This is a genomic window from Nostoc sp. FACHB-110 (genome assembly GCF_014697425.1).
Lineage (GTDB): Bacteria > Cyanobacteriota > Cyanobacteriia > Cyanobacteriales > Nostocaceae > Nostoc_B.
In genome coordinates, this window is record NZ_JACJRU010000027.1 from 1 (window position 1) to 57,671 (window position 57,671).

Below are 57,671 nucleotides of genomic sequence, written 5' to 3' on the forward strand. Positions count from 1 at the left end.
GAGATTTTACCGCAGACCCATGAAACATTTGTGCAAGTTGCAATGATTCGGTTAATGCTGAGAAGACTGGCTTAATTGATTCGTTTAATACTTTCCAAACATCCTCTCAGGGTTATGGCTTTATAGTCGGTTGGGTCAATGGTTGTATCTTCATCGACTGTAGCACCATTGCGATCGCCATATACAGAATAACTACCTGTATAAATAATTTGTTTAAGATTAGTTAAGGACGGTAAAATTGATACTAAAGTCTTAGCTGTTTCTAGATAAGTTTCTTCATATAAATCTGCGCCTTTTGCACCCACACTCAACAGCACAATATCTTGATGTTGTAAAACTGATTTGAGTGTTGCTGCATCATTACCTTGAACAACTACAACTTTTTGCGCTACAGCTTGCAGTGTCGGGATGCGTTCTGGTGTGGTGGTAGTAGCAGTGACAACAAAAGTCATTTTTTGCTGCCAATACTGAGCAGCAGCATAACCAACATAACCACAACCAATGATGGCAATATTCATCGAGATTTTAAAGTCAGAAGTCCAAAGTTAATATAACAGGGAATGGGAAGTGAGTGAGTTAGGACTTACGCACAAAGATTATCTGTGGAGATTGGGTGTAAGGATTTTGAATCAGTACACCCCTATACTCCTGAACCCCTACACCCACCCGACACCCCAGCCCCCTTGCACCCCTGCGGCCTTCATGATAAGTCTTTAACCGGAAACGATATAAATCTTAATTAACCATGAGTATGGCCATCTGGCATAATTGCGCCAGTTAAGTTAGCACCGATTAATTTTACTAGCAAGCGATCGCCAGAACGCATTCTTGCCCCTGTTAAGTCCGCGCCTCGTAAGTCAGCACCGCTAAAATCTGCGCCAATTAAGTTAGCATTGCGTAGATTTGCTTCTCTGAGGTCTGCTAAAAGTAAGTTAGCCCTAAATAAATTTGCCTCAGATAAATTCGCGCCTCGGAGAATAACTTTGTGCATAAAAGTATCACTGAGGTCAGCACCAGTTAAATTGGCATAACTTAAGTTGCGTCCGGATAAATCTTTATTGCTCAAATTTGCTCGGCTAAAATCTTTACCGCTTAAATCTGAATTTGCCTTTGGTGGCGGCGAAGTGGGCTGCGGTGGAGATGGTTTTTTTGGTTGAGGTGGCTGGTAAAAGTGCGAGTCAGGGTGAGGGTGTGAATGGCTATGAGAGTGTGAATGGCTATGAGAATGTGAGTGGCCATTGTGCTTACCATTTAACGAACGCAACTTTTCTCGCGCTTCGTTAATTGCTTTGAGCTTTTCTTGAGCTTTTTGTTGTAAGCGGATATTATCTTTGGGAAGGCGATCGGGATGCCACACAAAGACCAAATCTTTGTAAGCTTGGTTCACTTCTTCCAGTGTTGCACCAGGCTCTAATTCCAAAATTCGATAATACCGCTCTATTTCATTCATAGAAGGTTTGCAAAAGTTAAAATTCAACAAAAAAATAAGGAGTAGGGATTAGGGAGTAAACAATAGGAAAATCCTCAAAAATCATTATTAAATTGAGGATAGTTGAAGCGTTGCCCCTTGTCTTCTGATTTTAGGCTGTAAGAGGATAGGGCTGTAAGGTGTAGGTAATCATCCAATTTTTCTGGATTCTAAAGGTTGTAATCACTCTTGAGTGAGAAATTTAATCTTTACCTTGGCTTTCTCCTCTTAACTATCTTCCCACTTCTCCATTTCGCCATCTATTTAATGCTCTAAGATAAGCTGCAACAGGAATTTGATAAACCTCAACAATAATCCACAAAATAATAGATAAATGTGACAAAAAAGTTAGTATCGTCCAAATGTATGGTATCCAGGTGAGGGGAGAATGAAGGGTTGGCGGAAAATAAAAAGCAACAATACCAATTAAAGTAGTAGGAAAAAGGATAAAAGCGATCGCTGCAACTCCATAACCCCAGCCTAATTCCACACCTTCTAATTGGGCTTCTGTCCAACTAAAGCCATTCCAACGCCAAACTAGAGGCGGTTGACGCGAGGGCATTTTAATCTGCTGTTGTTCGATGTTAACTGTAAAAATCTCTTGGCAAAAATCACAAGCCATCGTTTCCATCAATGGCATATGATAAATCTTACCTACTCGACAGACTGGGCAAGGGTAAACTCCGTGATAGTCAAAAGGCTTGTTGAAGATTTTAGAACTGGGCATAATAAAACTGAATTTTGAGCAAAAGTGTATCTTGTTTGTGCAGAATTGGTTAACCAAGCTTGTAAAGGTATGAAGGGAACTACTGCACCTCTTAACGCCCTTACGCCCATTTTTCAGTAACCAACAGCAACAAATCTCCATTCCCAGAGTTGTAATGAGTCTATCGCTTTTTTGAGTCTTGTGGTGTATGAAGGACTTGACGCTAGCTATTGCTTTTGTTATGTTGTGCTTAACAAAGGCATACATTAGTTTTTTATCTTAACGAAGCATAAATGTTCAGCAGCAATTACTACTTTTATTTTTGGCGTAAGGCGGTTCACCGGGAGTGAGTCAAGTTTCCTAATGGAGACCGCCCAGTGAACCGCAGAAGCCCACTCTGCGGTTTTTGTTTTTTAGGAGTATTGAGCATGATTACTTATTTACAAAACTGGTTTTACGGCTTTTACTTTTGGCCCAGATCAAATTCCGGGTAAATAGCGTCATGCCAATTAGTCAGAACGCGCCCGGAACTTAAAGTTTCCGGGCTTTTTTTTCAAACTTCCAACTTCATACTTTCGGAGAATCAAACCATGATTAACGCTAAACTTGCCGCCCAATCTCATCCTGACCACCAAACAATTGTTAAACTTTCGGAAACAGTCGCCTTCGGTGGCGAAGAATTAGTGATTATTGGCGGCCCTTGTACAGTAGAAAGCTTAGAACAAATGGAAACAGTTGCTCAAAAATTAGCAGCTGCACCTGTAAAAGCCTTACGCGGTGGCGTTTATAAACCCCGCACCTCACCTTACGCTTTCCAGGGAATGGCCGAAGCCGGATTAGAAGTTTTAGCTAGAGTGCGATCGCTCTACAATATTCCTGTAGTCACTGAAGTCATGTCCATCTCTCAAATTGAAACTGTTGCCGCCCATGCGGATATGCTGCAAGTTGGTAGCCGCAATATGCAAAACTTCGACTTGCTCAAAGCTTTAGGACAAGCTAATAAACCAATCTTGCTCAAACGTGGTTTAGCTGCCACCATTGAAGAATTCGTCATGGCTGCTGAATACATTCTTAGTCACGGTAATCCTAACGTAGTGCTGTGCGAAAGAGGTATCCGCAGCTTTGATAATTACACCCGCAACGTCTTAGACTTAGGCGCAGTTGCAGCCCTCAAGCAAATCACGCATTTACCTGTGCTTGTAGATCCTTCTCATGCCGTCGGTAAACGCGAACTAGTAGCACCTGTCGCCAAAGCGGCTGTCGCTTGTGGTGCAGATGGCTTAATTATTGAGTGTCACCCAGAACCCGAAAAATCCGTTTCTGATGCCCGTCAAGCATTATCTTTAGAAGATATGGTGAACTTAGTAGAAACTTTAAAGCCTGTAGCCGCAGCAGTAGGACGAAAAATATCAGATACAACAGGGGTGGGTGTAGAACCTGCCCCTATTTGTTACGCAGCTTAAATTTAAACGCACCACAGAAAACGCAGAGAACACGGAGAAATTATTCTCTTTGCGCCTCTGCGTGAAACAAAACTCATCTTGAAATCAATGCTAAATTAAGGCTGGACTGAGAGAAAATCCGTTTTACGAAGAAGTCCCAATGGTACAGACTCCATCTAAACCCATAACTTTAGAAGAATTCCTCAAACTACCAGAAACTAAACCAAGCTTAGAATACATTGATGGTCAAATTATCCAAAAACCTATGCCACAGGGTAAACATAGTGCAATTCAAGGAGAATTTGTCCCTGTTATCAATGCTATAGTCAAGCCGAAACGCATCGCTCGCGCTTTTCCTGAGTTACGGTGTACATTTGGTGGTCGTTCAACTGTACCAGACATTGCAGTTTTTACTTGGGAGCGAATTCCCCGTGATGAGAATGGGGAAGTAGCTAATACTTTTCATCTTGCGCCAGACTGGACAATTGAAATTTTGTCACCTGATCAAAATCAAACAAAAGTTACAAAAAATATTCTTCATTGCTTAAAGCATGGTACTCAAATGGGTTGGTTAATTGACCCTGATGAGCAAACAGTGTTTGTTTATCAACCCAAGCAAGAAACCACAGTATTTGATGAGCCAGACGCACTTATACCTACACCATCTTTTGTCAGTGAACTTCAGCTGAGTGTAAGAGATTTGTTTGCTTGGTTATTAGAGTAACAGTGTTAGGGCTTACGCAATAAAATTTTTCAGTTTTCATGCCTCAAAATATTCTGTCGTCAGGACAAAAACTTGTGTCGTTAGGACACAAACTTCTGTCGTTAGCACACAAACTTTTGTTGTAAGAACACAAACTTCTGTCGTTAGGACAAAAACTTCTGTCGTTACGAATGAATATAAAACAATACAGTTCAGGCAACAACTTAGACTGGTGTAGGTTGGGTGGAGGAACGGAACCCAACATTTTCATAGCTTTGTTGGGTTACGCTATCGCTACACCCAACCTACTATTCTCTTAACTTCTGTCGTTACGAATGAATCAGGACTTACGCACAAGCTACGGAAAATCGAACCACAGAGGCGCAGAGTTCACGGAGAAATGAGAGTTTGAGAGATATTTTGCGTAAGTCCTATGAATATAAAACAATACAGTTCAGTTCAGGCAACAACTTAGACTGGTGTAGGTTGGGTGGAGGAACGGAACCCAACATTTTCATAGCTTTGTTGGGTTACGCTATCGCTACACCCAACCTACTATTCTCTTAACTTCTGTCGTTACGAATGAATATAAAATACTGTCTTTATTGATCAGTGCGATCGCCTAACAGCAAATTTTTCCAGTAAACTTCAAAATACAACGCCGCGATAAATTTCCGCCATTGGTAAATCAACCCCGATTGACTGTAAAGAAATAGAACCCTCTAAACCTTTAAAATCACTCAGCAACCACCCTTGAGTTTGCTTAGTATAGCGTTCAACAAAAGGTTCATCTTGTTCTACTAGTAAATATTCGCTAAAACTGGGAATAGAACGATACATGCGAAATTTATGTTGTCGGTCATAATCTTCGGTGGTAGGCGATAAGACTTCAACAATTACTGTAGGATTTAATACCTCGTCTAACCGTTCTGCATTTAATTGTGGTTCGCCGTCAAAAACCATTACATCTGGATACACACCCCGCCGATATTCAGGAATCCACAGACGCAAATCGCTGTTAATTGGCTCAAATTGAGTATCGCGCAGCAAAAACTTGAAAAAGGCAAAAATATTGCCACTTATACGGCTGTGTTTGAGCGTTCCTCCGGGCATTGGCACAATTTCTCCATCTCGGTATTCGCTGCGTCCTTCCGCTTTTTCTTCAATGGCGCGATATTCATCTAAAGTGTAGCGGTGCTTAATTGTCGATACCATAGTTTGTTAGCGATCGCCTTGGCTCTAGAATCCCAAAACTATTTTGTCATAGAAAATTTCACTCTGGACATCTCTAAATATTTGTCCAAATTTATCAATTTAATCACCACTTTTATATTGATGATTAATATTGGGAATCAAAACTCCATGTTTAGGACTAAAGAGTAAAGCCAAAATAAATAATGCAGAAACTACCAAAACAATTGCCGGGCCAGAAGGCAAATTATAAAAGTAGCTCAGATACATTCCGCTAATACTGGAAAATACGCCAATAACTGCACCTACAATCATGACTTCGTGTAAGCGTTTTACTAATAAATAAGCTGTCGCACCTGGTGTAATTAATAGTGATAATACTAAAATCACACCGACGGCTTTCATACTAGCGACAATTGTTAAAGCAATTAGTAGCATTAATCCAAAGTTAAGGCGATTGACTGGTAAACCCGCAGCTTGCGCGCCTAAAGGGTCGAATGTATAAAATAAAAGTTCTTTGTAAATTAAAATCACAACTACTAAAACAATTGCGGCAATGATGGCTGTATCTCGCACTTCTTCAACAGTTACACCAAGAATATTGCCGAACAAAAAATGATTTAAGTCGATTTTGTTATCTTTTTGAACAACTGTAATTAAGGTGATACCTAAAGCGAAAAATGCAGAAAAAACTATGCCCATTGCGGCATCTTCTTTAATCGGCGATCGCGTCCTAATCCAAGCGATCGCCATTGTACTCACAACCCCGGCGATAAATGCACCAACAAATATATTTGCGCCGATCATAAAAGCGATGGCGAGTCCTGGTAAAACAGAATGACTAATAGCATCACCAAGCAGTGCTAGCCGTTGCACCATTAAGTAGCTGCCTACAACGGCACACAACAAACCAACTAAAATTGCAATCACAAGCGATCGCTGCATAAAGCCATATTGTAATGGCTCGATTAGTGCTTCTAGCATAGATTATTTAACGAACCACAGAGAACACAGAGAGTTTTAAGCAGCATCGGAGAAGTATATAACTTTACCCCCGTAAGCCAGATGTAAGTTTTGTTCGGTGAGGACTTGTTGTCGGGAACCTGTGGCGACTAATTCGCGGTTGAGTAAAATCAAGTCATCAAAATGGGTGATGGATTCGCCTAAGTCATGGTTAACGACTAGGACGATTTTGTTTTCGGCGGCGAGTTCGTGAAAGACTTCAAAAATTACTGATTGGGTTTTTTGATCGATACCTACCAAGGGTTCATCAAAACAAAAGATATCTGCTTGCTGCGTCAATGCACGGGCTAAAAAGACTCGTTGTTGCTGTCCTCCTGATAATTGTCCTATGGGGCGATCGCAAAATTCACTCATCCCGACTCTTTTGAGTGCGCTGTTGGCGATTTGGCGACTCACACCAGAAAAGCTACGCAACCAGCCTGTTTTCTTGACTCGTCCCATCATGACTACATCCCAAACTGTAGCGGGATAAGTCCAATCTATTTGGCTACGTTGTGGTACATAAGCAACTTTTGACCGTTGCTGCATCAATGTTTGGTTTTGGTACATTACCACACCACTACTAATAGGAACCAAACCCAACATTGCTTTCATCAATGTACTTTTGCCAGCACCATTCGGGCCAAAAATCCCCGTTAATCTTCCTGGTTTAATTACACAGTTAATATCCCGCAATGCTTCTTGGGTTCGGTAATGCACGCCTAAATGGGCAATCGAAATGGCAGCAACAGATTCCATATCAGTAGCTTTGATCAAGGGAGTAGTAAGTTCTTTAGCTTTTTTCGGTGATTGGTTCAATTTGGAGTAAAAAGAAGCATTTTCCATAACAGTGTTTTCATATTTATTACTTGAGCTTACTATAAAAATGAGAAAAATATGAAAAAATCTATAATAAGCAGTAATACAACAGATAAATGAATCTAATACTTGAGAAAGAGAAGGCTGGCTTCTGTGACAAACTAACAATCCGAAGACAGAACAAATTGAGTTTTCGCTCAGTTACTCAGCTTTGTTTGGCAATGCTTTTGCCATTGGCATTATTTAGTTGTACGCCAAATAATGCCAACTCTAAAACTACCCAAGGAAATGAAAAGCCTTTGGTAGTTGCTACGAGTACAGTCATTGCTGACTTAGCCCAAGAAGTAGGCGGCGACGAAATTCAACTCCAAGGAATTCTTCAACCTGGTGCTGATCCCCATGTTTATGAACCAGTCCCAGCCGATAGCAGATTTTTAGAAAAAGCAGACTTAATTTTGTATAACGGTTACAACTTAGAACCAGGATTAATTAAACTCATGAATGCTGCTGGGAATGGGCGTAAATTAGCTGTTGGCGAAGTGGTTAAACCGTTGCAATTAGACAAAGGTAAAGGTGAAATTGTCCCAGATCCTCATATTTGGGGTAGTGCGGAAAATGCTGCTGCAATGGTAAATGCCATTCGGGATGGGTTAACAGAATTATCCCCAGAAGATAAGGAAAAATTTGCTCAAAATGCAGCCCAACTAACAAGCGAGTTAAAACAGCTACATACTTGGATTAATCAACAAATTCAAACTATTCCGCCCGATAAACGGCAATTAGTAACAACCCATGATGCTTTTCAATATTATGGGCGTGCTTATCAAATAGCGATCGCAGGTACTTTAATCGGCATTAGCACCGAAGAACAACCAAGCGCGCAAACTGTCCAAAAACTAGTAGAATCGGTGAAAAAAACTGGTGTTCCGGCAATTTTTGCTGAAACTACAATTAATCCCACATTAATTAAAACTGTTGCCCAAGAAGCAGGCGTACAATTAGCACCGCGTCAACTCTATTCTGATTCAATCGGGGCTAAAGGTAGCGATGGTGAATCATATATCAAAATGATGGAAGCTAATACTCGCACGATTGTAGAAGCTCTGGGTGGTAAATATACGCCATTTAAACCAGGTCATAAGTAACTTGGCGATCGCTAAACATTGAACATTATTGTTTCAGCAAAACCAGATTGATTATTTCTCAAGCATGAGGTGATTGATAAACTTAATAGCTAATATATAACTTCGGGTATGTAACCTGTACTTAGATAAGAAACTCTCTCTAGAGAAAGAACTTTTCATGGCTTGAATTTTATAAATTAAGTTAGTCAATACATAAACTTAATTTTTGCAATAGCCATGACTAAAGAACAAGAAAATCAAAATAATCAAATCGAAAATAATCAAACAGAAATTGAACAGCCTGTAAGCAAGGATTGGCATTCACGCGAAGAACCAACCGCTAAAGAAAGAAACTTGACAGCAAACCCAGGCGATAGAATTTCTGATCAACCTGAATCTGTAGAAGAAAAAGCTAAACAAGTTGCTGTCGATTCTCCAGATATCACAGGCGATCATATTAAAGTTCCAACTTACTTTGTTGTAGATGAACCTAATGGTGAGAAAAAAGCATTACACCATGTAAAAGATGCAGAAGAAATTTCTGATGTCATCCGTCAAGCTAGAGTTGACGAGAATGGTAATCGGATTTGGTGGTAGTATTTCAGGCTGTTTCATCAATAGAGACGTGAGCGATCGCGTCTCTATATTTTTAATTTCCTTTGATAAAATAAGAAATTGTCGATAAATTTTGGATGCGTAGATTGAGTATTCTTCAATCAGTCGCAGGTCTTTATCCTCAAATAATTGATTCTGAATTCTTCTTGATACAATAGCACTGCATATCAATTGAAGTAAAAATGCAACAATGATGCCCTCAATTCAAAAACAAGTTTTTAGTAATCACAGCTATAACTATTTATTATTCTTGCCCAATAACGATGTAGTCACCGAGCAGATTCTACCAACAATCATATTTTTACATGGTTCTGGTGAACGAGGTTCAAACTTAGAGGATGTCAAAAGACACGGCATTGCTAAAGTTGTGGAAGAACAGCCAGACTTTCCCTTTATAGCTATTTCACCCCAATGTCCAACAGGTAAATTCTGGTTAGTCAATAAGTTGAGTGTGTTATTAGATGAAGCTTTGGCCAATTATCCCATTGATAGCGATCGCATTTACCTCACAGGTTTAAGCATGGGTGGTTATGGAGCATGGCATTGGGGCGCAACTGAATCACACAGATTTGCAGCGATCGCACCTATTTGTGGTGGTGGTGAACCAGAAGAAGCCCGTAGCTTAAAAAATATTCCCGTTTGGGCATTTCATGGTGCAAAAGATAAAATCGTCCCCTTAAATGAGTCAGAAGATATGGTTGCTGCACTCAAAGCTTGTGGCGGAAACGTCAAGTTTACAGTCTATCCCGAAGCTGAACACGATTCATGGACGCAGACATATCACAATCCAGAATTATATGAATGGTTTTTACAGCATCAGCGACGAGTTATCCGTTAGCAATTATTTATAAAGTAAAAATAAAATTCTTTTAGAGTGTGTTAAGCACATATTTTTGAAATTATTTGTCATAAAAAACTATCAAATTTAATGCACCATATAAAACAATACAGTTCAGTTAAGGCAACAACTTAGACTGGTGTAGGTTGGGTGGAGGAACGGAACCCAACATTCACGCATACTTTGTTGGGTTCCGCTATCGCTACACCAAACCTACTATTCTCTTAACTGAAACGTATTGCCATATAAAAAATTAGTAGTGCGTGATAGCAAGCTACAACATACTTTAATTAAGATTTACTGCCGCTCTTGCTTGCTCAAGAGATTGATTATTTTGTTATTTGTAAGTTTCTTATACACACATATCTTGCACGAGGGCGACTGAAGTCGCGGCTACACAGACAAAACCCGCACTTCGACAAGCTCAGTGACCGCCTGCGCGGGTTCCAAACCCGTGATATTGCGTTAGTCCGCGTGGTGCGCCAAGCGCAGCGCAAGCGCGATAGGCGGACTTCGTTTGTATAGCCGCGAATTCCATTCGCTGGGGCTAGGTGCAAGATGTGAATACACTTGTAATACGCATTTTTATGTGAACTAGAAAATTTCTTTATGTCATTGTGCCACTAAAATTTAGCTGCCTAAATAACATCAATTATTTAGCTAATATTGTTGATACTCGAAAAAATACGGAGATGATAATACTTGATAAGCTGATATTTTCTCTAGAATTTCATAGGATATTTTTCCAACATTAATTAAATAAAAACTAGATTAGTAAGACAGTTATCTTGTCCCGCTAAATCTATGCCAAAAAAATATAAAACAGCATTTGTACTAATGCCGTTATCTCTAGCAACAGTTGTTATAGGTAGTTTAATAGAACCTGCTATGGCTGTTAACTTGGGAGTAGCACAAGATTATAATGTCTTTGTGTTTGGAGACATGAATCAAAGTTCAGACTCCGAAGGTCGTGTAGCTGTTGGTGGTAATGCCACATTTACTAATTTTGGCATTGCTGATCGTCTAAGTAATTCTAATGGTACAGATACTAGACTGGTAGTAGGTGGCGACTTAACTTACAACGGTGGTCAAATTTTTGGAGGTAATGCTGTTGTAGGTGGTACAGTCAAAACTTCTGTTAATTTTAACTGTTCTCCTAACTGTGGTGTGAATTCAGGCAAGCCCATTAATTTTGATGCAGCAAAGCAAGAATTGACTTATCTTTCTGAGTCTTTAGCTGGATTAAGTTCTACAGGCACTACAGAATATAAATGGAATGGAATTTATCTGCAAGGCAATAATAGTGACTTGAATATATTCACTATTGACGGTTCACAATTTTCTAAAAGTAGTTATCTTAACCTTTCTGATGTCGGCACTAATTCCACAATAGTTTTTAATATTTTAGGCAACAGTGTAGATATCAGTAACTTTGGCTTGAACCTAAATAACGTTAACAAATCAAATATATTGTTTAACTTTGTTGATGCAACTCAAGTCAAAACTACTGGTTTTTCTTTTTTAGGAAGTGTATTGGCGACTAAAGCTAACGTCCAATTTAATAACGGTAATGTAGAAGGAACTCTAGTTGCTGCTTCTTTGTCTGGCAGTGGAGAGTTTCACAATAAGTCATTTACTGGTAACTTGCCTAGCATACCTAAGCCACAACCTCAACCAACTAATCAACCTTCACCAAACCCACAACCGCCAACTAATACAACTCCAGTTCCCCCATCCTCACCAAATCCACAACCACCAACACCATCGCAACCTACTCCCCAAGTGCCTGTGTCAACTACAGTTCCAGAACCAAGTACCGTGATGGGTTTATTGTTTTTGGTTGGTTTATTTGGTGTTTATCGCAGTAAAAAATTATTGCCTCAATCAGCTATTGCTAATGAAAAAATTTAGTACTAGTTAGCTAAATTTACTGGCTTTTCCAACAATCATTAATAATCAAAACCCGCCGCAGAGTGTCAGGCGGGTTTTTGATAGGATATGAATATTAATATTTTATAGTTTGCCATGAATATATATCAAACAAATTGGTCACAAGAAAGCTATATCAAAGCTTATAAATTTGCGGCGAGTGCCCATCAAGACCAAAAAATTCCTGGTTCAGAAATACCATACATTATGCATTTAAGTTTTGTCAGTATGGAGGTAATTGCCGCCTTAAATTTAGAACCAACAGCTGACGGTGACTTAGCAGTTCAGTGTGCAGTTTTACATGACACTATAGAAGATACTCAGACAACTTTTGAGCAAATCAAGGCTGAGTTTAGTGCAGATGTAGCTAAAGGTGTACTTGCATTAACTAAAGACAATAATCTGCCTAAAAATCTCCAAATGAGCGATAGTTTAAGCCGGATAAAACAACAGCCGCGAGAAATTTGGATGGTTAAATTAGCAGATAGAATCAGTAATTTACAAACACCGCCTCATTACTGGCAACAAGAAAAAATTACCCAATATCGAGAAGAAGCAATCCAGATTTATGAAACATTGAAAGATGCTAGCCCATTTCTTGCGGCTAGATTAGTTAGTAAAATCGAAGATTATCATAGGTTTTTAGTTTAACTTAAATATATTATTTTAAATATTAAAATTCTCAGTTTTATAGACTTAATCAAATAATTTATCCACCTTTTCATACAGCTTATTTGGCTGTATGAAATACTATTTGGCTACTTAATTACTATCTGTTGTCTATGTTCACAGGTGGCTATCAGACTCTAACTAGTACAGCAACACAAAGCGCAAAATATAGCATAAACACCTTCTTCCCTCTTTTGGGTTGCCCTAAGTCTGCTTGCTTGAGAGTTTGACAAAAAATAAGGGAACACTATTTTTATCTGGATGTCAATAAAACCTAAGGGGGATATTTTCATGTTGTATTAATTTTCCTGGGACTAATGACTATTAAATATTTTTTCGTGTAAATATCTAGGAAATAACCCTATCATGACGCAAACATCTACGCTCGATAATCAGATTCAATCCTTAGAATTACCAATAGAACGCGATCAATTTCTACGTACTATTATTCGAGAATTGGCGGGAACTCTACAAGATGTTGTCGGGATTGAAGAAGCAGCAGGATTCTTAAATGTAGTTGGTTATCGAACAGGACAGCAAGTAAATCAGATATATCATCATGGTTTGCAACTATCTAATCTTTCGCGTGAGCAGGTAACTGCTGTCTTGGTAGATTGGAAACGCCGGATTCAAGGTGACTTTTATGTTATTGAAGAAAGTGATGAGAAGATAGTTTTAGGCAATCGCAAATGTCCCTTTGCCGAACAGGTGGAAGGGCGCGAAGCAATGTGTGTCATGACATCTAATATTTTTGGTGCGATCGCCGCCGATAATCTTGGCTATGCTAGAGTCGAGTTACAAGACACAATCGCTAGAGGTGCAAAAGAATGCACAGTGATCATTCATCTCAAACCTAGCGAATCGTTAGATGTGTTTGCAGGACAAGAATACTTCAAAGCATACTAGCAGAAACAAGCCGGACAACAGCAGACTATAAGCTTGTGCTGATTATTTGTCCCATTTGAAGCTAAATTCCCAAAGCATGGCTGAGTCTTTTTAAAATTAAACCTTTAGTTCGTGCAAAATCCAAGATTCTGCTTTGATATCTCCTGCTCATGACACCCGATCAATTTTTAACCTTTGCTCAGGTTTTACCAGAACCCATGCTGCTTGTAACTAGCGCAGGCGAAATTTTGTCAGTCAATCAAGCCGCTACTAAATTGTTTAGTAAAACCAGTAAAGCTCTGATTGGTCAGCATTTCAGTGAGTTTGTCACTGAATCCTCAGAAAAAGTCATTGAGTATCTGCGAGTTTGCGCCCAAAGTCGTCAAATGATTTTGGGTGCTTTCACCATTAGCCAAGCACCAGGAAAGGAAATTGCTTGTCGCAGTCAAGGAGCAGTCATTCAACCACGAACTCACGAACACCCAGCCATCAATTTATTACGCTTAGAAAAGCGAACCAGTAATGAATTTGTGATTCTTAACCAAAAAATTCATGCACTTAGCCAGGAAATTCAACAGCGTCAGCGCATTCAACTAGAATTATCCCAATCAAATGAAATCTTAAAACAGACTCAAATTAAACTACAAAATGCCCTTGAATCTGTCCAAAAAGAAAAGATGTCTGGGTTAGGACAGTTAGTTGCTGGAATTGCCCATGAAATTAATAATCCTATTAGCTTTATTCATGGAAATTTAACCCATGCTAGTCAATACTACAAAGATTTACTGCATCTAATTCAGCTTTATCAGCAAGAATATCCACATCCGAGTGTTGTGATTCAAGAAACAATCAAAGCCTTAGAAATTGACTTTCTCAAAGAAGATATCAACAAATTACTATCTTCTATGAATATGGGTTCCCAGAGAATTGCTGAGATTGTGACATCTTTGCGAAATTTTTCTCGATTAGACGAAGCAACATTTAAAATAGTTAACCTTCATGAAGGTCTAGAAGCGACATTGATGATTTTACAAAGTCGTCTTAAATCCAGCACTAAATATTCTGGTATTGAAGTCATTAAAGAATATGGTGATTTACCTTTGGTTTATTGTTCTCCTGGGCAAATTAATCAAGTATTGATGAATATGTTAAATAATGCTATTGATGCCTTAGAAGAAGCTGAACCAAGACTAAATCATCCCCGTCAGATTTGGATTATTACAGAGAAACTCTCCAATTGTTACGTTGCAATTCACATTCGAGATAACGGGAACGGCATCCCCACAGAAATTCATCATCAAATATTTAATCCTTTCTTTACTACTAAGCCCGTTGGTAAAGGAACAGGATTAGGATTATCAATTAGTTATCAAATCGTTGAAAGCCACCGTGGCCGAATTCAGATGAAGTCTGACCCAGCTTGGGGAACTGAGTTCATCATTGAATTGCCAATCGTGCAAGGATAATTACTAAAACTATTCACTAATTCAGACAGACAAGCGAGAAATTAAAGCAGAATAGAGGTATGGCTATAGTCATCTAGATTAAGATGAGTTAACACTTATAACTTTCAACTCAGCACTTTGCTAGATAGCCTGTTGTTGATCCTACTTAAAATCAAGCTAACTCTGTGCGAAATCTGGAAGAAACACATTTAAACCGCGCCCGTGCTAGTCTCCGACAAGCGTTATCTTGGTATGGACATCTCCGCAAGTCAGGAAAGTTATCATCCAACCCAGAATTAGCAGGATTAGTCAAGCCAGAATTAGAGACTTTAAACGCCACACTTAGTAAGCTGGACTCTAATTTAATTAAAATTGCTGCTTTTGGTTTAGTGAGTCGCGGTAAATCAGCAGTATTGAATGCTTTGCTGGGAGAGAATATTTTACAAACCGGGCCTTTAAATGGTGTGACTCAGTGGCCTCGTTCTGTGAGATGGCAACCACCAGGCGGCAAGATAGTAGTAGAGTTAATTGATACTCCCGGATTAGATGAAATTGCGGGGGAATCACGGGCGCAAATGGCAAAAGAAGTGGCGCGTCAGGCAGATTTAATTTTATTTGTGGTGTCTGGTGATATCACTCGCACTGAATATCAAGCATTGCTAGATTTACGCCAAGCACAAAAACCCCTAATTTTAGTATTTAACAAAATTGACCTTTACCCAGATACAGACCGCGCCGCAATTTATCAAAATTTACAACAACTTGGTGCAGGACATCCCCAAGCCAAGCCTTTGTTACCTGATGAAATTGTCATGGTGGCGGCGGAACCTGCACCTCTGGAAGTGCGGATAGAGTGGCCTGATGGGCGTGAGAGTTATGAATGGGAAACGCCACCACCGCAAATTGAAGAACTTCAGCAGACATTACTGACTATTCTTAATCGTGAAGGCCGATCGCTGTTGGCTTTAAATGCACTGTTACAAGCAAGAGAAGCGGAAGCCGCCATCGCTCAAAAAACTATCGATTTACGCGAACAAGAAGCCCAAGAAATTATTTGGGAATTTACTAAATATAAAGCTTTAGCAGTAGCCCTAAATCCTATTGCTGTTTTAGATATTCTCGGCGGAACTTTTGCCGATTTAGCTTTAATTCGTTCTCTAGCCCGGCTATATGGTTTACCCATGACTAGCTACGAAGCCGGGAAAATTTTAAAGACGATTTTGATGAGTTCTGGTGGCTTATTATTAGGAGAATTAGGCAGTAGTTTTCTATTAGGTTTAGGTAAAAGTACTGCCGCGATCGCCAGTGGTGATAACCCAGTCAATTTTACTAGTTTTGCTGGTAGTGCGATCGCTCAAGCTGGTATTGCTGGTTATGGTGCTTATTCTGTTGGCAAAGCCGCCCAAGTTTATCTCGAACAAGGCTGTACTTGGGGGCAATTAGGAGCTAGCACTGTCATTCAAGAAATTCTCGCTGAAGTCGATCAAAATACAATTCTGTATCGTTTGCAACAAGAATTAGGTCTAAAATATTGAGAATTTCTAAGAATTATTTCCCTAATTATTGCGGTTCATCAGTCTTCGTCAACTTGTATCAAATTCCGCTGATAATTGTGCTGAACTGCCAATTTACAATGCACTATAAAAGTATGAAGTCTGAAGTGTGAAGTCGGAAATGGAAAATTGATAGTGAAATGCAAAGGAATAGCCTACTCTGTTAAGGGTGCGCGTAGCCTAGATGGTGTAACGAAAGTGTTGTATTTTTCCAACTTCAGATTTCAGACTTCATACTTCAGACTTCACACTTCTTACCTTTTTGCATCAAAAATGACAAGAGGGAAAACCCAATCAAATTAGTTTATTAAGAGAGGGTGTTCACCACCGCCATCTTTTTGAAGCTTATCTAAACTGGAAGTATTAGCTCCTGCATTTATCAGCAGCACACATCCAACTTTCTATCTCAGTAAACAAAGGTAGACTTATCATGACAGCAACCTACGAAAGATTCGACACTGCAAATCAATCTGAACAAAATGGCAACACAAGCATCGAGCAAGCAATTTTAGAAGCAATAGCAGAAGCGCGGCAAACTTGTGAATTAAACGGCGATGGTTCTCCTAACTGTGCTGTAGCTTGGGATATCGTCGAAGAATTACAAGCTGAAAAATCTCATCAACATCAAGCAAAACACCACAAAACCTCTTTAGAATCCTTCTGCGATTTGCATCCAGAGGCTTTAGAGTGTCTAATCTACGATGTTTAACAGTGAACAGTCATCAGTGAAAAACTGATAACTGATAACTGATAACTGATTTAGTGATCACGTAAATCAGCCATTGCTGATTTCGTCAATTGCTTAATTAAATCTAAATTTGGCGGTGGTGTTTCACTTTCCATCCCTAACCACAATAGATATTCGACATTCCCAGCCGGGCCTGTTATTGGCGACCAAGTTAAGCCTTTGTATTTCCAGCCTAATTCACCAGCCGCTTGCAACACCTGAAAAATCGCATCAGCTTGGTCGTCAGAATCACGCACTACACCTTTTTTACCAACGCGGGATTTTCCCACCTCAAACTGTGGTTTTACCAGCAACACCGCCTCACGGGGGGCTTGAGTTAATTGCCACAATGCAGGTAGAACTTTGGTTAAGGAAATAAACGATACATCCACCACCGCCAAATCCGGGATGCGATCGCCTTCACTATACAATTGTTCGGGTTGTAGTTGCCGTAAATTAGTCCGTTCTCGCAAAATTACGCGCGGATCGTTTCGTAAACGCCAATCAACTTGCCCATAACCGACATCAATACCATAAACTAAGCTGGCTCCAGTTTGTAGCAGACAGTCTGTAAAGCCACCTGTAGAAATTCCCCCATCTAAACAAACCCGTTCTGCAACGGGAATGAAAAATACTTCTAGTGCTTTAGCGAGTTTATCACCGCCACGGGAAACAAAGCGCGATCGCTCCTTAACTTTGATTTGCGCCGCAACATCCACCTCAGTCCCTGGCTTATCAACTACCTGTTGATTAACAGTTACCTCCCCCGCTTGAATTAGCCTTTGTGCCAAAGCGCGAGAAGCACATAAATTTAACTCTACCAATAATGTATCGAGTCTTTGTTTAACCAATTAGTTTGATTCTCCAGGTGATATTAAATCTAAAGCATAATTAATAATTTCGTCGCAGTTAACTAACTTTTCTAATTCTTGGGCTTCATAACGACCTTCTTCTACCTCTAAAGAAGCTTGATCAATAGCATTTAAATAAGCTTCTGCTAAAGTTTCCTGTAGTTCTTCTCGTGTAAGGTAATAACCTCCGGCTTTACGTCGCTTATTTTCTCTTTGAATTTCCCGAACTGAATTCCGCATAGACACATCCCAAGAACGAGTTGTACGATTTTCTGCTTGTTGTTTAATTAAATGCAAAAGCAGAATCACGGCATAACTCCGAATCGTTTTGATGATATCATTTCGGCTCATTTCTTCTAATTCTTCAACTATAATTAATGCGCCTTTTATATCTCCTTGAAGGAGCAAGTCTTTTAAGGTGAATAATTCTTCCATAAGTAGCGCATAAAATAGGGTAATCAAGATATAGCAAAATCTGTGTATTGGCGCAGTTCCTCTGGATGGAAACCTAAAACAATATCTTCGCGTGGGATACCAGCTTCTAATAATGCTGTTGCAACTGGCTCAGAAGTCCCATCATATTGAATCCACACTTTATTATTAATAATATCTATATGCACTACTGAACCGTGTACGCGGCGCACTCCATCCCAACCAACGTGTACAACTTCGTAATGGTCGCGTTCTGAATCAATAACTGCTTCTGTATCTATTTGACCATTAGCAGGTTTGTGACCAGCATATTCAAATATTAATTGACGAATAATTTCCCGATAGCGAGTTAGTTTATCCATTTGATAATCCTCTGTGTTTGCTCGTCAAAGACAATTAAATTTATTTTGATATTATTGATAACTAGCTGACCAAAGCGTTCAGAAAATATACCTTCGTAAGCTCGTTTAGGAACTGCTAAATATAGTTTGCGTGTTGGTTCTAATTCTTGCAACACAGTGCGGTAAACCTCATATTGTCCCACAGCTTCTTGCAAGTCACTCACAGGAGAAAGACTGAGAAAACTTTTGATTTCAACAGCTATTTTTTCATTATCTCTCTCAGCAGCAATAGTAACTTTTTCTGCGCCAATATCTATATATAGCTCTCTACCACCATAAGCAAGGTAAAGAGGATCGTTGGTTATTATCCAGCCATCTGCTGTAAGTGCTTTAATGACTGCGGTATGATATATATCTCTGGCAGGCATTGGTGAAAGATAACTCCTTACGGATAATAACTGTAAAAAAACGATCGCCCCTTCTCCAAAACAAGATGCGATCGCTTTACAAAAATTTAGATAAAAGACAGATACAGCAGCAGAAAAAATTTCAAAAACTAGTCCCTAGACCTTCAGCTTTTAAACATCCTGCTCGCTTAACTCGCGGGTGATATGGTCAAAAGGTTCATCAACAAAAGCCGCATTCCCTACACCTGCTGCTGCTACTTGTTCTTTGACTAAATCTTTCATGAGTTGGACACCACGCACTGTTGGCCCAATGGGTACACCAAGAGAATTGTAAGTTTCTCTTAACCCTTGGAGTACACGCTCATCCAACACATTTGTATTACCTGCAACTAGCGCATAAGTAGCATAGCGGAGATAATAGTCCATATCCCGCAAACAAGCCGCATAACGACGAGTTGTATAGGCATTTCCACCGGGACGAATCAATTCTGGTAGTTCTTCAAATAATTTAGAACCAGCTTGCTTGACAATTGCAGCCGCATTTGAATTGATAGCAGCAGCAGCTTGCACCCGTGCTGTACCGCTTTCAAAATATGATTTGAGACTGTCGATCGCATTCCGGTCAAAATAACGCCCAGCTACGTCATAATTCTTAATTAAACTTGTAACTGCATCGCGCATTCCTTTTCTCCCAATCGTTACTATCTATGGTTTGATATTTATTTGGCTGCACTTACGCACCAGTAAATTTTTGTGCTATTTAAAATAAGTTCTGCACAAAAACAATCTATCCGCTACTTAAGGATTCTATGCCAAAGTTGCCCCCGATGAAATGAACTTTCTTGTTTTTACAGATGACTGCGAAAGGTTAATATAACCTGTAATCCAGGGAATCTGTAACAAAGACTACATAATTATGTAATCGCAAATCTTTACGATAAACCAGGTGTGTCACAACTTGGTTCGGATCAGTAGGGTTAAAATGCTTTGGCAGATTCTGGTTTTACAATAGGAAATTGGCAGAGAAGGAGTAACAATGACAACCCCACAAGAAGTCTTGAAATTGATCCAAGACCAAAACATTCAGATGATTGATCTGAAATTCATCGATACACCAGGAACATGGCAACACTTAACCGTGTACCATAACCAAATCGATGAAAGTTCATTCACTGATGGCGTGCCTTTCGACGGTTCCAGTATTCGGGGTTGGAAAGGTATCGAAGAATCAGACATGACAATGGTGTTAGATCCCAACACAGCTTGGATTGACCCATTCATGAAAGAGCCAACCTTAAGCATAATTTGTAGCATTAAGGAACCCCGTACAGGCGAATGGTACAGCCGTTGCCCACGGGTTATTGCCCAAAAAGCTGTTGATTATCTAGTTTCTACTGGTATTGGTGATACTACTTTCTTTGGCCCTGAAGCTGAATTCTTTATTTTTGATGATGTTCGCTTTGACCAAACTGCCAATTCCGGCTACTACTATGTAGACTCTGTAGAAGGTCGTTGGAACTCTGGTAGAGAAGAAGGCCCCAACTTGGGTTACAAACCACGCTTCAAAGAAGGTTACTTCCCAGTTTCACCTACTGACAGTTTCCAAGACATTCGGACAGAAATGTTGCTGACAATGGCACAGTGCGGTGTCCCCATTGAAAAGCAACACCATGAAGTAGCAACTGGTGGTCAGTGCGAACTCGGCTTCCGCTTTGGTAAGTTAATTGAAGCTGCTGACTGGTTGATGACTTACAAATATGTCATCAAAAACGTCGCTAAGAAATATGGCAAAACCGTTACCTTTATGCCAAAACCAATTTTTGGCGATAACGGTTCCGGTATGCACTGTCACCAGTCCATTTGGAAAGATGGCAAGCCTTTATTCGCAGGCGATAAGTATGCTGGTTTGAGTGAAATGGCACTACATTACATTGGTGGTATTCTCAAACACGCACCAGCACTATTGGGTATCACCAACCCCACCACAAACTCCTACAAACGTCTAGTACCCGGTTATGAAGCACCTGTTAACTTGGCTTACTCCCAAGGAAACCGTTCTGCTTCTGTGCGTATTCCTCTCTCTGGCACTAACCCCAAAGCAAAACGCTTAGAGTTCCGTTGTCCAGACGCTACTTCTAACCCTTACTTGGCATTTGCAGCTATGCTTTGTGCTGGCTTGGATGGTATCAAAAACAAAATTGACCCAGGCGAGCCTCTAGATAAAAATATCTATGAACTGTCTCCAGAAGAGTTGGCGAAGGTTCCTTCTACTCCAGGTTCTCTAGATAAAGCATTAGCAGCCCTAGAGAATGACCACGCTTTCTTAACCGAAACAGGCGTGTTTACAGAAGACTTCATCCAAAACTGGATTGACTACAAACTGGCTAATGAAGTTGAACAGTTGCAGTTACGTCCTCATCCTTATGAGTTTTATCTCTATTACGACTGCTAATTGCAACAACTAGTGATTTTTAAGCCACCCTTTGAGGGTGGCTTTTTTTATGAGGTAACACTATTTGACAACTCTTTTAACCTAGCTCATAGCAGCATGGCTGCTTCCATATATGGTGCGTGTAGTTTGATCGATCTTGCCTTGAATAGGATTCCAATAATGAGACACTTCTTCAGGAAGACCAAGTTCTTGTGCAGAACGCATCAGCATTGATTGTTGACGGTTTTTTACTTGCTGATATTGACGCGCCATCAATGCACGAGATTTTTCTTGAATAGACATACTTCAGTCCCCCTTAAGGTTTTAGTTATATTTTTTAGACATTTATCCTTACGCTTATTAATATAGCAAAAATTCTGTAGCTTAAGTTACAGTTTTGATTTTTTTGCCCAAATTGAAATAAATCTTAAGATTTTATCGCTTGAAATGAGTATTATTACGTGAGCTAAAATCCTAAAAGTCACGAAATGCTGATATTTTTATGGGCTTCAGATTGCGAAAAAACAATCATGCCAATTTCCGTCAAGTAGCGAAAAATTACGTTAGCATCAAAAATGGCACTTAACAAAACTTTATACTATGGCTGTTATTTACCCACGGAAATTTCAAAATAGTCTAGGGGCGAGAGATATTTTAAAACGAGTGGTTAGCGATCGCGAAATCCATCTCATTACTCTTAACCGCTACCGTTACAACGAACAGCGCAGTTGCAAAGACCTAACTGAACTAATTGAAAAACTAAACGGACAGCCACGAGAATTAGTCCAAGATTTATCGCATCACATTTCTGACGAAGCTCGTCACGCTGTGTGGCTCACTGACCTATTGGTAGAACTAGGAGCCGATATCAGTACGCCTCCTGGAATTTCTTATATTGATGAATTTGAAAGACTTATAGACCAATCTTCTTATGGTGAAGTCGGGACGTTAGAAGATGGTATTATTGCCCCTTTAGCAGCAATTAACGTCACCGAAAAACGTGGTTGTGAGTATTTCTCTGCCCACATTTACGCCCTCAAGCAAGCACCGCAAACTGAAGAAAACATCAAAATTCGTGAAACTATAGAAAAAATTCTCCCCGAAGAAGCCGGACACGTCCGTTGGGGTAATCGTTGGCTAGGGCAAATCGCTAATCAAAGTCCAGAACATCGGCAAAAAGTCGAGCAAGCCAAGCGAAAATATGCAGCTATTGAACAGGCTGCATTTGAATCAGGAATGGACATTACTCTAGGTGCTGAACTGCGCCGAGTTACACGGCTAGTGGATGTTGCTAATACGATGCCTGTGTGGGAACGTCCCCAATATCTGATGGAACGCCTACCACAAGCTTTGCTAGCACCTCAGTTGCAATTTACGAGATTTCAAGCTGCACAAAAGGCTTGGGAACGTAACCCGCAAGAGTTTATGGAGAAGTTTGTACCGATGTTCATCAACGGTATTAATAAGAAGGAGATGAACAAAGAGAAAACGAACGTTTAAACAAGAAGGAAAAAGAGTTGTCGCCCTTGTTGCTATTCCAAGGGTGGCAAATTATTTGGGTCAATACCTTGAGAGGCTAAATAGGCCATCAATCTTTCTTTTTGCTGGCGTTCTTGTTCAGCGCGTTGGCGTTCTTGTTCGGCGCGTTGGCGTTCTTGTTCAATTTTTTCGACAGCCCAGGGTAACAAATTACCTTCTCTATCCCACCAGCGCAACCAATACCCTGTTCTAGCTTCTTTCGTCCCTTGCCAAGTTCCTAAAAATAAACCCATTGATTCTACGAAATGACGACCATTTTCGTCAGGTAGCTGTAACTCATAGCGTTTATTTTCCAGTTGGTAAAATTCCAATAAACCACCATCTGGTTCAAAAATAATATAAATGGGAACCTGTAAAATCTGCTCGTAGAAAAACCATCTTCCTGGGGGATAGGTGCGCTTGACAGAATATTCCCCGCCTTCGGTATCAGATAAAAACTCCATAACAACCGCCGGCACATCTCCTTCTAGATTAGGAGTATAACTTTTGCGATCGCTCAAAATTTGATTTACAGCTGGAACATAAACCCAATCAGGTGCTTTGAGAATCAATTGTCCATTGACAGTCGCACAAAGCCCAAAATTTGAGGCTATCAACATCTGGGGTTGGATAAAACCACTAATTTCTAGACTTTCACGCAAAGCACCAGCCAAAATTGGCTGATTGGTATTCTCCACAGGTTCATCCTCTAACTGATAATCATCGGGTAATGCTTCCCAAGAGATTACCATTTTAGTTAGCGATTTAGCTTCATCCAGTTGAGTTGCCATAAACACAGCATGAATATGAGTTTCTTTTCATGTTATCGCTCTCTGAATAGGGCAGGTAAGTAAGTCTGATTTTGCACCCCTTTTCTGATTAAGGGCTGGGTGTGGGGTGCAGGGACTTATTTAACCTCAGTTAGGTTTAAGAAGATTTTGCGGCTTTAGTTAAGCATTAGTTCTCAAAAATCGTAGACACGCTTTCCTCAGTTTCACGCAAGATGCTGATAAGTGTACGTATTTTTTCACAATCAAAATTGACTTCTATTATACATACCAGAATCCCCAACTTCTCTAGAAAGTTGGGGTTCTCACTCTCTCATTTTTTAGCAAATTTATTTAATTTACTAAAAATGAGGTTAGGTCATTAAATATGTAAAAAAGTTTTGAAAAAGATGCCCTTGATTTTAAAGTGTTTAATTTTAGCAAGATGTTGAAAACAGAAGAGATTATTTAATGGGAGGAATAGGTTACGCTATGGGCTACATAAAATTTGCTTGGTGTTACCAACGCAAAAATCTAAGCAGAATCTAGAAAAAGAGCTTCTGAATGTAAAACTGAGCAATTGTTAAATGTTGGGATGGTAGTGAAATCTTGCTGTCAATGTTATGCACTCAATGTTTGAAAGGTTGATGATCCTCAACAAGACTATGTAGCAGGAAAAGCATTACCGAGAGATTCAATTAAATCTCTGCGTCCGCTACCACGATGAGGCGTAGGATTTTCCGGTTCGTTAGGTTTAGGTTTAGGCTTTGCCGAAAATAACATTTTTGTTTCTGTAGTAGAACTTAGCGTATGTGAATGATTGAACTTTTCTTGGCAGTTCAACGCTAAAGAACCGAACACCAAACTAGAAACTAAGAGGGAAAATGTAACACGCATAGCAGATATTTATGTTGAAACTCTGATATCTACTGCTACTTAGTTTCTGTATGTGTATCCGGAAAATTTGAAAAATAGTATTCAGTTTTACAGAAAGAAATCTACTTTGAAGTTATGTCGATTTTGTCAACTAATAACCAATTACCAGATTGATTTAGCCGACCCCAGACACTTACTAATTGTTTATCTATAACTAATTGTAACTGATAATCTACTGGCGATCGCAAAGTTACTAATTGCCATATTTGGCCTTGATAAGCAGTAGGGGCAGTGATTTTGAGTCTGTATTCTTGCTGATCTAATCGCTGAAAAATACCTGTAAAGCATTCACATTGCAGTATTAATACTTGTTTCGATTCTAAGTGATTATACTTTAGTGATAACTTCGGACAATCGCCACTGCTTGGATAATCTTGAAGGCTATTTAAATAATTCTGTTGCATATACAACCATTCAGGACAATTTGGCTGAAAATTTAGATTAAATAAAGGAATGATGGCCGCAGGTGCTTGTGCATCTTGTAACAATGCTGCTTGTAAGGCCCTCACAGGTAATTCTCTTGGCTGTACACCCAACTCAACGCACATCGCAGCTGCCATACCTGCGGCTTGACCGATACCCATCACCACAGGTTGCAATCTAGTTGCACCATTAGCTATGTGCGAGACAGAAATATTTTTTTCACAGGCTAATAAACCATCTGTAGTTGCTGGGACTAAAGCACGGTAAGGAATAGTAAATGGTGTTCCTGTCCAGCGTCCGCCCCAGCGAATTGATTTGGGTTGTAGTGGTAAATCAAAGCCAGGATAATGATGATCGTTGGCATAATTACCAATAGCCACAGCATCGGGAAATAGAGATGCAACTCTACCGCCGGCGACTGGTAAGATATCTTGTTCTCGAATTGTCGTCAGTCCCACCAAGCGGCGACTTTCTCGATAATAAGGATGTAATGCAAAAGCAGTCTCATCCCAGGGAAAAACTACTTCTGCCAAACCATAGCGGCGGCCTAGCTGACTTTGGATAAAATGAGCAAAGTTTTGACTATGCCAACGGCACTCTTGCAGAAACTCGGCTTTAGCTATTTCTGACTCTACTAACCGCCCGACACCTTCACCATAGTCATTACCCTTGATTGGCCAGTTAATCATAAAGCGATCGCCTGGCAAGCGTCCATAATTCAAAAATTTCTCTGGGCCGTATTTCTCCCACGCACCAGCAAATAGAGAAGGATTATAGTTAGGTGCAGCTGGAATTTCTGGTGCAACAGCATCACCAAAATCTTGCATGATGACCACCCAAGTTGGTGACTGCACCGGATATTGTTCTGTAACTATATTATGGGTAGTTGGTGCACTGGGTTCTTGCCACTGCGATCGCAATTCCCAACCCCAACGGTAAGGAATATCTGCCAACGCTAATAAATCCCCTAATTCTGTACCGTCCAGAATCACTTTGGCTTGCACAGTGAAATCAGCAAACCGCACGCCAGTAATACAATCTCCCTGGCGTAAAACCTCTAAAGGTACTTGCCCAGAAATCCAATGCAGATTTGATAATTCTTGCACCCAATCTGCAAAAATCTCTGCCCCAACACGGGGGTCATAACTAAAAAAACTCACCCAACTATTATCTAATCCTCCTGGTTGTCGCTGGCGCAATTGTTGTAAAAACGCACCCCACAACCCAGTTTGAAACGCAATTAATTCATTACCATCCGGTGCAGAAACTCCTGCTGATGTCAGCATTCCTCCCAACCAAGCAAACTCACTTACTAAAATAGTTTTGGCTCCCCGTCGTGCTGCTTGAATTGCCGCAGCCGTACCACCAGTTCCGCCACCAACAACTAATACATCAGCTGTGTAGTGTTTCACCTGCTGATGTACAAATCTATTTACGTCCATCTACATTCATCCTCTTCCGTCGGTGGTTAATCTTGTTTTTGTGTTCTCACCAATGTGGGAATCGTTAATATCCGTCTGATTAACCATTAATATTTTTTGTATTTTTCAATAGTAAAACTAGTACGGCTCCTGATAAGATACCGCCAAACCAACCAAACAAAGTATTAACAATGATCCACCAGCCAGCCTGCTCAACAAAGCGTCGCAGAATTAACCATTGAATAATTCCAACTATGGGGCCACTCCAAAAGAACGAATATTCAGGTTTTGTCCCAGATAAAAGAACAGAAAGACAAACACTGAATGTGGTTCCCAATAGCCATCCCTTTTCGGAGACAGGAATTTGCCGCTTTAGCACTAATAACTGCATAAAGCCAATTGTTAAACCTATAGTTGCAGCTACAACTTGGCTACTAATAATTATGCCGAGAGACTCAACCATTCCGTAGGCGATCGCACCAAGAATTCCTCCACCAAATAAGCCGACAATATTAACTAACACCCATTGCAAATAAAAACCGAATCCTACTTTTGAGCGTTGCTTGACTATTGCAGGGTTAGCTGATGGTAAGGTTGGCGGAATTTGGGGCGTTTCCTGGCGATACTGAGGGGGAACGGTCGGTGGTGGGGAATATAATGGCGGTTCAGGAGATATTTGTTGTGCTGCATAGGTGTTACCTAACTGTTGCACCGCAGCTAAAGCTTCTATTGCTGAGTGATAACGTTGACGGAAGTCATAGCGAATCATCATATCTAAGACATCTGCCAAACCTGGACTGACTGACACCAAATTACGCCAAACAATTTCTGCGGTTTGTACATCTTCGTCCAATTGATAAGGCATTAACCCAGTTAAAGCTTGAATACCAATTATCCCTACAGCATAAATATCACTGCTTAATCTAGGGCTACCTCGACTTTGTTCGCTTGGCATATAGCCAGCTGTACCAATACCAACGGTCATTTTGGTTAAGCCTTCACCACTGACCACCTGGGTGCTAATTTGTTTCACCGCGCCAAAGTCAATCAGGACAACTTTACCATCACTATTGCGGCGAATTAAATTAGGTGGTTTGATATCTCGGTGAATGACATTATTTTGATGGACAAAAGCTAATGGTTGCAAAATATTAGCCAGCAGCGAAATTGTATAACTTTCACTTAATCGCTTGCCTGGTGTAAGTTCATCGCTGAGAGGATGACCGTCAATAAATTGTTGAACTAAAAAGAATTCTTTATTTTCTTCAAAGTGTGCCAGCAGTTGGGGAATTTGGTCGTGCGTTCCTAGTTTATGTAGTAGTTGGGCTTCAGATTCAAACAAGCGTCTGGCAACTTGCAAAGTCATAGTATCAGTTGCCCGTGGTTTAAGTTGTTTGACTACGCACAGACTGTTGTAAAGTTTTGTGTCTTCTGCGATGTATGTTTGTCCGAAACCACCAGCACCCAAGACTCGAATAATTTTATAACGTCCGTCTAGTAAATGACCCAACATAAACGCGATCGCTGACTCTGAAGAATTTCTGTATTTTAACTTCACTCTCACAGATGCCAATATACTTCGATACATTACGTAGATATGCTGGGAACAGCATGGATTTTTCCGCAAAACCCATGCCTAATTAACCTAGCGAGCAGCTACAGGTATTTTGGCGTGTTTATTGACGTAGTTCACAAATAATTGCTTCAGTCTGGGACTGACGCTAAAGCCATTAAAATCTTCTAAAAATCCAAAACCCAAACTTTTAGCTCTTGCTAAAGTTTGCTCTGCTGTCAATCCTTCTTTAATGGCTATACTCAACATAGCAATTCCTGTAGAACGCATTCCCGCAGCACAGTGAATCAGAACTGGCTTTGGTAGTTGTTCCAGCGTTTTGAGGGTTTTGGTAATTAACTCTTCATTCAGTGCTTCTAGCTTCACGGGTACGTTGATGTAATACAACCCTAATCTTTCAGCCAGTTTTTGCTCATCCTGAAAAAATCCTAGTTCATCAGGCGATCGCAGATTTAATACTGATTTATAACCTTCTTGGATAGCCTGCTCAAGCTGTTTTAATGAGATTTGTCCGGTTGTTGTTAAAGTTTCATTGATTAATATGGCGTTATTCACATTCACTCCTTCTGACTTTCCTGGTAAATGCAAGCTGTGAGCAGCTATGAAAAAATTTGCAGCATGATTTGACAAAATTAGCTGTTAATTGGCTAATTAACGCTGAAATTTGCCTGTTTAAGTTGATTTAATTTATGACTTTATTCATAATATACGGTTTATCGATAGACTTACCGCTATTAAAAATAAATAATGCCTATTCCCGATAGGTTTAGTGGTTTTTATCGATCAAGCAGATTGTGGCAAAGTCGATCGCCCTTTGTTTCGGATATTGCGTTTATGAAATACAATGTTTTAATATTACACTTGCATAGATAAAACATTCGCTATGAATTCCATCATCGCTGGTCAAAACAAGCCATTAGAGCCAGTCATAACTCCAGAAGAAATTCAAGCTATCAAGCAACTAGAAAGTACACTTAAACTTGCCGACTCTCAACTACATTTAGTCGCCGCCAACGATGAAAAAATTCCCATTCCTGAATCAGTAGATAAAGTGTTGCGTCAAGTGGTTCAGGCAATGGCAGCGAATCAATTAGTATCCGTAGTAATTCAGGATCAAGAATTCAGCACACAACAAGCAGCAGACTTTCTTAACGTATCACGTCCCTATCTCATTAAATTATTGGAGCAAGGTGAAATCCCTTACATTATGGTAGGCACACATCGACGTGTTCGTTTTGAAGATTTGCAGCAGTATAAACAACAGCGAGATAGCAAGCGGAGAAAACTGTTGCAAGAGCTAATAGAGATAACTGAAGAAGCTGGTTTATACGAAGATGATGAGTAACTGCTGGGGAAAATAACTATGCTCAAAGTTGTCTTAGATGCTTGTGTTCTATTTCCAATGTACTTACGAGACACCTTGCTATCAACTGCTGAGGCTGGACTGTATGTACCTTATTGGTCAGCAAGTGTTGACGAATGATCCCAAAGACCGTCATGTGCTTGCTGCTGCGGTCATAGTGAAGGCTGACATTATTGTTACTAACAATCTGAATGATTTTAATAGCCAAGCTTTAACGCCTTGGCATATTCAAGCTCAGTCACCCGATAATTTTCTTAGTGACCTGTTCGACAAATACCCAGTAGAAATAATTCAAGTAATCCAGGATCAGTCCCAAAATTATAAAAGAAGTCCTAAAACTTTGGTTCAACTACTTGAACTGCTGAGTAAACAGTTACCAAGATTCACGAAAAAAATTTTATCTCATGAATCTACCCAAAATTAGTGCAAACACAAAATCCTGAAAGTTTATAGCTCAACGTTAACCGCTAATGTTACATCTAAGATCGTTGAGCGGTGAAAAAATCAACGTGAAAGCACAGGTATTTAGAGGCGTAAATCAACTGTCGTTTGAAGAGATTCCAGTACCACAGGTAGAAACTGATGAAGTGCTGGTGCAAGTGCAAGTTGTCGGGCTGTGTCAGTCAGATATTAAAAAAATTCGTTATCCTCTGTATGAACCACCGCGCATATTTGGACATGAAACAGCAGGTATAATCGCCGCAGTAGGTTCGGAAGTGAGAGGTTGGCAAGTAGGACAACGAGTAGCTGTGATGCATCACATTCCTTGTATGCGTTGCGCCTACTGTTTAAATGAAAATTTCTCGATGTGCGATGTTTATAAAAATATCTCTACCACAGCCGGGTTTAATGCTAGTGGTGGCGGTTTTGCCGAGTATGTGAAAGTCCCAGGACATATTGTGCAGAATGGCGGGTTAATTGCGATCCCCGATGAGATTTCTTTTGAAGAAGCGAGTTTTGTTGAACCGACTAATTGCTGTCTCAAGGCGGTAAAAAAAGCCCAAATTGCCCCCGGACAAACTGTATTGATTACTGGAGCCGGGCCGATTGGGTTAATGTTTGTCATGTTGGTGAAGTATTTTGGGGCAAAAGCGATCGCCACTGATTTACTGCCCTCTAGAATAGAAAAAGCCTTGAATGTTGGCGCAGAAGCAGCTTTTGATGCGCGTGATCCCGATTTAGCCGCCAAAATTCATGCCATTACAGATGGACTAGGCGTAGATGTCACATTACTGGCTGTACCTAGTGATAAAGCGTTCTTTCAAGCACTAGACTGCACGCGTAAAGGGGGGAAAATACTGTTTTTCGCTGAGTTTCCCGATGAATTAGAAATTCCTATCAATCCGAATATTCTTTACCGCCGAGAAATTGACTTGATGGGTAGTTACAGTTCTTCCTACCGTCTTCAGGCGCTTTCGGCTGATATTGTATTTCATCGGCGGATTGATGTATCAGCTTTAATTAGCGATCGCTACCCTTTAAAAGACTTATCAGCAGCCGTAGAACAAGCGATCGCGCCTTCTGCCGATACATACAAAATTTTAATCTATCCTTGATCCGGGCAAAGAAGCTAACTCGTAGAAAATACTTATAGCTAATTTTGCCATAGACTCCCAAAATGGGAGTCAAACCTTGGAGGGATATCAACTATGAAAACGCACATTGCCTAATTCTTGTTCCCTATCTCTACATCTACCCAAACTTATGCCCATGACAGTCGTTATAGTTGCCATCCTAGCTTTTTATGTCGCCTTTAATCTTGGTGCTAATGATGTTGCCAATGCAATGGGAACATCTGTTGGTTCCAAAGCTGTGACTCTCAAACAAGCAATCATCATTGCCGGAGTTTTAGAGTTTACAGGTGCTGTCTTGTTTGGGCATGATGTATCAGAAACTTTAGCGACAAAAGTTGCACATCCTAGTTTATTTGCCGCTACACCCCAATTGTTAGTTACAGGAATGATCACTGTATTAATATCTTGCGGTGTATGGTTGCAAATTGCTACAGCCAAAGGTTTACCTGTATCATCTTCTCACGCTGTTGTTGGTGCGATCGCTGGATTTAGTGCTGTAGCAATGGGTATAGGTGCAATTGATTGGCCATCAATTGGTCTAATTACCATTGGGTGGATTTTGACACCCATAATTAGCGGTAGTATTGCAGCTTTGTTTTATAGTCAAATCAAACACTGGATTTTAAACCAACCAAATCAACTCACCCAGCTAAGAGAGTGGATTCCTTGGCTGAGTATTGCTTTGTTAGCTGTGTTTGGTGTGATTGTCCTACCTTCGCTCACGCAACCTTTAACAAATTTCTTAATTGAAAAAGTTGGTATCGATATACCTGCATACGACATCCCCTTATTTACAGGTGCATTAGCAGCAGTGGGGCTGACTTTGATTAGTTGGCGACAACTGGAACAAGAGGCAGGGAAGACAAGGAGCAGGGAGCAGAGGGGAGAAGAATTTACCCCCTGCCCCCTGCCCCCTGACCCATTTCCTCTTTCCACTCCCGTTGAAAGATTATTCGGTCGCTTCCAGCTACTTAGTGCTTGCTTTGTAGCGTTTGCACATGGTTCTAACGATGTGGGAAATGCGATCGCACCTTTAGCGGCGATCGTTTATATCAACACTACTGGTAACGTACCGATCAATGGGATTGATATCCCATTGTGGATTTTGGTTGTGGGTGGTGCAGGAATCGTTACAGGTTTAGCGATTTGGGGAAAAAACGTCATTGCGACCATTGGCGAAAACATCATTGCTTTGCAACCTAGCAGTGGGTTTTGTGCGGAACTTGCAACCGCAACTACCATTCTCCTCGCTTCTCGCTTAGGTTTACCTGTTTCTACCTCTCACGCGTTGGTTGGAGGTGTAGTGGGAATCGGTCTAGTGCAAAGCTTGAATTCAATTAAATTTCAAACTTTGCAAGGGATCGCTGCTGCATGGTTGATTACAGTTCCTTTAAGTGCAATTCTCAGCGCAAGTATTTTTAGTATTGCTCGGATTTTTTGGCACTGATTATCAAGGAGGATTGACTATATCAAAACATCAAAAGTAGAAAAATAGGATTTGGGGAATTTTATCTTTCAAGTTCCTATTGCTAACAATTCATTAAGTTACTGGAATTTCGCTAAAATATTCTCTAGGTGAAAGAAATAGTGAGAAATTTATTGGGTAACTTAATCCGCAGGAGGAATGTAAACTGTTGCATAAGTTACATTTTGCGCTGAATTACAGATAACTTTGATAAAGTTGCCATTCTTAATTATCACAAGCACTTATTTGCAAGTATTTGATAATTACTGTTGCTATCTAGATCACAAGTATTTATATTAAGTGTCATATTTTCATCTATAAATCTCACTTTAAAAGGATTGAATTTTCTGGCTAATACACAGCACAAAGTACATGAAGCTTGAAAGCAAAAAACTATATACTTTGCCAAGCTGTGTACAGCGTGACAAAATTACTTTGGTACGTGCGAATCTTGTTAAATTTTTTGGTCTATCTGACAAAATACTGACTACTAGTATGAGCGCCAAGCAAATTTACGGGAAGCAGCTTTATCTTCAAGGTGTTAGAGGTTAGAAGCTAATGGGGCGATTTGAGAAACGGCCAGACAACCCGCGAGTTAGAGGCGAACTATCGAGATCGGCAGAAACAGCACTCTGGGCTGTGGTTGAGGATTTAGAAAATCTTCAACAAAATGTGCTGCGATCGTTGCAAGAAGAAATAAAACGGCTACAAACAGAAAAAGAGCGACTGTACGATGACATTCAAAAGCTGTTAGAGGAAAAAGAACACTTACAACAAGTGCGACAAATTACCGAACAGCAAGTGTTAATTCGGCAATTGGCAGAAGTTTTAGCCAAACATATTTCTTCGCAACTGCAATCATCGCTGAAAAATTTAGCTAGCGAACTCAAGATGAGTGGTACTGATGAACAAGCAGTACTAAAAACAGCCGAAAGTAATGAGCAGATTAAACAAATGCTCGGCAGTTTGGATGACACTCTGACTATTACTTTTAATTCGCTGCAACAAGAACTAAAAAATTATCAAGGCAATCTTTCTCAACAATTATCGCGGATGCAAGGACAGCAGCAGCAAGGAGAAGCGATTGTTGAGGAATTAGTTAATCACCTGCGAGGGGAATTAACAAAAGCTATCAAAGAAACTACCCAAGTTAAACCACCATCACCGCCAACGGTTTTGCAACCAGATGAGCCAAAATCGGGTAGTACAGCAAAAGTTTCGCCACCTACAGTTTTACAATCAAGTGAGCGATCGCCGAGCAACACTTTAAAAGTATCTTCACCTACAGTTTTACAACCAGATGAGCCAGCATCACCTAGTGCGGCGGTAAATTATCCCCTGTTGTCAGAAGTTACTAACCAAACTAAATCTTCTGCACCAGTAACATCATCAGCAGTTATTATTCCCCCAATTAAAGAAAGTTCACCCCAGCCAATTTCTATCGCTCCCAAGGACTTTCCCGCAAAAGAAAAGCCACCTGAGCCAATTGTTTTACCCAATAAAGATGTTACGCAAAGTGAAACTTCATCTTCACCAACTAATCAGGCAAGCCAACAAAATTCTGCACTTCAGCTAGATTTACCAGAAAAACAACCAAAGCCTTCGTCTACTAAAGCTAGTGAGCCAGTTTCTGTGCTTCAGCCAAATTTAGTTGAAGATGAAATCGTCATTCCACCTGCGCCACCAGAACCTAAATCAAAAAGACCAAGCCGATCCCAAGCTTTATCGCCAGTCCAAATCGGTTTCTTGCTGATTGTTTTATCTACAGTGTTGTCCTCGGTTTACAACGTCGCTGTTAAGATGATGTTCCACCAAGATTCGGCGGTGGTTGGTAGCTTGGCTGTAGAAAGGTTGTTATCCCCAACTTTGGGAAATATTTTGCTAATTTTGGTACTGCGGTTAGCAATAGTTGTCCCGCTCACATTGCTGTTAGCACCAATAATGCATCCACAGGTTTGGCAAGATATCAAAAACTTGATGGAATCATTGCGTGGTAAGCCTTCAGCAGCCAAAGTTAGAACACAGAGAGTTTTGCAACTATCAATTGCTAGTGGTTGCTTTTTGTTTTTATCCCAAGTGCTAGTCTACATGGCTATCGGTCAAGTAACGACAGGTATGGCGATCGCACTTTTCTTTATCTATCCCAGTATTAGCGGTTTGTTATCTTGGCTGTTATTCCGCGATAAACCTACAGGATTCCGTGCTGCGGCCATTGGTGCTATTTTCTTGGGTGAATTATTAGTATTAGGCGGTGCAGCAACAGCAGGGATGAGTGATTTTTCTGTTGGTAGCACAGCTGCCATTTTTGCTGGTGTAGCTTTTGCTTGCTATATAATTCTGACTCGTGTGTGTGCCGCAAAACTCCATCCTGTATCTTTTACTTTAATTAGTTTCACCACGATGTTTGTCTTGAGCTTCGTAGGTTTGATGCTACCTTTACCCAGCAATTGGGGTTTAGCTATTGATGATGGTTCTAAGTTGCTGGAAATTGTTTTGAGTGCTTTTATTTTGGGTGTCCTGACCCTGTTAAGCTACGTTCTCAATAATGTTGGTATTCGTCAATTAGGGGCTTTGCGATCGGCAATTATTGGCGCAGGCGTACCAATTTTAACCGTAGTTTTTGCAGGTTTAATGATTCAGGAGACTTTAGAAATAATTCAGATTTTTGGTGTGTTGTTTGTCACTTTTGGTGCTGCTGCTTTTAGTTTTGAGAAAATGCGTAATCAGGTTAAATCTTCTAGTTCTGAAACTTAAATGACGAACAGTCGTAATTTGACAGTAGGGAAAGTTAAAAGTCAAATGTTAAATAAATCGTTCATTATCTCAATTTTGATTTTTAACTTTTCAATTCTTTATTTTTTCTTAAGGATCATTAATCAAATTTTCTAGCCATCGCCGCATTTTCAGCAAAAAATCTGAAATACAAATCTTAAATCTGAATAATTGCCTGACTGCACCAGATATTTGTATAGTTCATAAATGTCAAAATCAAAAATTTTTTTGAGCGACTTTTTAGCCCTTCAACACCCAAATATTTAGTACAAAAATATAGAAACTTCTACAGTATTCCCTGCAATTATGACATACAAGTTCAGTTTCAACTCTCGATGCTCTACCTTGATGAGCAATGGAGCAATTAAATACTAGTCTGAGATTACTCTCAGTGCTTACTACTATAAATATTGTAATGATTGCAGCTAATGAAAGTGCCTAACACGTCAGACTAACTTACATAGCAACAAGCAGCTATGTTGGAGGTAAAAGTCTTACTACGTCTGGCATTTTTGCTTTTTAAATGTTTTTACCGATACTTCGACTGCTATACCAATTTAAAAACTAATAGAGACAAGGATTGCTGGAAGGCTTACCAGTAAGCAATCTACCAATTCAACATCTCAAATCCAAAATGGTCTTAGTTTGCCTCTACAGGGAGCTTTTTATCACTGAAGCGTATTCGGTGATATTTGTGTATCAGCAACTTTTATAACAGAGAACAATATACAAATTCATCAGATTTTTTGTAGTAAAAGTATCAATTATTCTCTTTGGTAGCAAATTGATTAAAAGTTCCTTTTTTGTATTGCTTGAATTATCAGGAATCCTTAATAATTGCTAGTATGTAAATCAATCCAAAATGAGTCTTAACAAATTATTAAGATTGAATTATTTTACATAAACTTGATAAAAAAGCAGACAGAATAGAATATCATAATTGAAGATAAGAAAAGGTATTTCGTCCTAAGAATTATCACACTGCTTTGAGAAAGCTGATTTTCCTGGGAACTAACTACCTAAACTGCCAAAAATTTGCCGAACGCTGTGAGCATTATGGTAGTCTACTAGTATCTACTTAGCCTGAATCTTTGTTCAAGTTCAGTAGGTGATTGACTCTGAGATAACTCCTAAAAAACAGGAAATCGACGGGTAAACAAAATTCTCTACAAAACCCCTAAGAAATTTAATCTTCTTAGGAAAGGTGCTTACCATCAAGTCCATCAGCTAGTTACTGCTATTTCAGCAATAAGGTGTGCAACCACAATAAGGAAGTAGTTTTCCTGTTGTTACTAGTAAAGGATTAACAAAATCTGGATACCGCAGACAATCTTTATAGATTAAACCGGGAAGATAGATCGTTTTGTAATTGGTAGTACAAGTAGAAGAATAAAACAGTGATTTCGTTTCTGTCAGGAAAAGATAACAATAGCAAAATTAACTGCTTTTTAGTCAGAATTTGCTATATAATTCGGAGCCATTGGCAGTCTCGACTACTAGTAAACTGAGAGTCACAGCATTCTAGAAAGTCTAAAAGTAAAGACAACGCCTAATTTGGGTGTAAACTACTTGCTTTCCATTGACTATAAAATCTGTAAACGTGCTATTCAACTGTCTGTAATATGAGTAACGACATAGATCTGATCAAACAACTTGGCCCTAGTGCAATGGATCAGATCATGCTTTATCTGGCTTTTAGTGCCATGCGGACGAGTGGGCACAGGCATGGGGCATTCTTAGATGCAGCAGCAACGGCAGCTAAGTGTGCAATTTATATGACCTATCTCGAACAGGGACAAAACCTGAGGATGACAGGGCATTTGCACCACCTGGAGCCAAAAAGAGTCAAGATTATTGTCGAAGAAGTCAGACAAGCTCTGACGGAAGGCAAGCTGCTAAAAATGCTTGGTTCTCAAGAACCACGCTATTTGATTCAATTGCCTTACGTCTGGATGGAGAAATATCCTTGGCAACCAGGGCGATCCCGGGTTCCAGGTACTAGTTTGACGAGTGAAGAAAAACGCCAAATTGAGCAGAAATTACCGAGTAACTTACCAGACGCGCAATTAGTTAGCTCCTTTGAGTTTCTAGAGCTAATTGAATTTCTGCACAAGCGCTCGCAAGAAGTTCTGCCACCGGAACATCAAATGCCCTTGAGTGAAGCCTTAGCAGAACACATCAAGCGTCGTCTGCTTTATTCGGGTACGGTAACAAGAATAGACTCGCCTTGGGGAATGCCTTTTTATGCCTTGACTCGTCCTTTCTATGCACCAGCCGATGACCAAGAGCGTACCTACATTATGTTAGAAGATACGGCTCGGTATTTTCGGATGATGAGAAATTGGGCAGAAAAACAGCCAAACTCAATGCGTGCTTTAGAGGAACTTGATATCCCGCCAGAAAAGTGGGATCAAGCAATGGAGGAGCTTGATGAAGTGATCCGCGCTTGGGCAGATAAATATCATCAAAGTGGTGGCATACCCATGATTTTACAAATGGTTTTTGGTAGAAAAGAAGACTGATAAATTTTCTCGAGAAACCCAGCACCCAGTCACAAATTCACCGTAAAAATTAGCGGTTGGTAAATAAAATGTCGAGTGGTAACGACGGTAAGGCTCCTGCTGCAAGCATCAGATACTCCGCTGATTACTTGCTTAAAATAGCAGGATGCTTCCGTTGATAGCCGCGATCGCTAGTACAATACTCAGTATCTTTTCCAGATATATAAAACTTTCAACTAAACTTTTGAGACAAAGGAAACTAAGAACAGAAAACAGGCAACACATTAATTACTGTTTTTACCCATTTCCTGCTCCTAACTTGTAACTCAAAAGAGTCTTTTTACAATTAATTATTTAATTGGCAGTTGCAATACAGGCGAAGTAGCGATTCCATTAGCTCGCTCGCTCGCATCAATACAAGTATCCAATGCCTGAATAGGTGTCAAAGTAATCTCCCTACGTAAGCCAACCACACACTGTGCAAAAGTCACGGGTAATAAACTGCGTCCACAGTAGGTTAAAACTGCTGCATTAACTTCTTCTTTGGTATTTTGGCTAACACCCACAACACAGCTAGCTAATTCCTTAGGACGACGCGCCCTGCTACAAGAAGCAAGTGCATCTATTGGCTCAATTTTTGTTCCTTGTCTAATTGATGCTACACAAGCTGATAAATCTCTTGGGCGTAGTGCAGTGGCACAGTCTTGAGCAGCTGCTTGTGGCGTTACACCGACTCTTAAAAGTTGACCAGCACAAGCACGATAATCATTGTTGTAATAAGCATCTGTAACTGCGGTACTGGGTAGGATAGATGCCCAAAGTCCAGCTATAGCTATAAATGGCGTTGTTAGACGAATTGTTTTAGCGTTAAATATTTGAGATATGTACCAGCCTTGCGGTTTTGTGTTGCCCATTGCCATTATCCAAAGACCCTAGGTTATGCTAGCTCAATTGTGTGTCAACTCCGATCGCCAATAGAAAATTCGTAGGAGTTGTGCTGAAAACTTTAGACTTGGCTATAAAATTTTAATGATTAAATTTAGGATTTTTGCCATTTTTGATTTACAGATATTTATAATAGTATGTCTGGGTAAATTTTAAATAGGATTAGATTAAGGAAACTCATGTCCCGATACAGAGGGCCACGCCTTAGAATTGTACGTCGTTTAAGCGACTTACCAGGATTAACTCGTAAAAGCGCAAGACGCGCCTATCCACCGGGTCAGCATGGTCAGAACCGCAAAAAGCGTTCTGAATACGCTATCCGTCTAGAAGAAAAACAAAAGCTCCGTTTTAACTACGGTCTCACAGAAAAGCAACTGCTCCGCTATGTCCGTAAAGCTAGACGCGTAACTGGTTCTACCGGACAAGTGTTGCTGCAATTGCTAGAAATGCGCTTGGATAATACCGTTTTCCGCTTAGGGATGGCTCCCACAATTCCAGCAGCGCGTCAGCTGGTAAATCACGGCCATGTCACAGTTAACGGTCGTGTAGTCAATATTGCTAGCTACCAGTGCCGTCCTGGTGAAGTAATTGCTGTTAGGGATAAAGCACAATCACGCAAGTTAGTTGAAACTAACTTACAATATCCCGGTTTAGCTAACCTACCCAGCCATCTAGAATTTGACAAAAATAAGTTGGTTGGTAAAGTTAACGGTGTCATTGAGCGCGAATGGGTGGCTCTACAAGTTAACGAACTACTGGTTGTGGAATACTATTCACGACAAGCGTAGAGAAAAGATGAAGGATGAAGTCTGAAGGATGAATTGGTATTTCATACTTCATACTTCACACTTCAGACTTTTTTTAACCGCCAATTTGCGACATAGTACGGCTGTATGTACCTGTAGTACCAGAGTCGCGGCCCTTAAAGTTAATTTCTGGCTTGATTGCTAATAAATCTCTGACTTGTTCTCGTAATTGATGGATGCCCTCACCAGAACGCAGAGCAGTTTTTAAGTCTAATTGACCAGTTTCGTTTAATAAACAAGGACGTAACCAGCCATCTGCACTCAACCGCATCCGGTTACATCGATCGCAAAAACATTCTGACATCTGACTAATAAATCCCAGTGTGCCTTTTGCTCCCGGAATTTGAAAAACATCAGCAGGCCCACTACCACTAACTTGCGATTCTGTCAAGCCCCATTGGTGGCGGATGCGTTGACGTAAATCAGCAGAAGATACCCAACCGCGATCGCCAAATAGTTGCCAATTGCCGATAGGCATAAACTCAATAAATCGGACGTGCCACTGTTTGTCAATGGTGAGGGCAGCTAAATCAAGAACTTCGTGGTCGTTAACGCCAGGGATCACTACTACATTTAGCTTTAGCGGGTCAAAACCCACCTTGTAGGCAGCTTGAATCCCGTCCCAAACTTGTTGCCAGCGAGAACGTCCGTGATTGCCAATAATTTGATCAAAGATATCGGGATCAAGGGAATCTAAACTGATATTAATGCGGCGTAAACCTGCATCGTAAAGACTTTGGGCAATAGGCGCGAGTAAAAACCCATTAGTTGTCATCGACAAGTCTTTAGTCTCGCTGAATGATGCCATCGCTCTGACTAAATTGACAACACCAGGACGCAGTAAAGGCTCTCCCCCCGTTAACCGAAACCTTGTAAATCCAACAGGAATAAATACCTCTTGAATCAGGGTGAGTAATTCATGATCAGTCAGTAATTGCTGCTTTAAAGCGTATTCTAACTCTGCACCTTCCGGCATACAGTACTGACACCGGAAATTGCAGCGGTCAATTAAGCTAATACGGAGGTAATCTACCTGGTTCATTTTAAAACTTTTATTTCTATTCTAAGTAGCCCAGAACAGGGACACAAAGCCTTTTCCCCATCCCCTCTCGTCTTGAAAAAATTACTTCTGCCCAAATAAACTATCTAAAAAAGATATTTTTACGGCTAAGTTAATCAAGCCTTGCCCACTTCTACGGTCTAAAATTTCTGCATTATTCAAAGCCACAATGTAAGGTTCACCAGCAATTGAGGCAATAATTGGGCCACCAGATGAGCCACCCGCAGTGTCGCAATCATGCAATAAAATATTTGACTGTTCATCAACAATACTACAACCAGCTTGAAAACTTGCCGTCCATCCCTGACCTGCTGTTAAACCCCAAAACTTTTCTGTATCTGCTTGCGGATAATCGCCAGAATAACCGACGAAAAACAATTTCTTCTGATTACGAATTAAAGTTGACGCAGGCAAAGATTTCCAGCCCAAATAACCATATTTTCGACCCAGCGGTTGATTAATTTTAATAACTGCCCAATCATTAGCCTCAGCATTCTCATCTTGAAAATCAGTGCCAGCGAAATATTGCACAGCAACGGCACTATCTCTATATTTACCATCAACCACATTTGCTAAAAAGACAACTCGCTTGGCAACTTGACCAGTTTTCGGGTCAACTACACAGTGAGCATTTGTTACCACAATATCCTCGTCAATTAAAGTACCCGTACAGCTATAAGTTTGAGAGTTTGATTCGCCAACAATACGACCAATAGTTGACCAAGGATAATTATTACTTAACATTGGCAGGCGATCGTCTGAACCTATTGTCCCGCGTGTTCCAGCTTTAATAGGTTTATTTGATTGCTCTAGTTCTGATGGTTTAAATGGTTTGCCGTTATTTTGTAATTGTAGTTGACCCACCTTTTTTAGTGTAGGAGACACAGTTGACTCAGGTTGTGTTTGCGCCTGTGCCTGTAAAGAAGCCCAAACCCCCAACGTTGTCAAAACAAGAAAACCTGATACTAATTTTGCAAAAAGTTTTTGAGAAATAAATGTGTAATTCATTGATGAGCCTCTTTGATTTATGAACACTAATACCATCCCTGAATGAGAATCAGCTTAATTGTCAGCAGCAAAACTCCGCGTGACTTTGCGTTTAAAAACACTCCACACTACTCAAATTCCGAACTAGCAAAAACCCCGACTTTGTAAAAAGCGGGGTTCTAATTATTCACAAAATATTTGATTGTGATGGTGAAAACTAACCTGGTTGCGCTCTTGGTACAGAAACTGGCAAAAACTCTTGTACACGTTGCAAGTAAGCCTGGGGATCTTCCAGCATGGGGAAATGGGCTGTATTAGGCATCAGGGCATACTCAATTCTGTCATTCAAAGCTGCCGCTTGTCGTCCCATTGCTGCTGGAATAATTTGGTCGTATTCTCCAGCCACCAGCAAAGTCGGGACAGTGAGTTTGGCAAATTCTTGTGGCATTAATTCAGATTGTGCCTTGCTCACAGAAGTAAAAATTGTGCCTAAAGCAGCATCATAATCTGCTTCTAAAAAATCTTGTAAAAATGCTTGGCGTTCAGATTTAGGAATGGAGCGATGCAAAAATCTCGCCATAAACATTCGGTCAACAAATGGAATTTTACCCAACCATTTGGGACGGAATTTCACGACATAGCCACCAAATTTATGAAAAGCAGCAAAAGCTTTTTCGTCATATTCAAAAATGCCGCTACAAGTCAAAATCCCACGTTCTACACGTTGAGGATAGCGGTTAAAAAATAAAGTCGCAACCGAAGCACCCATTGAATGGGCTTGAATATAAACACGCCCAAGATGCAATTCATCTAATAAAATTGCTAAATCATCAGCATATTCTTCTAACTCATAAGTTAACTCTTGTATGGCTGCTGATGTTTCTTGAGGTGTTTGAGACTCAGCCACAGACTCACTAGCTTGAATGATAGTTGGTTTTCCCCGCGATCGCCCAAATCCCCGCATATCATAAAGTAGGCAATCAAACTTATCTGACAAAGCATCAGCAGTGCTTTTCCAGTATCTACCTGAACCAGCCCAACCATGAACAAACACCATCACGGGTTTAGATAACGCAGTAGATGATTGTTTCACCCACTCGTAGTAATGTTCAACACCACGAACATCAATATAAGGCATTTTTGAGAGTTAGCATTGAGGAAATAAAAATTAGGAGTTTCGAGTTTGTCATTAGTCCTCACTCAAAACTCCTCTTTCCTAACTTTAATCAATACTCAGCACTCAGAACTCAGCACTTAGCACTAATTTAAGCTGATTCTGGTTTTGGTAATGAGGATGGATGTACTATCAGTTCGGCTGTAGAGCGTTTTTCGACCATTTCCCGGGTTACGGTGCAGCGAGTCACATCTTTACGGGATGGTAACTCATACATTACATCTAACATCAATTCTTCGACGATGCCGCGTAAGGCTCTTGCGCCAGTTTTCCGACGGTAAGCTTCTTGGGCGATCGCTCGTAAAGCGTCTGGTTTAAAATCTAACTGCACGTTGTCCATCTTCAGCAGTTTTTGGTACTGTTTCACCAAGGCACTGCGTGGTTGGGTCAAAATCGCCATCAATGCTTCTTCATCTAGCGGATCGACTACCGCCACCATTGGCATCCGGCCAATAAATTCGGGAATCATCCCAAACTTCACCAAATCATCTGGTTCCAAATGACGTAGGGTGTCAGCGGCGCGTTTTTCCTTCGATTGACTTTCACCAGGTTGCACAAAGCCTATTGACTTTTTGCCACCTCTTTGCTCTACTACCTTCTCCAGACCGACGAAGGCTCCGCCACAGATAAATAGAATATTGCTGGTATCAATTTGGATGCAGTCTTGATACGGATGCTTGCGTCCTCCTTGCGGTGGTACGTTAGCGATCGTGCCTTCTAGCATTTTTAAGAGAGCTTGCTGTACCCCTTCACCAGAAACATCGCGGGTAATTGATGGGTTTTCGCTCTTGCGGGCAATTTTATCAATTTCGTCAATGTAGATAATGCCTCGTTGCGCTTCTTCTACGTCTAAATCTGCAACTTGCAATAGCCGCAACAAAATATTTTCTACATCTTCACCGACATACCCTGCTTCTGTTAGTGTCGTAGCGTCAGCAACAGCAAAGGGGACATCCAAAATTTTCGCTAAGGTTTGCGCTAATAGGGTTTTGCCGCAACCAGTTGGCCCAATTAACAAAATGTTGGACTTTTGCAGTTCCACAGAGTCATCTGTGGCATTTTTGCCACTACTTTTAGACTGCAAAATTGCCAGTCGTTTGTAATGATTGTAGACTGCGACTGATAACACCTTTTTGGCTTCGTCTTGGCCAATAACGTGTTCGTCTAGATACTTTTTAATCTCTCTTGGTTTGGGTATCTGATTAAAAGAGATATTAGCAGAACGATTACGACGTTTTTGAGGTGCTTCAGACTTTGGTGCTGGTTGCGACGCTACACCGTTGGTGTCCAGTAACTCCTCATCTAGTATTTCATTACACAAGTCAACGCATTCATCGCAGATGTAAACTCCCGGCCCTGCGATTAACTTACGCACCTGCTCTTGAGACTTGCCACAAAACGAACATTTTAAATGGGAGTCGTACTTAGACATACCAGCCTCTTATTTGACAATGGTGACGTTTTCCCCAGCTGTGGGAAGATTTTGTCGGGAGATGACCTGATCTATCAAACCGTAGTTTTTAGCTTCTTCTGCCGACATGAAAAAGTCGCGGTCTGTATCTGCTTCGATTCTCTCTAGGGGTTGACCAGTATGATGAGCCAATAATTCATTCAACTGACCTTTGATATAGAGAATCTCTCTAGCTTGAATTTCTATATCAATGGCTTGACCTTGTGCGCCACCTAGGGGTTGGTGGATCATAATACGTGAGTCAGGTAGAGACATCCGTTTACCTGCTGTCCCTGCTGCTAACAAAAATGCCCCCATACTGGCAGCTAACCCAAAACAAATAGTAACAACATCGGGACGGATTTGTTGGATTGTATCATAAATTGCCATTCCTGCGTAGACTGAGCCGCCTGGAGAATTAATGTACAGTTGAATGTCTTTTTCTGAGTCTTCCGAATCTAAGAACAACAACTGGGCGACGATAGAATTGGCAACGGTGTCATCTATGGGAGTTCCCAAAAAGATAATCCGCTCTCTGAGCAGGCGGGAGTAGATGTCAAACGCCCTTTCTCCCATACCAGACTGCTCTACCACAGTTGGCACGATGCTGTTGGGGCCATTCAGATGGGAGTTGATAGCTAGATGACTGGAACTGATGATGGGGTAATTTCCCGACTGCGATAAAAGCATAGGAGAAAGTTTGAAAATTATGAGGACTTAGTTTACAGCAGCGATCGCTGCTTTTTTTATGGATGAGATTTTATTTGCGCTATGTGTTAACCATTATGCCTCATCCAGATTCTTCTCGTGTAACACACTATCAAGCTCAGGCAAGTACAGAGATAGAGTTTTACTCCATATTTCAGGAGTATTCAGCCTCTCTCCAACCTGGAAGACCCAGTGCTGAGTAATAATTGTTCATACTCTAACAAGACAGCTATTACTCTACTAGCCTAATCTACGAACAGCCGAATTGCGATCGCCCAAAAGTAGAAATAGCCGAAGAAAAGAGGCAACGGGGTGGGGTGCAGGGGGCGGAGGGGAAATTTCTGATTCCTTCTTTTTTCCTGCACCCTGACAGGCTAAAGCTATGCTTCTGGTTCTGGGGTAGCTTCTGGGCTTGCTTCTGCTTCTGGGCTTGCTGCTTCAGTTTCTTCAGATGTTTCTGATGCAGTGCTTAAAGTGCCTTCTGGAACTAGTTCAACTGATGAATTTTCTAACAGCCAATTGATGATTTTTTCACTCAACAGTTCGTTTTCTACCATTGACTGCAGTCTATCTTCGTCAACTTCTTCCTCAGCATATTGCTGCAAAAGTTCTGTGACTCTGGCTTGAATTTCTTCTGGGGTAACGGTGAGAGATTCGCGTTTGCCGATTTCTCGTAAGGCTAAAGAACGTTTGATGCGTTCAATTGCCTCGCCGCGCGATCGCTCCCGCAATTGGGGAATAATATCTTGAGTAAACAGCTTTCTCACATCCAAACCCTGCTGTGCTAGGCGCATAGCTGTTTGGGTCAGCATTGCATCAACTTCTTGCTCAATTAATGTTCCTGGCAAGTCAATTTCTACATACTTGAGAAGTTCTGCCAGCAATGCTTCTTGTTGATTAGTTTTAGTTTTATCCGCAGCTTCTTTTTGATACCGTTCTTCTAGAGATTTCCGCAATTCCTCTAAGGTTTCAAAGTCGCTGACTTCTTGAGCAAAGTCGTCGTCCAATTCTGGCAATTCTTTTTCTTTGAGTTCTTTGAGGGTAACTGTAAACAGTGCTGGCTTGCCTGCTAACTCTTGGTTAACGTAAGGATCTGGGAATTGGGCGGAAATTTCCTTGGTTTCGCCAGGATTCATGCCGATAATGCCTGTCACAAAACCGGGGATAAATTTATCTTCCTGTAACTCTACTTGAAAATCAGCAGCTTCGCCACCAGGAATTGGTGTGGGTTCTGCCTCAGGATCATCACCTTCAGCTTTGGCTATTACCCCTTTAAAATCTACAACAGCAACGTCTCCAATTTGGGCGGCACGTCCTTCTACGGGAATTAATGTTGCCATTTCTTGACGTTCTTTGTCCAGCACATTCTCTACTTGTGCTGGGTCATACTTAACTTCCTCAGCTTGAGCTTGCAAACCAGTGTACTGTTTGAGAATTACTTCTGGTTCGACATCAACAGCAGCAGAGAAGATGAGGGGTTTGCCTGGTTCATAATTATTGATTAAGTCATCAAAGGAAGAACGCAACTGTGGTTGACCAATTGCTTGGATGTCTTCTTGTTTGACTGCTTTTTCTATCCCATCTTGAATTAGTTCTTCTAGGGCTGCTGCCTTGATGCGAGTTGTACCTAGGCGTTGTAGTAATATCTGCCGAGGTACTTTACCTTTACGAAACCCAGGAATATTTACAGTACTGGATAAGTTTTTAATAACTTGTTCGTAGGTTTGTTTAGTGATTTCTGGTGTAATCTCTATTTCTAGCCCAATTTGGCTGGCGGGAAGTTTCTCCTGGGTAACTTTCATGCTTCGTCTCTATTTGGTATTTGTAACTCCAAGTACACAAGCTGCGATTTAACGCTTCTGTGCGTTGATATTTATTTAGGTTGGGATGGGAGGCGCCCACAAGGCAGGTTCCTACAGTAGATATTTAGTTTACTGCCATTGGCCAAGGACTTGTCGTTTTAGCGCAATAACTTTACTGATGCACCATCTAAATTGACTATGCCCTAATGGGGCAGGGTGTGGGGTATGGGGTAAGAGATAGCCGCAAAAACCCCGACAGTAAAAGCCCTGTATTTTCAGACGATTGAATTGGTGAAGGCTGCCTCACCAATACCGTTTTCCCTGCACCCCACATCCTGTTGTTGACAATAGACTTGCAGTCTAGGTGATAAAAATCCAGCTAATGTTCTGCTGTTGAGAATTTTTTCCTTATCACCTACTGCTGGAGATAGACTTTTATATCAAAAGGCTAACACCGTGATATTCTAGTCAACCAGCAGAGCTTCATTCTCGTTTTGCTTCAGGTCAAGTTTAACTATCTGCTTACCGCATAGCTCGGTGGTTGATTGTACTGCTTGTAATCCATTTCGGATCATAGTACATTGATTGCCTGCATAAGTCCAAATCACAGTCAAGGCAGAATCTTTGTGCATAGAAAATGCCGCGTGCGAGTATAGTTAAAAGTCAATTGCTGCCATTTCTGCCTCTAACAGCAATTTGTTGTACAATAATATATACTTTTTTAAAATTGGCGGTAGATTTGCTGGTTAATTATAAATATTGTAAATTTTTCTAATGCTTATTAATTTATGTAAACGCTAAATCACTCCACTGTGATCAACAAGCTGGAATAAAGTAACAAAAATATATTCAAAATCTGCTATTTAAATAAAATTCTCAACCATTACTCAATCACCTCTTAAAGGAGGAAGTACATTTGTCTAAAACGTATCGTGTAGCTATTTTGGGTGCGACTGGTGCTGTCGGCACAGAGTTGCTGGAATTATTAGAAAATCGAAATTTTCCAATTTCGGAATTAAAATTATTGGCATCGGAGCGGAGTGTAGGACGATCGCTACCTTTTAAAGGCGAAAATATTCCCGTAGAAGCAGTTAGCGATCGCGCCTGGGAAAACATAGATATAGTATTAGCTAGTGCTGGTGGTTCTACATCAAAAAAATGGGCCCCCATTGCTGTAGAAAAAGGTGCAGTAGTTATTGATAACTCCAGTGCCTTTCGCATGAACCCAGAAGTTCCCTTAGTTGTCCCCGAGGTAAATCCCCAAGCCGCAGCTAACCATCAAGGCATTATTGCTAATCCCAACTGCACAACAATTTTGATGGCAGTGGCAATTTGGCCATTACATCAAGTTAAACCCATCCAGCGGATTGTTGCTGCTACCTACCAATCGGCTAGCGGTGCTGGTGCTAAAGCAATGGAAGAGGTAAAAACCCAAGCCAGGGAAATTTTACAAGGGCAAGAACCAGTCGCTGAAGTATTACCTTACCCATTGGCATTTAATTTGTTTCCCCATAACACCCCAATTAACGATTTAGGGTACTGTGAGGAAGAAATGAAAATGGTCAATGAAACCAGAAAAATTTTTGATACACAGCTTCTGAGAATCACGGCTACCTGTGTACGGGTTCCCGTACTACGCGCCCATTCAGAATCAATTAATTTAGAATTTGCAACTCCATTTAATCCAGATACAGCCAGAGAAATTTTAAGTCGCGCTCCTGGGGTAAAATTGGTAGAAGATTGGCGGGCAAATCATTTTCCCATGCCTATAGAAGCCACCGGACGGGATGAAGTTTTAGTGGGTAGAATTCGTCAGGATATCTCTCATCCTTGCGGCTTAGAACTGTGGCTTTGTGGCGACCAAATCCGCAAAGGTGCGGCTTTAAATGCAGTGCAAATTGCTGAATTATTAGTAGAAAAAAATCTACTCAAGTCTGCGGCGGCCTACGTTGCTCAATAATTATGCGTCATTAGTCAGGAATCAATGACACATAAATGAGTACATCACTCTTGAAAGTAATTAGCGAATAAGCTAATACATTATGAAAAACCACCAAAGCAAACACAACCAAGCAGGTAATTAGGAGTAATAAAAGGGTGGGAGATTTTGGCAGAGTTTTAACCGCTATGATCACACCGTTAAAAGCAGACGGTAGTGTCAATTACGCTGTAGCGGCAGAACTAGCAGCGCATCTAGCTAACAACGGAACGGATACATTGGTGGTATGCGGTACAACAGGCGAGTCTCCCACCCTAACTTGGGAGGAGGAATATCAGCTATTTGTGGAAGTATTGCAGGCTGTATCCGGCAAAGCCAAGGTGATAGCAGGATGTGGTTCCAATTCCACCAAAGAGGCGATCGCAGCTACCGAAAAGGCAGCTAAAATAGGAGTACACGGTACATTACAAGTTGTACCTTACTACAATAAACCGCCACAGGCTGGTCTATATCAACATTTTCAGGCAATCGCTCAAGCTTGTCCTGATGTGCCACTGTTGTTATACAACATCCCTGGACGTACAGGTCAAAATCTCAGTGCGGAAACAGTTGCTAAATTAGCAGAAATTGATAACATTGTTGGAATCAAAGAAGCCAGTGGTAACTTAGATCAGGCAAGTGAAATCCGTCGGTTGACATCACAAGAATTTCAGATTTACGCTGGAGATGATTCCCTCACCCTGCCCTTGTTAGCACTGGGGGCAACAGGAGTAGTCAGTGTGGCTTCTCATCTGGTAGGCAACCAACTACAGCAGATGATTCAAGCTTTTATTGCGGGAAAAATTGCCCAAGCAAGAGAAATTCATCTTCAACTATTCCCGTTGTTTAAAGCCTTATTTATAACTACAAATCCCATTCCCATTAAAAAAGCACTTAAACTTCAAGGTTGGGAGGTTGGTTCGACACGTCCGCCTTTATGCGACGCTGACTCAGAAGTTAGCCAACAATTAGAGGCGGTGCTTCAGAAGCTAAATTTAATTTAGACACTAATGGTTGGCAAGTTGCGAATTATATATGAGTAATTGGCAGATTTTAAAGATGCACTTTTTAACGGTGTGTTTCCACTGCTGAAAATATATTTACGATGATTTGTTTTTATTGAATAAACACTTTGAAAATTTAAAGTAAGATTTGGCTGCTTTCTCAGAGAAAGTCAGTGTTGTCTTTAATACAAGCTTGCTAACCTTCAATTTATTAACACTCAACAACAATCTAAACTTAAGGAGAAAATGGCTAAAAACGAAGCTAACTCCGCCCTCAAAATTATTCCATTGGGCGGTTTACATGAAATTGGCAAAAATACCTGCGTTTTTGAATACGAAGATGAAATTGTCTTATTAGATGCGGGTTTAGCTTTTCCCACAGAAGCTATGCATGGGGTAAATATTGTTCTTCCTGATACTACTTATCTCAGGGAAAACCGCGAAAAAATTCAAGGGATGATCGTTACCCACGGTCATGAAGACCATATTGGTGGGATTGCTTTTCACCTCAAACAATTTGAAATTCCGGTGATTTACGGGCCAAGACTAGCTATGGCCATGCTGGAAGGAAAATTAGAAGAAGCCGGAGTCCGCGATCGCACAGAGTTGCGTTCAGTGATGCCGCGTGATGTAGTGAGAATAGGCAAACATTTTTTTGTCGAGTACATCCGTAATACACATTCCATCGCTGATAGCTTTACCGTCGCTATTCATACTCCCCTGGGTGTTGTGATTCACACAGGGGATTTTAAATTCGACCACACCCCAGTTGATGGCGAAAAATTCGACTTGCAACGCTTGGCAGAACATGGTGAAAAAGGCGTGCTTTGTTTGTTGAGTGATTCCACCAACTCAGAAGTACCAGGCTTCACCCCTTCCGAACGTTCCGTTTATCCAAATTTAGATCGGGTATTTAGTCAAGCAACTGGGCGATTGTTTGTTACCACCTTCGCTTCTTCTGTGCATCGCATCAACATGATTTTGCAACTGGCACAGAAACACAACCGCGTGGTGACAGTTGTCGGACGTTCCATGCTGAATTTGATTGCCCATGCCCGTAACTTGGGTTATGTCAAATGTGAAGATAACTTACTGCAACCCCTACACATGGTTCGCAGTCTGCCAGATGAAAACGTTTTGATTCTCACCACAGGTTCTCAAGGTGAGACAATGGCGGCAATGACACGCATTGCTAATAAAGAACACCCCCACATCAAAATTCGGGAAGGCGATACTGTTGTCTTCTCCGCTAACCCCATCCCCGGAAACACAATTGCAGTTGTGAACACCATCGACAAATTAATGCTGCAAGGCGCGAAAGTAGTCTATGGAAGGGATAAGGGAGTTCACGTTTCCGGCCACGGCTGTCAAGAAGACCAAAAGTTAATGATTGCTTTAACTCGTCCTAAATTCTTCTTGCCAGTTCACGGTGAACATCGGATGTTAGTTAAACACGCCGAAACCGCCCAAAGTATGGGTATCCCCGCCGAAAATATGGTAATTATCCAGAATGGGGATGTGATAGAGTTAACCGAAAATTCCATCCGTGCTGCTGGTAAAGTACAGTCTGGTATCGAACTGGTGGATACCTCTAGTTCTGGTATGGTGAGTGCCAAGGTACTGCAAGAACGGCAACGTATGGCAGAAGAAGGAATTGTGACTATTGCTACGGCGATTGATTGGACTGGTAAACTCCTTGCCAAGCCAGAAATTCACCTACGTGGTGTTGTTACTAGTGTAGAGCGATCGCTCATCCAAAAATGGGTACAGCAGCGCATTGAAGAAATTCTCAGCGTGCGTTGGACAGAATTTGCCTCCTTGGAAGGAGAACAACCTGAAGTAGACTGGGGTGGATTGCAAGGGACTTTAGAACGAGAATTAGCACGTTCAATTCGGCGGGAATTGCAATGTCAACCCACTGTGACACTATTAATGCAAATTCCTGATGAACCTGAAGCACCTACTACTGTAAAAGTTGCTGATGGTAGAAGGCGGCGCACTCGTACTGCGGCTCAAGTCGCCTCTTAGGAATTGTCTAAGTTTAGATGCAAAGGCGCGAAGAAATACTTTGCGCCTTTGCGCCTTTGCGCGAGAAAAAAAATTCTAGTGAACAAACAAATAAACTAATACTAAAGTAGCCAAAGTTAACGGCAACCCAAAGCGGAGATGTTCTAAAAACGTGAGCTTGTAACCTAGGCCGCTAGCTGCTTCAGCAACTATGAGATTAGCAACAGAACCAAATAAAGTTAAGTTACCTGCTAAAGTTGAACCTGCTGCTAATAATAACCATGATTGAGTATCATCCTTGGGAATCAAAGGATGCAATAGTAGAACAGCAGGAACATTAGAAATTAAGTTAGACAAAATAACCGTCACACCCAAAAGACTTGCAGCCGAGTTAATTGTCTGGGTAAAAGACTGGAGTAAATTTAATTTTTGCGTGGCTTTTGTCAGGATGAATAATCCGGAAAACATCACGAGCAAATTCCAATCGACGTGTTTAAGAATGCGTTGGGGTTTGATGCGGCGCGTGATTAATAACAAACTTGCTGCAACTAAAGCAGATTCTCCTAAAGGTAAACCTAAAGCAAAGGCTATCAGTAACCCAGCTGTGATGACTAAGGTCTTATTAAATAAAGGCTTAAATATACGTTGATTGCTGTTAGGTAAGTTTTGACAAGGCTGGAGGGAACGCACATCAGGGTAGAGAAACCACAGCCAGATTATCTGAATTACTAAGCCTATCAAAGCAACAGGTGTTAATGCACGCAAAAAATCTAGGTAGGGAATACCAGAAAACGAACCAATGAGAATATTTTGCGGATTACCGCTTAAGGTAGCAACAGAACCAATATTAGTTGCACCTGCGATCGCTAGTAAATAAGGTAAAGGATTTAAACCCAAACTGGTAGTCAGGCTTAAAGTTAGCGGTGTGAAAACTAACGCTAGAGTGTCATTGAGAAAAAATGCTGAAAGAATCCCGCTACCAAAGGTGAGAGCAATCAATAAGCCCAAGGGACTGCGCGTAATACTTAATAGTAACGATAGCGATCGCCCAAAAAATCCTGCGTAAGATAAATTCGCATTCACTACCATCATACTCAACAAAAACACGATGGTATTGGCATCAATCGCTTGCCATGCTTCTTGTAAGTTTAATACGCCCAAAGCAATTAAAAAGCTTGAGCCAACTAAAGCAATGGTGGCGCGGTTCATCCGCAAGCCCGGAATGTAGCCCAAGGCTAAACCTAAATAAGTCAGCCCTAACAAGATATAAATTGCAACTTGCTTGACAATCACTTTACTGATTCAGCCATTTATCGCCGGAATATCTGATTATCAGATGTTCTTTAATCACAAAAGGCATTTATCTGCACATTTCTCTCTCTAGCTGAGGCTTAAACTTGCGGAAAATACCAAGTATCATGGTCATATTAAGTTTTATAAAGATTATTGCAAAATCCGCCCATTGATAGATGTCTTTATTAAAATTTAAACTGTGTCAATTTATAAACAAGATCGGATTTTTACACTACCGTTTCCGAAAAAATTGCGATTTACTTAACGTAGTAACAAAGGTGTTCCGACATCAGTAGTTACTATATTTTCCGATTGTATGGCAGTCAGAACAAGATTTTTCCGGTAAGTCTAGTTGTCACGCTGTATATATTCATCAGAACGGTGAATACCCTCAAGAAAATAGAGGCTTAACCATGAAGGTATTCGATAATACCACAAAAAAGATTTTTTTGGCAAGTTGGGTTGCGTTAAATTCGGCAGAGATTAGCAACACTCATGTAACCCAGTTGCATCATCCAAAATCAAAATCTGAGTTTGATATTTTTCAACCCCTACGACAGTGGTTAGATAACATTCAAGTCAGCGATCGCGCATTAGCTCATCGTTTGTGCAGAATGATTCCGGCTCAATGTCCGTTTGAGCGCGACATCACATTATTCGGCAAAACCATATTACACATTCCACCTATGTGCAAACTTAACCCTTTATACGAGGAAGTTGTGAGTTTGCGTTTCCGCGCCCTGTGCTATCTAGCTGACGAATGCGGCGAGGATGTTTCACAGTACTGTTAGGTAAGGGTAGGAAATAAAAGATTTTTTCCTGCCTTTCTCGCTCTATATGCCCTGGCTCATACAATAAATCATTGCTCAATAGTCCATAGTCAAAGTTAATTCGTCTTGACTATGGACTATTGACTTTTGACTAATACCTATTTTTTCTGCCATTTTTGGATTGCTGCTTGAGCATCTTCATAAACAGCTGTGACTTCAGGAACTAAGTTAGCTGTTTCAATTGCTGCTTTGAGATTACCCTCTGCGGCGCGGCTTTTTGCAAGGTCTAAAATTTTTTCGCTCCATTTATTGATGGATTTTTGTGCCAAATCGAATCCAGGTTGACCTTGGGGAACTCGTTTGGCAACTTCAATGGCACGATTATAAGTAGATGCTTGCTCTGGCTTAATTAAGGCGTTTGCGGCATCTAGCAGAGTTTTGTTAGCGAGGTACAGTTTGGCTTCTTCTCGCCATTGCTTAATTGCTGCTTGTGCTTGAGGATAAATTGACTCATTTTTGCTGATTAATTGTGCCGCAGCAATAGCATTAGCATACTGTCTTTGCTTGGCACGCCCCTCAGCTAAATTGAGGATCATGTTGCTCCAAATCTTGATATTTTCTTGTGCTTGGTCGTAAAGTGGCTCGCCGGCTGGAATTTTGCGGGCTGTGGCAATTGCTAAACTAAGGTCGCTAGCTTGAGTTTGTCTAAGAGACATTTTTGCCAAGTCTAATACTGCTTGATTCCGTTTTTGGGACTCCGAATGAGAGTTGATTTGAGCATTAGACTGGTTTGTTGCTGAAATTAAGGTATTGTCGCTAGAAGATGCGGATAACATCTTTTGGCCTGTGATCAGTTTAGTTTGATTGCGGAGAAAAACTACTGTCACTAAAGCGATCGCTAACATCATACCTCCTCCCCAAAAGACCAGTTGCTGCCAAAATGAGCTTCTGGCTTTTTTCTCAGGCAAACGGGAGATATAAGGTTGTGGAATATCTGGAATAAACCGACCTCCCTTAGTCGCTTCTGGGGAAGGAGGAATTAATTGTGATTTTTGTTTGAAATACTCTTGTTGTTCTGCTAAGTCTGGTGATTGGGGGATTTGTTCTGTTGGTAAGTAGAAATTTGGTGATTTAGAGCCAACCGCTTCTAAAGTTGATGCTTCTCCCCAAGTACCGATAGCTGGGGACTTAGCTGGATTTGTGGAGGATGTTGGTGCTAAAGGAGGTGCAGCTAAAGCTACAGCAAAGTTTTCCTCTGGAAAAATACTACCTTCTTCGTGGAGCTTAAATTCTTGAGGTGGTGTTTCACTGGGTTCTAAGGTGCTGGGGATAACCCCATTGGAATGCTTCACCTCTGGATGCGGCAAGAGGGCTATGGCTTCTTGGGCGGCTGGAATAATTGCTACGGGGTTTTGTGTAGGCCGCCAATAGTGTTGGCACAATTCGGGAGTGAAAACACTTAAATAGCTATCTAAAGCTACTAAATTGTTGCCCTGACCGGAACGCAAAGCGGCTAATAATGCCGCAGTGAAGAATCCGTAACCTAACTCACTACTTTCACGGGAAAATTGCTCTGGTTCGCAAGAAACAATTGTTGCTAGTTGTAATTTTTTGGCTAGTTCGATAGTGTCTTGCCCAACGATCGCATCGGCTTGGGTACTAGAAGCCCGGTTAATATCCAGCAGCACTAAAACATTGACTTGAGCTAATTGCAAGCTTTTGAGCAGCGATCGCACTTCAATCGCACTTTCCTGCACTAGTTCTGGATTTCCTTCCACAGGCATCAAGTAATCTTGACCTATATGGTTAACACCATAACCGCTAAAGAAAAACCATACATGATCGCCTGGTTGCCAGCAGGCTGCGGCTAAGTCCTCCAACAAAAAGAGAATATTTTCCTTTGTTGGATAGGTGGATCTATCCCCAATTGGTGGCGAAGTATCTGTCATCAATAGACAGCGTTGGGGGGTAAAACCTGCTTCTTGAACTAAAAAGTTTTTTAACGCCTCAGCATCAGCTTGCGCGCAGCGTAAAGGTTGAAAGAATTGATATTGATTGATGCCGATTGCGATCGCCCAGTAATTTGCCATCCGCTCTTTGTAGGTTGTGGTGGACTTGCCTAAAATTGCGGTTGGCTTTGCTGAAAAAACAAAGCTAACCTATGTCTTATAGTCTTAAGGATTCTGCTCGAATCCCAAAAACTAAGTAATTTTTATTGCCTTTAATTCCAGTAAAAATTCTCAGACAATTTCAATTACAGGCCATGAGTAATAAGGAGCTTTAAGGTTATGACCAGGAATGTTGTTTACCAACGATCATCGATCATTCCCTTTTTATTTATTAGTCAAATTGCCCAAAGAATCCGGATATTTCCATTAATATTTTTGCTCTTGTCTACTGTGCCTGTATGGTTTGCAGCAGAAATTATGTCATCACAAATAGTCAGAGCTTATACGGCTAGAGTTGACTTAATTATTGATAGATTACCAGATGAAAATTACGAAACTACGCTACGCAGAGCCGAGGCTACAGCTAGAGCCGCCGCCCAACGCAGTTTTGACCAGGATATATTAGCTACAGATGTTTCGATTATTGTTTCCGTACAGAGTTACGGTGCGATCGCCCCAATTCTGTCTTTAGAGGTTAGCCGCCCCCAATGGCGTTCTCGTCCTGATACTCAACGTTGGGCAACTTATTTTAAAACAGCGCGATCGCTACTGTTCTTTGAAAAAACCCCGACAAATTCTCCTACTCTAGCTCCTATCAATACAGTTGCACCACCCGCGCAGCCAGCAAAAACACCACCAGTTCCAGGGGCTGCTCCCCCGCCTAGCGAACCAAGTGCTAACCCAGCTAACCAGCCTCAATGATATTTTGTCTATCCACAATTCATATCCAGGTTTAGCAATGCTTCTGGGGAAAGATCATTACGGATGCCAATAGATGGCTTAGAATAAAAAGGTTGTCAAAAAATGCGATATCCGCTACTATGGCTGTTCCTAAGAAGAAAACATCCAAATCTAAAAGAGATAAACGTCGGGCTACTTGGAGACGCAAAGCTGCTGTTGAAGCGCAAAAAGCTCTGTCTCTGGGCAAATCTATTTTGACTGGACGTTCTACATTTGTCTATCCTGCTGCTGAAGAAGAGGAAGAAGAATCCTAATTTCCAGTTAAGCAAAAGCGCAAGCATCACCGAAGATTTGAGCGGTAAAAGTCACCGCTCAGGCTTTCTAGCGTTTTAGCAGTTGCAAAATCCTCTATGGGGTTTAGAAACTCAGCAGCTAAACAAAAAATTGGTAATGAGTAACCAGGAAAAACCATTACCCATTACCTCTTACCCATGACTGATGATCAAATAATCATAATTAACAGTAAAATATCTTCTGCTCTTAAAGATTAGGTGTTCAGCAAAATTAATATTATTTCTCTTACTGAGTCTAGTTGTTGATGCTGAGGCTCTCGGAAACAATTAAGATTAACGCACAAATATCAACGTTGAGACTGGGTGTCAAGGGTGTAGGGGTGTAAGAAAATCTTACCCTCTACATCTTATATTCCCATACTCACAAGCGTAGGTTTTTAACCCAGTGATGAGTAGCGACTCTAAAAATCACGATTTAATCAGAGTTCCATCCCCCTCACACCCTTACACCCCTACACCTGTCAGATATTCCCATACCCCTAAAACCCTGCTGAGAATATGTTAGGAAAATTTTTTCAAAAACCAAATCAAGAACAGGGAGAACGTGTCCCACCAGGACAACACTTAGCTAAAGGTTTCCCTGTATTAACCTAC

At 40.8% G+C, this 57,671-nt stretch carries 53 protein-coding genes and 1 pseudogene (1 of these 54 running past the window's edge); 27 read left to right on the forward strand and 27 right to left on the reverse strand.

The window, feature by feature from the left end:
- Positions 1-116: 116 nt before the first annotated feature.
- The 3 genes and pseudogenes from H6G69_RS21725 to H6G69_RS21735 form a co-directional block, all read right to left on the reverse strand.
- A pseudogene (locus tag H6G69_RS21725) lies at positions 117-518 on the reverse strand (NAD(P)H-binding protein); the annotation flags it as partial.
- A 221-nt stretch (positions 519-739) separates the two neighbouring features.
- Complete coding sequence (locus tag H6G69_RS21730) at positions 740-1,450, reverse strand: pentapeptide repeat-containing protein (RefSeq protein WP_190691202.1); 711 nt, start codon at positions 1,448-1,450, stop codon at positions 740-742.
- A gap of 250 nt (positions 1,451-1,700) precedes the next feature.
- Entirely contained in the window at positions 1,701-2,195 is a 495-nt protein-coding gene (locus tag H6G69_RS21735; RefSeq protein WP_190691203.1) for a hypothetical protein, read from the reverse strand.
- A 548-nt stretch (positions 2,196-2,743) separates the two neighbouring features.
- On the opposite strand from H6G69_RS21735, the gene aroF reads away from it, so the two are divergent.
- Both aroF and H6G69_RS21745 read left to right on the forward strand, forming a co-directional pair.
- The gene (gene aroF, locus H6G69_RS21740) at positions 2,744-3,637 is read left to right on the forward strand and encodes a 3-deoxy-7-phosphoheptulonate synthase (RefSeq protein ID WP_313951745.1); all 894 of its coding nucleotides are present in this window, start codon (positions 2,744-2,746) and stop codon (positions 3,635-3,637) included.
- Positions 3,638-3,776: 139 nt separating this feature from the next.
- A complete protein-coding gene (locus H6G69_RS21745) occupies positions 3,777-4,340 on the forward strand; it encodes a Uma2 family endonuclease (RefSeq protein WP_190691205.1) in 564 nt (187 codons plus the stop codon).
- A gap of 627 nt (positions 4,341-4,967) precedes the next feature.
- On the opposite strand, the gene H6G69_RS21750 is transcribed toward H6G69_RS21745, so the two are convergent.
- The 3 genes from H6G69_RS21750 to H6G69_RS21760 form a co-directional block, all read right to left on the reverse strand.
- Positions 4,968-5,534: a Uma2 family endonuclease gene (locus tag H6G69_RS21750; protein WP_190691206.1), complete on the reverse strand. Its 567-nt coding sequence runs from the start codon at positions 5,532-5,534 to the stop codon at positions 4,968-4,970.
- A gap of 99 nt (positions 5,535-5,633) precedes the next feature.
- Positions 5,634-6,494 carry a metal ABC transporter permease gene (locus H6G69_RS21755; protein WP_190691207.1) on the reverse strand — a complete coding sequence of 287 codons (861 nt, stop codon included), beginning with the start codon at positions 6,492-6,494 and terminating at the stop codon, positions 5,634-5,636.
- Between the two features lie 36 nt (positions 6,495-6,530).
- Complete coding sequence (locus tag H6G69_RS21760; RefSeq protein ID WP_397326968.1) at positions 6,531-7,271, reverse strand: metal ABC transporter ATP-binding protein; 741 nt, start codon at positions 7,269-7,271, stop codon at positions 6,531-6,533.
- Positions 7,272-7,552: 281 nt separating this feature from the next.
- On the opposite strand from H6G69_RS21760, the gene H6G69_RS21765 reads away from it, so the two are divergent.
- The 9 genes from H6G69_RS21765 to H6G69_RS21805 all read left to right on the forward strand — a co-directional run bounded on the left by H6G69_RS21765 (position 7,553) and on the right by H6G69_RS21805 (position 17,098).
- Entirely contained in the window at positions 7,553-8,476 is a 924-nt protein-coding gene (locus H6G69_RS21765) for a metal ABC transporter substrate-binding protein (protein ID WP_242072137.1), read from the forward strand.
- 216 nt (positions 8,477-8,692) lie between these two features.
- On the forward strand, positions 8,693-9,052 hold the full coding sequence (locus tag H6G69_RS21770; protein ID WP_190691210.1) for a hypothetical protein: 360 nt from the start codon (positions 8,693-8,695) through the stop codon (positions 9,050-9,052).
- Positions 9,053-9,260: 208 nt separating this feature from the next.
- Positions 9,261-9,908 carry a prolyl oligopeptidase family serine peptidase gene (locus H6G69_RS21775; protein WP_242072138.1) on the forward strand — a complete coding sequence of 216 codons (648 nt, stop codon included), beginning with the start codon at positions 9,261-9,263 and terminating at the stop codon, positions 9,906-9,908.
- A gap of 837 nt (positions 9,909-10,745) precedes the next feature.
- Positions 10,746-11,819, forward strand: coding sequence for a choice-of-anchor A family protein (locus H6G69_RS21780; protein WP_242072139.1), 1,074 nt, complete (start codon positions 10,746-10,748; stop codon positions 11,817-11,819).
- A 114-nt stretch (positions 11,820-11,933) separates the two neighbouring features.
- Positions 11,934-12,488 carry an HD domain-containing protein gene (locus H6G69_RS21785; RefSeq protein WP_190691212.1) on the forward strand — a complete coding sequence of 185 codons (555 nt, stop codon included), beginning with the start codon at positions 11,934-11,936 and terminating at the stop codon, positions 12,486-12,488.
- 384 nt (positions 12,489-12,872) lie between these two features.
- A complete protein-coding gene (locus H6G69_RS21790) occupies positions 12,873-13,412 on the forward strand; it encodes a methanogen output domain 1-containing protein (RefSeq protein WP_190691213.1) in 540 nt (179 codons plus the stop codon).
- Positions 13,413-13,561: 149 nt separating this feature from the next.
- Positions 13,562-14,857 (forward strand): ATP-binding protein, encoded by a 1,296-nt coding sequence (locus H6G69_RS21795; protein WP_190691214.1) that lies wholly within the window; start codon positions 13,562-13,564, stop codon positions 14,855-14,857.
- A 164-nt stretch (positions 14,858-15,021) separates the two neighbouring features.
- Positions 15,022-16,371, forward strand: a complete 1,350-nt coding sequence (locus H6G69_RS21800) for a GTP-binding protein (protein WP_190691215.1) — start codon at positions 15,022-15,024, stop codon at positions 16,369-16,371.
- A gap of 448 nt (positions 16,372-16,819) precedes the next feature.
- A complete protein-coding gene (locus tag H6G69_RS21805; protein WP_190691216.1) occupies positions 16,820-17,098 on the forward strand; it encodes a Calvin cycle protein CP12 in 279 nt (92 codons plus the stop codon).
- A 50-nt stretch (positions 17,099-17,148) separates the two neighbouring features.
- On the opposite strand, the gene H6G69_RS21810 is transcribed toward H6G69_RS21805, so the two are convergent.
- From H6G69_RS21810 to apcB, 5 genes are all read right to left on the reverse strand, one after another.
- Positions 17,149-17,967: a TlyA family RNA methyltransferase gene (locus H6G69_RS21810; RefSeq protein ID WP_190691217.1), complete on the reverse strand. Its 819-nt coding sequence runs from the start codon at positions 17,965-17,967 to the stop codon at positions 17,149-17,151.
- Entirely contained in the window at positions 17,968-18,402 is a 435-nt protein-coding gene (locus H6G69_RS21815; protein ID WP_190691218.1) for a DUF29 family protein, read from the reverse strand.
- A gap of 23 nt (positions 18,403-18,425) precedes the next feature.
- Positions 18,426-18,761 carry a XisI protein gene (locus tag H6G69_RS21820; protein WP_190691219.1) on the reverse strand — a complete coding sequence of 112 codons (336 nt, stop codon included), beginning with the start codon at positions 18,759-18,761 and terminating at the stop codon, positions 18,426-18,428.
- The gene (locus H6G69_RS21825) at positions 18,749-19,168 is read right to left on the reverse strand and encodes a XisH family protein (protein WP_190691220.1); all 420 of its coding nucleotides are present in this window, start codon (positions 19,166-19,168) and stop codon (positions 18,749-18,751) included. The genes H6G69_RS21820 and H6G69_RS21825 overlap by 13 nt, the downstream gene beginning before the upstream one ends.
- 150 nt (positions 19,169-19,318) lie before the next feature.
- Complete coding sequence (gene apcB / locus H6G69_RS21830; protein ID WP_190691221.1) at positions 19,319-19,828, reverse strand: allophycocyanin subunit beta; 510 nt, start codon at positions 19,826-19,828, stop codon at positions 19,319-19,321.
- Between the two features lie 355 nt (positions 19,829-20,183).
- On the opposite strand from apcB, the gene glnA reads away from it, so the two are divergent.
- On the forward strand, positions 20,184-21,599 hold the full coding sequence (gene glnA, locus H6G69_RS21835; protein ID WP_190691222.1) for a type I glutamate--ammonia ligase: 1,416 nt from the start codon (positions 20,184-20,186) through the stop codon (positions 21,597-21,599).
- A gap of 81 nt (positions 21,600-21,680) precedes the next feature.
- Here glnA and H6G69_RS21840 read toward each other — a convergent pair whose 3' ends face one another.
- Complete coding sequence (locus tag H6G69_RS21840) at positions 21,681-21,881, reverse strand: hypothetical protein (protein ID WP_062297512.1); 201 nt, start codon at positions 21,879-21,881, stop codon at positions 21,681-21,683.
- A gap of 297 nt (positions 21,882-22,178) precedes the next feature.
- Here H6G69_RS21840 and H6G69_RS21845 point away from each other — a divergent pair, with 297 nt between their 5' ends.
- Positions 22,179-23,078 carry a ferritin-like domain-containing protein gene (locus tag H6G69_RS21845; protein WP_190691223.1) on the forward strand — a complete coding sequence of 300 codons (900 nt, stop codon included), beginning with the start codon at positions 22,179-22,181 and terminating at the stop codon, positions 23,076-23,078.
- Positions 23,079-23,110: 32 nt separating this feature from the next.
- On the opposite strand, the gene H6G69_RS21850 is transcribed toward H6G69_RS21845, so the two are convergent.
- The 5 genes from H6G69_RS21850 to H6G69_RS21870 all read right to left on the reverse strand — a co-directional run bounded on the left by H6G69_RS21850 (position 23,111) and on the right by H6G69_RS21870 (position 28,846).
- On the reverse strand, positions 23,111-23,887 hold the full coding sequence (locus tag H6G69_RS21850) for a Uma2 family endonuclease (protein WP_190691224.1): 777 nt from the start codon (positions 23,885-23,887) through the stop codon (positions 23,111-23,113).
- Between the two features lie 639 nt (positions 23,888-24,526).
- A complete protein-coding gene (gene patX, locus H6G69_RS21855) occupies positions 24,527-24,760 on the reverse strand; it encodes a heterocyst-inhibiting protein PatX (protein WP_190691225.1) in 234 nt (77 codons plus the stop codon).
- Positions 24,761-24,861: 101 nt separating this feature from the next.
- Complete coding sequence (locus H6G69_RS21860) at positions 24,862-26,664, reverse strand: FAD-dependent oxidoreductase (protein WP_190691226.1); 1,803 nt, start codon at positions 26,662-26,664, stop codon at positions 24,862-24,864.
- Between the two features lie 79 nt (positions 26,665-26,743).
- Positions 26,744-28,156 (reverse strand): serine/threonine-protein kinase, encoded by a 1,413-nt coding sequence (locus H6G69_RS21865; protein ID WP_190691283.1) that lies wholly within the window; start codon positions 28,154-28,156, stop codon positions 26,744-26,746.
- Between the two features lie 132 nt (positions 28,157-28,288).
- The gene (locus H6G69_RS21870; RefSeq protein ID WP_397326966.1) at positions 28,289-28,846 is read right to left on the reverse strand and encodes a beta-lactamase hydrolase domain-containing protein; all 558 of its coding nucleotides are present in this window, start codon (positions 28,844-28,846) and stop codon (positions 28,289-28,291) included.
- Between the two features lie 253 nt (positions 28,847-29,099).
- On the opposite strand from H6G69_RS21870, the gene H6G69_RS21875 reads away from it, so the two are divergent.
- The 6 genes from H6G69_RS21875 to hetR all read left to right on the forward strand — a co-directional run bounded on the left by H6G69_RS21875 (position 29,100) and on the right by hetR (position 37,912).
- On the forward strand, positions 29,100-29,561 hold the full coding sequence (locus H6G69_RS21875; protein ID WP_190691227.1) for a helix-turn-helix domain-containing protein: 462 nt from the start codon (positions 29,100-29,102) through the stop codon (positions 29,559-29,561).
- Positions 29,562-29,664: 103 nt separating this feature from the next.
- Complete coding sequence (locus H6G69_RS21880) at positions 29,665-30,003, forward strand: PIN domain-containing protein (RefSeq protein WP_242072141.1); 339 nt, start codon at positions 29,665-29,667, stop codon at positions 30,001-30,003.
- Positions 30,004-30,088: 85 nt separating this feature from the next.
- Positions 30,089-31,135, forward strand: a complete 1,047-nt coding sequence (locus H6G69_RS21885; RefSeq protein WP_190691285.1) for an alcohol dehydrogenase catalytic domain-containing protein — start codon at positions 30,089-30,091, stop codon at positions 31,133-31,135.
- A gap of 148 nt (positions 31,136-31,283) precedes the next feature.
- Complete coding sequence (locus tag H6G69_RS21890) at positions 31,284-32,600, forward strand: inorganic phosphate transporter (protein ID WP_190691228.1); 1,317 nt, start codon at positions 31,284-31,286, stop codon at positions 32,598-32,600.
- A gap of 576 nt (positions 32,601-33,176) precedes the next feature.
- On the forward strand, positions 33,177-35,372 hold the full coding sequence (locus tag H6G69_RS21895) for a DMT family transporter (protein ID WP_190691229.1): 2,196 nt from the start codon (positions 33,177-33,179) through the stop codon (positions 35,370-35,372).
- Positions 35,373-37,012: 1,640 nt separating this feature from the next.
- Complete coding sequence (gene hetR, locus H6G69_RS21900) at positions 37,013-37,912, forward strand: heterocyst differentiation master regulator HetR (protein ID WP_190691230.1); 900 nt, start codon at positions 37,013-37,015, stop codon at positions 37,910-37,912.
- Between the two features lie 329 nt (positions 37,913-38,241).
- On the opposite strand, the gene H6G69_RS21905 is transcribed toward hetR, so the two are convergent.
- On the reverse strand, positions 38,242-38,805 hold the full coding sequence (locus tag H6G69_RS21905) for a hypothetical protein (protein WP_190691231.1): 564 nt from the start codon (positions 38,803-38,805) through the stop codon (positions 38,242-38,244).
- A 210-nt stretch (positions 38,806-39,015) separates the two neighbouring features.
- On the opposite strand from H6G69_RS21905, the gene rpsD reads away from it, so the two are divergent.
- A complete protein-coding gene (rpsD, locus tag H6G69_RS21910; RefSeq protein ID WP_190691232.1) occupies positions 39,016-39,624 on the forward strand; it encodes a 30S ribosomal protein S4 in 609 nt (202 codons plus the stop codon).
- Positions 39,625-39,697: 73 nt separating this feature from the next.
- On the opposite strand, the gene moaA is transcribed toward rpsD, so the two are convergent.
- The 7 genes from moaA to H6G69_RS21945 all read right to left on the reverse strand — a co-directional run bounded on the left by moaA (position 39,698) and on the right by H6G69_RS21945 (position 47,455).
- Positions 39,698-40,684, reverse strand: coding sequence for a GTP 3',8-cyclase MoaA (gene moaA, locus H6G69_RS21915; RefSeq protein ID WP_190691233.1), 987 nt, complete (start codon positions 40,682-40,684; stop codon positions 39,698-39,700).
- An 81-nt stretch (positions 40,685-40,765) separates the two neighbouring features.
- Positions 40,766-41,710: a serine protease gene (locus H6G69_RS21920; RefSeq protein ID WP_190691234.1), complete on the reverse strand. Its 945-nt coding sequence runs from the start codon at positions 41,708-41,710 to the stop codon at positions 40,766-40,768.
- A gap of 196 nt (positions 41,711-41,906) precedes the next feature.
- Positions 41,907-42,827 (reverse strand): alpha/beta fold hydrolase, encoded by a 921-nt coding sequence (locus tag H6G69_RS21925; protein ID WP_190691235.1) that lies wholly within the window; start codon positions 42,825-42,827, stop codon positions 41,907-41,909.
- Between the two features lie 127 nt (positions 42,828-42,954).
- The gene (clpX, locus tag H6G69_RS21930) at positions 42,955-44,295 is read right to left on the reverse strand and encodes an ATP-dependent protease ATP-binding subunit ClpX (RefSeq protein ID WP_190691236.1); all 1,341 of its coding nucleotides are present in this window, start codon (positions 44,293-44,295) and stop codon (positions 42,955-42,957) included.
- A 9-nt stretch (positions 44,296-44,304) separates the two neighbouring features.
- On the reverse strand, positions 44,305-45,003 hold the full coding sequence (gene clpP / locus H6G69_RS21935) for an ATP-dependent Clp endopeptidase proteolytic subunit ClpP (protein ID WP_190691237.1): 699 nt from the start codon (positions 45,001-45,003) through the stop codon (positions 44,305-44,307).
- A gap of 398 nt (positions 45,004-45,401) precedes the next feature.
- The gene (tig, locus tag H6G69_RS21940; protein ID WP_190691238.1) at positions 45,402-46,823 is read right to left on the reverse strand and encodes a trigger factor; all 1,422 of its coding nucleotides are present in this window, start codon (positions 46,821-46,823) and stop codon (positions 45,402-45,404) included.
- Positions 46,824-47,287: 464 nt separating this feature from the next.
- Positions 47,288-47,455, reverse strand: a complete 168-nt coding sequence (locus H6G69_RS21945; RefSeq protein WP_190691239.1) for a hypothetical protein — start codon at positions 47,453-47,455, stop codon at positions 47,288-47,290.
- 284 nt (positions 47,456-47,739) lie between these two features.
- Here H6G69_RS21945 and H6G69_RS21950 point away from each other — a divergent pair, with 284 nt between their 5' ends.
- The 3 genes from H6G69_RS21950 (at position 47,740) to H6G69_RS21960 (ending at position 51,833) form a co-directional block, all read left to right on the forward strand.
- Entirely contained in the window at positions 47,740-48,783 is a 1,044-nt protein-coding gene (locus H6G69_RS21950; RefSeq protein WP_190691240.1) for an aspartate-semialdehyde dehydrogenase, read from the forward strand.
- Positions 48,784-48,920: 137 nt separating this feature from the next.
- Entirely contained in the window at positions 48,921-49,805 is an 885-nt protein-coding gene (gene dapA, locus H6G69_RS21955) for a 4-hydroxy-tetrahydrodipicolinate synthase (protein WP_190691241.1), read from the forward strand.
- 246 nt (positions 49,806-50,051) lie between these two features.
- The gene (locus tag H6G69_RS21960) at positions 50,052-51,833 is read left to right on the forward strand and encodes a ribonuclease J (RefSeq protein WP_190691242.1); all 1,782 of its coding nucleotides are present in this window, start codon (positions 50,052-50,054) and stop codon (positions 51,831-51,833) included.
- Between the two features lie 75 nt (positions 51,834-51,908).
- Here the strand turns inward: H6G69_RS21960 and H6G69_RS21965 are convergent, their stop codons facing one another.
- Complete coding sequence (locus H6G69_RS21965; protein WP_190691243.1) at positions 51,909-53,105, reverse strand: anion transporter; 1,197 nt, start codon at positions 53,103-53,105, stop codon at positions 51,909-51,911.
- Between the two features lie 413 nt (positions 53,106-53,518).
- On the opposite strand from H6G69_RS21965, the gene H6G69_RS21970 reads away from it, so the two are divergent.
- Complete coding sequence (locus tag H6G69_RS21970) at positions 53,519-53,896, forward strand: Mo-dependent nitrogenase C-terminal domain-containing protein (protein WP_190691244.1); 378 nt, start codon at positions 53,519-53,521, stop codon at positions 53,894-53,896.
- A gap of 137 nt (positions 53,897-54,033) precedes the next feature.
- Here H6G69_RS21970 and H6G69_RS21975 read toward each other — a convergent pair whose 3' ends face one another.
- Positions 54,034-55,965 carry a caspase family protein gene (locus H6G69_RS21975; protein WP_190691245.1) on the reverse strand — a complete coding sequence of 644 codons (1,932 nt, stop codon included), beginning with the start codon at positions 55,963-55,965 and terminating at the stop codon, positions 54,034-54,036.
- A gap of 198 nt (positions 55,966-56,163) precedes the next feature.
- Between H6G69_RS21975 and H6G69_RS21980 the strand changes: the two genes are divergently transcribed.
- The 3 genes from H6G69_RS21980 to H6G69_RS21990 form a co-directional block, all read left to right on the forward strand.
- Positions 56,164-56,745, forward strand: coding sequence for a hypothetical protein (locus H6G69_RS21980; protein ID WP_190691246.1), 582 nt, complete (start codon positions 56,164-56,166; stop codon positions 56,743-56,745).
- 119 nt (positions 56,746-56,864) lie between these two features.
- Positions 56,865-57,038 (forward strand): 50S ribosomal protein L32, encoded by a 174-nt coding sequence (rpmF, locus tag H6G69_RS21985; RefSeq protein WP_190691247.1) that lies wholly within the window; start codon positions 56,865-56,867, stop codon positions 57,036-57,038.
- A gap of 537 nt (positions 57,039-57,575) precedes the next feature.
- On the forward strand, positions 57,576-57,671 hold the beginning of the coding sequence (locus H6G69_RS21990; RefSeq protein ID WP_190691248.1) for a sulfite oxidase-like oxidoreductase. Its footprint extends 510 nt past the window's final position; the window shows 96 of its 606 coding nt (coding positions 1-96); its start codon is at positions 57,576-57,578; its stop codon lies off the right edge, out of view.

Coding starts and splice junctions, on each gene's coding strand:
- H6G69_RS21730 (WP_190691202.1), bottom strand. CDS start 1,450: ATGAATGAAATAGAGCGGTATTATCGAATTTTGGAATTAGAGCCTGGT.
- H6G69_RS21735 (WP_190691203.1), bottom strand. CDS start 2,195: ATGCCCAGTTCTAAAATCTTCAACAAGCCTTTTGACTATCACGGAGTT.
- H6G69_RS21745 (WP_190691205.1), top strand. CDS start 3,777: ATGGTACAGACTCCATCTAAACCCATAACTTTAGAAGAATTCCTCAAA.
- H6G69_RS21750 (WP_190691206.1), bottom strand. CDS start 5,534: ATGGTATCGACAATTAAGCACCGCTACACTTTAGATGAATATCGCGCC.
- H6G69_RS21755 (WP_190691207.1), bottom strand. CDS start 6,494: ATGCTAGAAGCACTAATCGAGCCATTACAATATGGCTTTATGCAGCGA.
- H6G69_RS21760 (WP_397326968.1), bottom strand. CDS start 7,271: ATGGAATCTGTTGCTGCCATTTCGATTGCCCATTTAGGCGTGCATTAC.
- H6G69_RS21765 (WP_242072137.1), top strand. CDS start 7,553: ATGCTTTTGCCATTGGCATTATTTAGTTGTACGCCAAATAATGCCAAC.
- H6G69_RS21770 (WP_190691210.1), top strand. CDS start 8,693: ATGACTAAAGAACAAGAAAATCAAAATAATCAAATCGAAAATAATCAA.
- H6G69_RS21775 (WP_242072138.1), top strand. CDS start 9,261: ATGATGCCCTCAATTCAAAAACAAGTTTTTAGTAATCACAGCTATAAC.
- H6G69_RS21780 (WP_242072139.1), top strand. CDS start 10,746: ATGCCGTTATCTCTAGCAACAGTTGTTATAGGTAGTTTAATAGAACCT.
- H6G69_RS21785 (WP_190691212.1), top strand. CDS start 11,934: ATGAATATATATCAAACAAATTGGTCACAAGAAAGCTATATCAAAGCT.
- H6G69_RS21790 (WP_190691213.1), top strand. CDS start 12,873: ATGACGCAAACATCTACGCTCGATAATCAGATTCAATCCTTAGAATTA.
- H6G69_RS21795 (WP_190691214.1), top strand. CDS start 13,562: ATGACACCCGATCAATTTTTAACCTTTGCTCAGGTTTTACCAGAACCC.
- H6G69_RS21805 (WP_190691216.1), top strand. CDS start 16,820: ATGACAGCAACCTACGAAAGATTCGACACTGCAAATCAATCTGAACAA.
- H6G69_RS21815 (WP_190691218.1), bottom strand. CDS start 18,402: ATGGAAGAATTATTCACCTTAAAAGACTTGCTCCTTCAAGGAGATATA.
- H6G69_RS21820 (WP_190691219.1), bottom strand. CDS start 18,761: ATGGATAAACTAACTCGCTATCGGGAAATTATTCGTCAATTAATATTT.
- H6G69_RS21825 (WP_190691220.1), bottom strand. CDS start 19,168: ATGCCTGCCAGAGATATATATCATACCGCAGTCATTAAAGCACTTACA.
- apcB (WP_190691221.1), bottom strand. CDS start 19,828: ATGCGCGATGCAGTTACAAGTTTAATTAAGAATTATGACGTAGCTGGG.
- glnA (WP_190691222.1), top strand. CDS start 20,184: ATGACAACCCCACAAGAAGTCTTGAAATTGATCCAAGACCAAAACATT.
- H6G69_RS21840 (WP_062297512.1), bottom strand. CDS start 21,881: ATGTCTATTCAAGAAAAATCTCGTGCATTGATGGCGCGTCAATATCAG.
- H6G69_RS21845 (WP_190691223.1), top strand. CDS start 22,179: ATGGCTGTTATTTACCCACGGAAATTTCAAAATAGTCTAGGGGCGAGA.
- H6G69_RS21850 (WP_190691224.1), bottom strand. CDS start 23,887: ATGGCAACTCAACTGGATGAAGCTAAATCGCTAACTAAAATGGTAATC.
- patX (WP_190691225.1), bottom strand. CDS start 24,760: ATGCGTGTTACATTTTCCCTCTTAGTTTCTAGTTTGGTGTTCGGTTCT.
- H6G69_RS21860 (WP_190691226.1), bottom strand. CDS start 26,664: ATGGACGTAAATAGATTTGTACATCAGCAGGTGAAACACTACACAGCT.
- H6G69_RS21865 (WP_190691283.1), bottom strand. CDS start 28,156: ATGTTGGGTCATTTACTAGACGGACGTTATAAAATTATTCGAGTCTTG.
- H6G69_RS21875 (WP_190691227.1), top strand. CDS start 29,100: ATGAATTCCATCATCGCTGGTCAAAACAAGCCATTAGAGCCAGTCATA.
- H6G69_RS21880 (WP_242072141.1), top strand. CDS start 29,665: ATGTACCTTATTGGTCAGCAAGTGTTGACGAATGATCCCAAAGACCGT.
- H6G69_RS21890 (WP_190691228.1), top strand. CDS start 31,284: ATGCCCATGACAGTCGTTATAGTTGCCATCCTAGCTTTTTATGTCGCC.
- H6G69_RS21895 (WP_190691229.1), top strand. CDS start 33,177: ATGGGGCGATTTGAGAAACGGCCAGACAACCCGCGAGTTAGAGGCGAA.
- hetR (WP_190691230.1), top strand. CDS start 37,013: ATGAGTAACGACATAGATCTGATCAAACAACTTGGCCCTAGTGCAATG.
- H6G69_RS21905 (WP_190691231.1), bottom strand. CDS start 38,805: ATGGGCAACACAAAACCGCAAGGCTGGTACATATCTCAAATATTTAAC.
- rpsD (WP_190691232.1), top strand. CDS start 39,016: ATGTCCCGATACAGAGGGCCACGCCTTAGAATTGTACGTCGTTTAAGC.
- moaA (WP_190691233.1), bottom strand. CDS start 40,684: ATGAACCAGGTAGATTACCTCCGTATTAGCTTAATTGACCGCTGCAAT.
- H6G69_RS21920 (WP_190691234.1), bottom strand. CDS start 41,710: ATGAATTACACATTTATTTCTCAAAAACTTTTTGCAAAATTAGTATCA.
- H6G69_RS21925 (WP_190691235.1), bottom strand. CDS start 42,827: ATGCCTTATATTGATGTTCGTGGTGTTGAACATTACTACGAGTGGGTG.
- clpX (WP_190691236.1), bottom strand. CDS start 44,295: ATGTCTAAGTACGACTCCCATTTAAAATGTTCGTTTTGTGGCAAGTCT.
- clpP (WP_190691237.1), bottom strand. CDS start 45,003: ATGCTTTTATCGCAGTCGGGAAATTACCCCATCATCAGTTCCAGTCAT.
- tig (WP_190691238.1), bottom strand. CDS start 46,823: ATGAAAGTTACCCAGGAGAAACTTCCCGCCAGCCAAATTGGGCTAGAA.
- H6G69_RS21945 (WP_190691239.1), bottom strand. CDS start 47,455: ATGCACAAAGATTCTGCCTTGACTGTGATTTGGACTTATGCAGGCAAT.
- H6G69_RS21960 (WP_190691242.1), top strand. CDS start 50,052: ATGGCTAAAAACGAAGCTAACTCCGCCCTCAAAATTATTCCATTGGGC.
- H6G69_RS21970 (WP_190691244.1), top strand. CDS start 53,519: ATGAAGGTATTCGATAATACCACAAAAAAGATTTTTTTGGCAAGTTGG.
- H6G69_RS21975 (WP_190691245.1), bottom strand. CDS start 55,965: ATGGCAAATTACTGGGCGATCGCAATCGGCATCAATCAATATCAATTC.
- H6G69_RS21980 (WP_190691246.1), top strand. CDS start 56,164: ATGACCAGGAATGTTGTTTACCAACGATCATCGATCATTCCCTTTTTA.
- rpmF (WP_190691247.1), top strand. CDS start 56,865: ATGGCTGTTCCTAAGAAGAAAACATCCAAATCTAAAAGAGATAAACGT.